Below are 50,577 nucleotides of genomic sequence, written 5' to 3' on the forward strand. Positions count from 1 at the left end.
GGTTCTTGAAGCCGGTGCCGCCGAAGGGGCTGTCGTTCGACTTCCCGATGAGCGACGTGATCAAGGCGCGCTATGCGGCGCCGAACGACGCGCCGCTCGAGTGAGCGCCGCGCGTCGACACCGGCTTACGCGCGCGTCCACGCGACGCACGCCGCGTAGCCGGGCGCCGCGTCGAGCCACGCCGCATCGAACGCCGCGACGCCGGCGGCGGGCGCGGCCGGCTCGACGATCGTCGTCGCGGGCGTCGCCGCGTCGCGCGGCGGCACGACCGCGAACGCGCGCAGCCCGCCGACGATGCCGGTGCCGAGCGCCTTGAGCAGCGCCTCCTTCGCGGACCACACGCGCATGAATTCACCCTCGCGCGCGCCGGGCGGCAGGCCGTCGAGATACGCGATCTCGGCGGGCGCGCACACTTCGCGCGTCAGCGCACGCCAGTCGGTCGCGCGGTTGCAGCCCTCGATATCGACGCCGACGCGGCCTGCCGGCGCCCACGCGAGCAGCGCGTGTTCGCCCGCGTGCGACACGTTGAAGTCGAGCGACGCGCGATGCGCAGGGTCCAGCGACGGCCGCCCCGCCGCGTCGACGACGATCGCGACCGCGCGCGGCGCGATGCCGAGCGCCGCGCCGAGCACGTCGCGCAGCGCGGCGCGCGTCGCGGCGCTGCGCACCGCATCCTCGTGCCGCAGGAAGCGCGCGGCGCGGGCGCGCTCGTCATCGCTCAGCGCCGCATACGCGGCCGACACGAGCGGCACGCGCCAATCGAAATCGACGCGCGCGATCCGCACGCCGGCGCGCGCCGCGGCGGGCGGCACGTCGAGCGCATGCATGCGCCATGCGCGGGGCGTTTCAACGGAAGAGGCGGAATCGGACGGAATGGACATCGGCGCGCGGCAGTCGGTGCGGTAAAGCGAAACGTCCGATGTTAATCGATCGCGCCGGCCTGCGGCCGCTGCGGCACGATCGGGCATTGAACGGGGCTGCGGGATGCGTGCGCGGATGCGCGGTCACCCGTTCGCGGCGATGCCGGGCAAGCCGCTCCCCGTCAGCCGCCCGCGCGACGCCGGGTGCAGCGCGTGCACGACGCCCGGCGCATCGGCCGGCAGCACGCCGTGTTGCAGCCAGTACAGCGCGACGGGCCACAGCGTGTCGGTGAAGCGGCTGTGGAAAAACGCGAAATGGCCGATCGCGTCGACGCCGATGTCGGCCGGCGCGATCCGCAGATGCGTGACGTTGCTGCCCGTGTAATAGCCGGCCAGCCGCTCGATCGCGTCGACCGTGCCGAACGCGTCGTCGTCGATGCCTATCGCGAGCATCGGCGCCGACAGCCCCGCGAAGCGCGCCGGCAACGCGGTGCGACTCGTGGCGCTGTCGTCGAGCACGCTGCCGATGTAGCCATCCTCGAAACGCGGCTGCGAGCGCGCCCACGACAGTGCGACGCCGCGCGGCGTGTCCTCCATCCAGCCGAGCCGCTTCGCGGGCACGTAGCCGAACACGGCCGCGAGCGCGGGCATCGCGACGTGCCACTTCCACCACATCCGGCGTCGCTCGGCCGGCAGGTAATCGCGCCAGTACGCATACTGCGCGCCGACGGTAACCACATGCCGCGCGTGCACGTTCGATGCCGCGAGGCCGAGCACGCAGCCGCCGATGCTGTGCGCGACCACGTCGAGCGGCTGCCCCGGAAACGCGTCGCGCGCGTAGTGCAGCGCGGCTTCGCAATCGAGCCGCCCCCAGTCGAGCCAGTTCGCGTGCAGCTTGGCGAGCCGCGCCGGGCGCGACCCGCCGATGCCGCGATAGTCGTAGACGAGCACGTCGCGCCCTTGCGCGTACAGCCAGGCCGCGAAACGAAAGTAGTAGTCGCAGCGCACCGACGTCGCGCAATTGATGACCGTCACGGGCCGCACGGCGCCGCCGCCGCGATGGCGCCAGACATGGGCGCGCAGTTCGTAGCCGTCGGCTGCGCGCAGCGTCACGGGTTCGGGTGGCAACGCGTCGGCCGTGCGATTGGCCTGTGGCGCGCCGCTGTTCTCGTTCGAAATCGTCATCGTGTCTCCTGTCGACCAGAGTTGGCGCTTTAGCGCCTACTCTGGTCCCATGGCGTGGTTGGGTGGAGTTAGCGCTTCAGCGCTTACTCCAACCCCACGGCGGTCAACCCCAGTTAGCGCTTTAGCGCCTACTCGGGTCCCATGGCGTTGCTGGTTGGAGTCAGCGCTTCAACACTTGCTCAACGCCCCGCCCTCCGCAATCACCCCGCCTCCATTGAACTTGACGCGCGCCCCGTTCTCAACCAATCTTGCCGCTCCGTTCGCATGAGTCACACGCATGTCAACGCCACTCGTCCGTCTCCCGTCGCTCGATCTCGTCCGCGGTTTCGTCGCCGTCGGCCGCCGCATGAGCATCACGCTCGCCGCGCAGGACCTGTGCGTCACGCAGTCGGCGGTCAGCCGTCAGATCCATGCGCTCGAAGCGCATCTCGGCGTTGCGTTGCTGCAGCGCGGCTACCGGAAGATCGCGTTCACGCCGGAAGGCGAGCGACTGTTCCGCGTCGCCGATGCGGCGCTGCACGGCCTGCAGGACACCGTCGCGTCGCTCGCCGCCGGGCGCGAGCGCCAGCCGGTGACGATCACGGCCAGCATCGGCGTGACCGCACTGTGGCTGCTGCCGCGGCTCGGGCGGCTGCAGGCGCGCCTGCCCGAGGTCGACCTGCGCGTCGCCGCGAACGACAAGGTACTCGATTTGCGCGCCGAGGGCATCGACCTCGGCATCCGCTACTGCCCGCGCGAGCGCGCACCGGCCGGCGCACTGCGCCTGTTCGACGAGATCGTCGTGCCAGTCGCGCATCCCGCGCTCGCCGCGCGGCCGGTCACGAGCGCCGCCGCGATCGCCGATCACGTGCTGCTCGAATTCGACGGGCCGCCGCAACCGCAGTTGCAATGGCATGCGCATCTGCACGCGGCCGGGCTCGGCGACGCGCGCCCGAAAGGCGTGCTGCGCTTCAACCAGTACGACCAGGTGATCCAGGCCGCGATCGCGGGCCAGGGCATCGCGCTCGGGCGGCTCGCGCTCGTCGCGCCAATGCTCGCCGACGGCCGGCTGGCGGCGCTCGGGCCGCACACGCGGACGCCGCCGCCAACGTACGGCTACTGGCTGTTTCAGCACGATCCGGCCCCGCGCCGCGAAGTCGTCGACGTGCGCGACTGGATGCTCGCCGAAGCAGCCGAATGCGATGCGGCGATGCACGCGCACGATACGGCCTCGACCTGAACCCGCAGCTGGGCGGCTGCGCATGACCGCAGGCTCACGCCGCCCCCTTCACATTCGCGCCACGCATGCCAACCTGACCGAATGATCGCTTGAGCGACGGCAGCCGCGCTCGTCTAATCGGATCGAGCGCGGCCGTTTCGCCGCGCGCCTTCATCCGGAGACACGCATGACCCCGATCGAGCAGGAAGTCCGGCGCCGCTGGCTGCCCGTGCTGGCAGGCGGCCTGATCATGGGCGCCGCGCTCGGCATCCGCCACGTGCAGGGCCTGTTCCTCGCGCCCGTGTCGCTCGACCACGGCTGGTCGCGCGAGGCGTTCGGGCTCGCGCTGGCGTTGCAGAACCTGATCTGGGGCGTCGCGCAGCCGTTCACCGGGATGGTGGCCGACCGCTTCGGCTCGGTGCGCGTGATCGTCGCCGGCATGCTGCTATACGCGGCCGGGCTCGTCACGATGGCGCATGCGGCCACGACCGGCCTGTTCACGGTCGGCGCCGGGCTCGTGATCGGCGTCGCGCTGTCGGGCTCGGCGTTCGCGTCGATCTACGGCGCGCTGAGCCGGCTGTTCCAGCCCGACCGGCGCGGCTGGGCGCTCGGTGTCGCCGGCGCGGTCGGGGGGCTCGGCCAGTTCTGCATGGTGCCCGTCGCGCACGAGCTGATCGGCGGCATCGGCTGGCGGCACGCGTTCATCGCGCTGGCGCTCGTCGCCGCGCTGCTCGCGCCGCTCGCCGTGCTGCTGCGCGACCGGCCCGCGCAGGCGGCCGCCGCCGCCGGCTCCGACCAGTCGATCGGCGAAGCCGTGCGCGAGGCGTTCGCGCATCGCGGCTTCTGGCTGCTGAATGCGGGCTTCTTTGCGTGCGGCTTCCAGCTCGCGTTCATCGCGACGCACCTGCCCGCGTACCTGCTCGACCACGGGCTGCCGGCGCGCCACGCGAGCGTCGCGCTCGCGCTGATCGCGCTGACGAACGTGGCCGGCACCTACGCGTGCGGCCATCTCGGCGGGCTGCTGCGGCGCAAGTACGTACTGTCGGTGCTGTACCTCGTGCGCGCGCTCGCGATGGCCGCGTTCGTCGCCGCACCGCTGTCGCCCGCCAGCGTCTACGTGTTCGCGGCCGTGATGGGTTTCACATGGCTCGGCACGGTGCCGCTGACGAACGGCGTGATCTCGCAGGTGTTCGGCGTGCGCTACATCGCGACGCTGTTCGGCTTCGTGTTCTTCGGGCACCAGCTCGGCAGTTTCTTCGGTGTATGGCTCGGCGCGCTCGTGTACGACGCGACGCACTCGTACCTGCCGCTGTGGATCGGCTCGATCGCGCTCGGCGTGCTCGCGGCGCTGCTGCACTTGCCGATCGACGACGCGCGCGTTGCACGCCCGGGATCGGGCACTGCGGCATGGGCATGATTCGCGCGGCGCTGGCCGCCGGCATGCTCGCGTTCGTCGCGTGGTGCGGCGCGGCCTACTTCGATTCGGGCGTCGCGTACGCGCTGCTCGAGCACGTCGCGTTCTGCAATTGATGCGGCAAACCTCGGCGCATGGTCAGCGACGCTTCGGCAACGCGGCCAGCGCATCGAGCGCACGGGCGCGCGCGGCCGCATGCTCGACGAGCGGCGCCGGATAGTCGACGCCGAGCCGCACGCCGGCCGCGTCGAGTTCCAGCGGCGACGCTTCCCACGGCGCATGGATCGACGTGTTGTCGAGGCCGGCAAGCTCGGGCACCCAGCGCCGCACGTACGCGCCGTCCGGGTCGAACTTCCGGCCCTGCGCGACCGGATTGAAAATGCGGAAATACGGCGCCGCGTCGGCGCCGCAGCCGGCCACCCATTGCCAGCTCGCCGCGTTGTTCGCGGGATCCGCATCGACCAGCGTGTCCCGGAACCACACTTCACCCGCGCGCCAGTCGATCAGCAGATGCTTGATCAGGAACGACGCGACGACCATTCGAACGCGGTTGTGCATCCAGCCGGTCGTCCACAGCTCGCGCAGGCCCGCGTCGACGAGCGGGTAGCCGGTCCGGCCGCGCTGCCACGCACGCAACGCGGCGGGATCGTCGCGCCACGGCATCGCATCGAATTGCGCGCGGAAGTTGTCGGTCGCGAGCGCCGGGAAGTGATACAGCAGCATGTAGCTGAATTCGCGCCAGCCGAGCTCGCTCAGGAATTTGTCGGCGTGCATCGCATACGCCGCGCCGCCCGCGTTCGCGGCGCCCTGCACCGCATGCCACACCTGTCGCGGCGATACGTTGCCGAAGCGCAGGAACGGCGACAGCCGGCTCGTCGCGGGGCGGTCGGGTCGATCGCGCGCGTCCGCATAGCCGGCGAGCGAGGTCGTCAGAAACGTGTCGAGCTGCGCGTGCGCGCCGGCTTCGTCGGGCGCCGGCCACGCCTCGCGCAGGCCGCCGGCCCAGTCCGGCGCATGCGGACGCAATGCGAGCGCATCGAGCGACAGCGCGCGCTCGCGCACGGCCTTCGGCCACGGATGGAACGCGATCCGCTCGGGCGCCGGCAGCGGCGCGGCCACCGTGCGCTCGCGGCGCGCCGCGCGCCAGTAAGCGGTGAACACCTGGTACGGGCCGCCGCTGCCCGTCAGCACCTCCCAGGGCTCGTTCAGCAGGCTGCCGTTGCTGCTCTCGACCGTCACGCCCTGCGCCTTGAGCGACGCCTTCAACGCCGCATCGGCGTCGCGCTGCGGCTGCGCATAGCGGCGGTTCCAGTACACGGCCGCGGCGCCCGTGTCGCGAACGAGACGCTCGATTTCGCGCCGCGCGTCGCCGCGCAACAGCAGCAGGCGCCCGCCATGCCGCGCGAGCGCGGCGTCGAGCCCGGCCAGCGATCCGTGCAGCCACCAGCGCGCCGCGCCGCCGAGCGCGGGCCCGGCGCCCGTGTCCGTGCCGTCGACGAAGACGCAGACGAGCGGCCGGCCCGATTCGACCGCGCGCGTCAGTGCGGGCTGATCTGTCACGCGCAGATCGTCGCGGAACCATATGATCGCTGGGGCAACGGACGACTGGGCGGACACGGGCATCTCGATGACGAAAGGGACAGGAGATGCGTATTGTCGCGGCTGCGCTGCGCGGTGTCGACGCCGGCCGTTACGGCCAGCGCATCACGGCGACGCCGTGCGCGGCCGCACACGCGGCGCCGACCCGATGAAGCTTGCGGTGCCGGCCGCACGCACGTGATGTTTGCGAGGCTGTCGTACGTCGACCGGTTCGTGCGCCCGGCGCATCGCTGGCGCATTGCCCCGCGCATCGACGAACGCAGGAAAGCCTGCCGTGGCCACCTGTGCGGCCGGCTGGTCCGCTTCGCGATGCACGTGCCGCGCGATGGCCCGCCCGGCGCACGGCGCATCGATGTTGGATCAGTCGAGCCGGAACGCGGCCTCGAAGCGCTCGGCGAATGCGTCGAACTCGGCTTCCGGCAGATGGTTGATGCCGCCTGCGCACTTGCGCCCGCCGCCGGTCGCGAAGCCGCGGCAGAACTCGTCCGCACCGATCGGCCGGCCGTCGGGCACGCGTACGCTGACGACGAGCCCGCCGCCCGCGCGCGGCGACAGCACCGCGAGCGCCGCATGCGGCGCATTGCGCATCCGTTCGTTCGCGAGCATGCCGGTCGCGCGCCGCGCCCACGGATGATCGGGCATCCGGACCAGCGTCGCGCCCGGCACCTCACGCAGCGGCGCGAGCGCGCACGCGAGCGCCATGTCGTCGCGATAGCCGTCGCGCAGCGCGGCGAACACGGCCGTCTCGCGCACGAAATCGACTGGATCGGCCCACGGCAACATCGCATCCGCAAGCGCCGCCGGATCGAAATGCAGATCGCCGACGCATTCGCCGTATGCGTTGTAGTTCAGATAGCGCCCCAGCTCGGCGAGGGTGCAGCGCTCGGCTTCGTCGACCCCATGCTCGCGCGCGAGCGCATCGCCGAGCGCCGGCAGTTCGTCGCCATAAGCGGCGACGATGGCCCAGCGCACGTGCCGGCCGCCGAGATAGCGGTTCACGATCGCGCTCGTGCAGACGTCGGCCGCCGTGTCGATATGCGCGTGAAAGCGCGGATCGTCGGGCAGTTCGCCCGCGAAGTGATGGTCGAAATAGCGGACCGTCGCGCCTGCCCGCAGCAGCCGCGCGCAGGCATCGCGGTTCTGGTCGTGCGACACGTCGAGCACGGTGACGAGGTCGCCCGCGCGCGCGTCGATCCGCTCGAGCAGCGTGATGTCGCGCTTCACGCCGGTCACGAGCGTGCCGTGCACGCGTTCGGCGAGCCGCAGCTGCTGAAGCGCGCACAGCCCGTCCGCGTCGCCGTTGAACGCGAACACGTGCCGCGCGTACTGGTTGTCCTGCATGATCCGTTGCTCCATCGTCAAGGCATGAAATCGCGGCCGTTCTCGCGTGGCGAGCACGCCGAGTTCCGGCGCCAGATATTTTGCCGCAACCGCGAGCGCGCCTTTCGATACAGCGTAGTCGCGCTCCCGGTAAACGGCTTGCGGGTCGCCTGCGTGTCGATCGTCGCGATCACGCCGCTGCCGCTTCATCGGCGGCACGACTTCCTGTATGGGCACACCGTACGGAGCGCGTGAATATCGAACGTCGCCCCGTCGAGGCCGGTTTTCTCCGCCGGCGCCGGCCACACGCCGTGCGCTCACGCACCGCCTCGACCGCGAGCGTCGCGCCGAGTCCGGTCCGACCTTGAAGCAGCGGTCGGTGCAATGTTGCCTTATGTCATACGTCATCAGATGTGAAGAGGGGCGCTTTCCATCTCGAAATTTCGGTAATTTTTGATAAATTCCCGGGTAAACCCGCGACGTCTTCGAGGGCACTCCGGCGTACCATGTCATACGACGACATACTACATAACCGCTACCCAGACGCCGCCGCGGGCTGCCGCTCCGCCCGCCGACGCCCGACCGGAGACACCCTTGAACCCGCCCTCGTCCGCCCTGCCCGGCCGCGATCCGCTCGCGTCCGCCGTCTCGAAAGTGAAGTGGCACGTGCTGCCGCTCGTGCTGATCATGTTCATCGCGAACTACATCGACCGCGTGAACGTCGGCTTCGTCGATCGCCACCTCGAAGCGTCGATCGGCATCGGCGCGGCCGCGTACGGGCTCGGCGCCGGCCTGTTCTTCGTCGGCTACGCGCTGTTCGAAGTGCCGTCGAATCTGCTGATGCAGCGCTACGGCGCCCGCGTCTGGCTCGCGCGGATCATGGCGACCTGGGGCATCGTCGCGGCCGCGATGGCGTTCGTGTGGAACGACACGTCGTTCTACGCGCTGCGCTTCCTGCTCGGCGCGGCCGAGGCCGGCTTCTTCCCCGGCGTCGTGCTGTACCTGTCGCAATGGCTGCCGCCGCAGGAGCGCGGCAAGGCGATGGCGATCTTCCTCGGCGGCTCCGCGTTCGCGTCGGTGCTGTCCGGGCCCGTCACCGGCGCCCTGCTGTCGATCCGCGGCTTCGGCCTCGCAGGCTGGCAATGGATGTTCCTGATCGAAGGGCTGTTCTCGGTTGCGCTGTGCGGCGCGAGCTGGCTGCTGCTGAAATCGCACATCCGCGACGCGACGTGGCTCACGGCCGACGAACGCACCGCCCTCCAGAACGCGCTGGACGACGAGCGCGCGACGCGCGACGTCCGCTCGAACGTGCCGGTGCGCGCCACCGCGCTGCTGCGCGATCCGCAGATCGTGCTGTTCTGCTTCCTGTACTTCTCGATCCAGTTGACGATCTACGCGGCCACGTTCTGGCTGCCCACCATCATCCGCAAGATGGGCGGCCTCACCGATTTCCAGGTCGGCCTGTACAACACGATTCCGTGGATGATCGCGATCGGCGCGATGTACGGCTTCGCGGTGCTGTCGTCGAAGTGGAAGCATCCGCAGCGCTGGCTCGCGTTCGCGCTCGCGTTCGCGCTCGTGCTCGCCGCGTGCGGGCTGTTCGCGTCGACGTCGCCGAATCCGGTGTGGTCGTTCGCGTCGGTCTGCTTCGCCGCGCTCGGCTTCAAGGCGGCGGCGTCGCTGTTCTGGCCGATCCCGCAGGGCTATCTCGACACGCGCGTGGCCGCGGCCGTGATCGCGCTGATCAACTCGGTCGGCAACCTCGGCGGCTTCGTCGCGCCGACGGCCTTCGGCTATCTGAAGCAACATACGGGTTCGATCACGGGCGGGCTGTATGCGCTCGCGATCGCTTCGCTCGTCGCCGCGGTCGCCGCGCTGTTCGCGCGCACGCACCGGCGCAGCGATCCGCCGCGCGGCCGGCCGGCCGACGAATCCTTCACGCACGCCCCGATGCTCCGCCATGCCGAACACTGACCGCCTGACCGTCGTCGTCTCGAATGCCGTCGACGGCGACCTCGCCACGTTCTCCCTCGCCGGCGACGGCACGCTCGCGCCGCTCGCCCGCTATCCGGCGGCCGACGCCGCGATGCCGATCGCGGTGCAGGCCGACCGTACGCGGCTCTACGTCGCGACGCGCGGCGCGCAGCCGACGATCGTCGCGTTCCGCGTCGCCGCCGCCACGGGCGCGCTCGCACGCATCGGCACGACCGCGATCGATGCGAGCCATGCGTACCTGTCGCTCGATCAAAGCGGCCGCTGGCTGCTCGGCGCGTCGTACGGCGGGAATTCGCTGAGCGTCTACGACGCCGCGCGCGTGCGCGACGGCGACGGCACGCCGCTGCAGGTCGCCGGCGGCATCGCGAACGCGCATGCGGTGATCGTGTCGCCGGACAACCGCTTCGCGTACGTCAGCTCGCTCGGCTCGGACCGCGTGTTCGGTTTCGCGCTGGTCGAAGGCGCCACGGGCCTGCGCGCGGTCGAACACGGCGAAACGCGCGTGCCCGCCGGCTTCGGCCCGCGTCACCTGCGGTTCGCGGATGACGGCCGCACGCTGGTCGTCGTCAGCGAATTCCAGGCGACGCTCGCGACCTTCGCGCGCGACATCGACACCGGCCGGCTCGGCAACTCGCACGTCGGCACGCGCCACCCGGCGGTCGCCGCGCTCGCGCAAGGGCATGCGCGCCCGCCCGCCCCCACCGAGCCGTCCGTGTGGGCCGCCGATCTGCACCTGACGCCCGACGAGCGTTTCGCGTACGTCAGCGAGCGCACGTCGAGCCGGTTGCTCGGCTATCGCCGCAACGAAGATGGCGCGTTCGTGCCCACCCACGCGACGGCCACGGAGACGCAACCGCGCGGGTTCGCGATCGATCCGTCGGGGCGCTGGCTCGTCGCCTGCGGCGAACAGTCGGAACACGTCGCGGTGTATGCGATCGCGCCGGACGACGGCACGCTGTCGCTGCACGCGCGCGTGCCGGGCGGCCGCGGCGCGAACTGGATCGCGATCGTCTGAACGTCTGAAGGTTTGAAGAAGCATCCGCGCGCGCGGGAACCGGCACGCCGATGCGGGTGCGCCATTCGGCGCGTTCAGCGCCGCTCGCTCGGCGCCACGCCCGTCCAGCGCTTGAACGCGCGCGTGAAATTGGCGCGGTCGGTATAGCCGACGCGCGCCGCGATCTCGTCGACCGGCAGCCGCGTACCTTCGAGCAGCCGCAGCGCGTCGCGCAGCCGGATCTCGTCGAGCAGCGCCGAATAGGTCGCGCCGTATTCGGCCAGCTTGCGCTTGAGCGTGCGCGCCGACACATGCAGCTCGCGCGCGATATCGTCGACCGACGGATAGCCGCCCTCGCCGCAGATCAGCAGGTTGCGCACGCGCTCGACGATGCTTTCCGCGTAGCCGAGCCGCGCGAGTTCGGCCTCGCACTGCTGGACGATCATCTGCGCGGTCTGCGCGTTCGCGGTGCCGATCGGCTCGTCGAGCAGCGCGGCGTCGCAGCGGATGCGATTTGCGCTCGCGTCGAAATGGCAGCGCGGCAGGCGCGCGCGATAGCGCTCGAACCACGGCGGCTCCGGCCATTCGAAATGTAGTTCGGCACGCGACTGCAGCGTGCGCCCCGGCGTCGGATACAGCAGCGAATTGAACAGGATCGCGGTCTCGACCAGAAAGTTTTCCACCGCGAACTGGCGCAGCCGGCCGAGCGGAAACGCTTCGCGCACGTCAATGTCGACGATGCCGTCGAGCCGCGCGAGCCGCACCGAGAAGAACGGCACGCGCGTCGGCAGGTAACGGATGCCGAGCGCGATCGCCTCGCCGAGCGTCGCGCAGCTCATCAGCCCGAAGCCGATCAGCCCCGCTTTCGTCAGGCTGCTGCGCAGGCCGATCTCGATCGCGATCGACGGATCGTCGGTCGCGTCGAGCAGGTTGAACACGATCGCCGCCTGCTGCAGCGGCGTGATGCGCGCATCGGGCTGCGCGAGCCGGTTACGCTCGACGCCCGAGCCGGCGAGGATGCGGCCGTCGTCGATGCCGCGCTCCTCGGCCAGCATCAGCATGAACAGCGCATACGCGGACGATACCGTCGCCTTGTTCAACTGGCGCGCGGCATCCGGAACGGACGGGACCATGCGGCTCACTCCGGGCGGTTTCGGCGGATTGTAGCGTCGCTGGCCCGCCATGACACCTTGCCGGCACTCTAGCGCGCCGACATCCGTCGGGTGCGCGCCCGCCGGCCAACGTGGCCCGAAATGACACCACGATTGGCACCGGCGGCCCTCGCACGCGCTCCGGCACGCGCCTATGCTTGTCGCATCGGCATTGCGCCCCACTCCTTCCGCATGGATCCCGGTCGATGAGCCACCCCGCACGAACCGCCTTTCGCCACGACGCAGACAAGGTCGCGTACGTCCGCCGCGAAGTCAACGCCGCGAGCGACGCGATCCGCGCGCGGTTTCCGCTGCTCGACAACCAGAACCTCGTCGGCGCGACCGTGATGGTCGTGTCGGTCGGCGCGATGCTCGCGATCGCGTGGCTGTATGCGCGCGGCGCGATCGCGTGGTACGTCGCGCTGCCGCTCGCCGCGTTCGTCACGTCGTTGATCCACGAGCTCGAGCACGACCTGATCCACCTGATGTACTTCAAGAAGACACCGTGGGCGTATCACCTGATGATGGCGCTGTGCTGGCTCACGCGGCCCGGCACGATCAACCCGTGGACGCGGCGGCGCATGCACCTGCATCACCACAAGGTATCGGGCGGCGAATCGGATCTCGAGGAATTCGGCATCACCAACGGGGAGCGCTGGGGCATGAAGCGCGCGCTGATGATCGCGGACGGCATGCTCGCCGTCGTGCTGCGGCCGGCCGCGATGCGTCGCAAGGTGAAGCAGTACGTGGCCGCGCAGCCGGTGCAGGATCCGTCCGAGCGCCTGCAACTGCGCGTCGAGCAGCTGTCGTCGTACATGCCGATCGGTCACCTGTACTACACGCTGTGGCACGCGTTCATCGTCTATCACGTCGGCCTGTTCGCACTGCATGGGTTCGGCTACGCGGTGACGGTGCCGGCCGTCGTCGAACGCGTGATGAGCGTCGTCGATTTCCTCGCGGTGGTGTGGCTCGGGCCGAACTTCCTGCGCAGCTTCTGCATCAACTTCGTCAGCTCGAACATGCATTACTTCGGCGACATCGATTCGCGCAACGTGATCCAGCAGACGCAGGTGCTGAACCCGTGGTGGATGCTGCCGTTTCAGTTGTTCTGCTTCAATTTCGGCAGCACGCACGCGATCCATCACTTCGTGGTGCGCGACCCGTTCTACATCCGGCAGCTGACCGCGCGCACCGCGCATGCGGCGCTGCGCGAAGTCGGCGTGCGCTTCAACGATGTCGGCACGTTCGCCCGCGCGAATCGCTGGGGCGCCTATCGTCCGTCTCGCGGCACGCGCGACGCGCAGGCCGACGCGTAACGCGGGCAGCGCGGGGCGTCAGCGCGGCGTCAGCGCCGGGGTCAATCGCCGATCGGCGGCATCGGCCCCTGCCCGCGAATCCACGACCAGTTCGCGAGCTCGGCCATTTCCTTGTCGCCGCGGCTGTCGCCGTACACGAACAACTGCTTCGGCGGCCGGTTGCCCCACCATCCGCGCAACCGCACGACCTTCTGCGGCCCCCAGCAATTCTCGCCGTCGAGCCGCCCGGCGAAGACACCGCGCTCGAACGCGAGCCGCGTCGAGAGCACCGCGTCGAAGCCGACCGTCTTCGCCCACTTCTCCAGATACAGCGACGGCGACGCGCTGACCAGCACGACTTCATGCCCGCGCGCGCGATGTTCGCGAATGCGTTCGAGCATTTCCGGACGCACGAGGCTCGGCAGATAACTGTCGACGAACGTGCGCGCGTGTGCATCGAGCGCGTCTTCGCGGATCGGCCCGAACGCGAACGACGCGAACTTCGCTTTCGCATCGCCGCGCGACAGCAGCCCGGCCTTCATCGCGAAGATCCACGGCAGCGCGCGCAACCCGGCCCACGCGAAACGCGGCGTGCCGACCGTCTGGCGGACGAAATGGCGAAAGCTGTCGGTAGTCGTGATGGTGCCGTCGAAATCGAAGGCGGCGACGATGCGGTCGGTCATGGGGAATCGGCGGGAAAGCGGTGAGATGCCGGGAAGATAGCAGAGTCGCGGCCACCCGCGCGAAACCGTATCGCCCGACACGAGACCACGCGCACCGAAGCGCGCGGTCGCATCGTTCCCTTAGCGCGGCGGCCGCGCGGCCAGCGCCGCCGGCAGCACGACGTTCATCAGGTGATCGGCGCGCGACAGCAGATCGGTCACGCGCTCGTCGAGCCCGCGCAGTTGCGCCGGCTGCATCCGGATCTGCTGGACGGCCTGCCCGACGATGTTGCGGCGATCGAACAGCGTGCGCTCGACGCCCGCGTCGTCCGGCGCCCGCACGACGTCCGACACCGCGCTCAGCGCCGCGAGCACGACCACGAGGTTCTCTTCCGCATGGCGAACCGTCGCGGCGAGTTCCTCGGTCCGGCGCGGGAAAAAGCCGAGCGACTGCTTCAGCGCGCCGAGCGCCGCGCGGTAGTCGACATGGCTGGCGCGACGATGCGGCGCGTCAAGCCAGGCCATCCTTTCCATTTCAATACATTTTGCAATGTATGCGATGGGGATTCCGATGTTGCCTCCGGCAACGTCAGGACAAGTGCCTTGATGGAGCACGAATCCGGATTCCTCTGGGCACGTCGGCAAAGAGAAATGGAAAGTACGTTGAAAGAATTAACCTCTCGCCATTCCGCCGATTGCTATAGATCGCTTAACGCGAGCCCTTGCGTCGCGCCCTAGTACGAATAGCCTTGCGACGCCGGGCGCGCATCGTGACGGCGGCCCCACCACGGCAAGTACGCGTTGTTCTCCCCGCGTGCGCGGAACCAGTCCTTGCCGGGATCGATCGGTGTCAGCTTCGACGGCGCAACCACCACCACGGCCGTCGGATGCTCGGCGTCGGTCGTCCCCGCCACGAGCACGTTTCCGCCGAGATGGTTTGCGCGGCCGATCGCCAGCGCCACATCGGTCAGCGCCGCGCCGGCGCCCATGTCACCGAGCAGTGCCGACGTGTTGAAGGTCGCGTCGCGGAGGTCGCTTTCCGGCACGGCGTGCGCGAGCCCTTGCGAAAGCGACGCGGCCCTTGCCGACGCGGCAGCGCTGCCCTTGCCCGCATCGTGAATAACGTAGTTCAGCGACGAAACAGCGACGCCCGCATTGCCTGCCGCCGCATCGATCGTCGACTTCCATGCCTGCCCTCCCCGGCTGCCGCCCTGCTTCGCGTCGAAATCCTCGACGCTGCCTTGCGCCGCCTTGCCGATCCATGCCAGCGGTTCGCGCTCGGTCTTCAGAGCCGGGCCGGCGAGGAACAGCACCACCATGTTCTCGTTGATCTGTTCGTCCTGCGGGGGAAAGCTTGGCGCGTCCCAGTTCATCACCCACACGCTTTTGTCGGGATGCGCGGCCAGGTAGTCCAGCGCGGCGTTCAGCGACGCGAAGCCGGCATTGCCGTGGCCCGACGTCACGCGCACATCGGGCGGCGTATCGCTGCTCCATAGATTTTTTGCGGAAGGGTTGCCGATTTCGTACACATTTACCATTTCGTCGCGCAAGTACGCGCCGGCAGCTTCAGGATCGAGACGGCCGGCAGGAAGTGCGAGTTCGACACGCACCCCGGCCAGTTCACGCCACTCCCGCTTGTACTTCGAGCCGATGGTGTAAAAATAATCGGGGTTCATCACGTAGTGCGTCCGAAACAACACAAGAAGTTCGAGAATATATTTCTTGTAGAAACCTACGAACGACTCGCGCCCCCACCGCCCGTCCGCGACGATGGAAACCGCCTGCAAGGTCGAGTATTTTTTGGGGTTTGTCCGCACCATGTCGTCGTTGGCGTTCGGTTTCACCAACCCGAGCGTCCACAGCAATTGCCACTCGGTCGGATAGTCACGACGCTGCAGCGGATTGAGCCATTCAAGTCCGACAACTTGAGCAACAAATGGCGCGGCAGATGCACCTTCGACAGATTGCGCCGATGTGGCGCTCGTCTCGGCCCGCAACGGCGAACCCGACACGAGTGTCGCCACGAGGATCGAGACGCACCCGATGCGTCTGGCAAGCGTGAAACAGTGCATGAATATTCCCGATCGAGCCGACCAATCCCGAGCGCCGGTCCGATAATTCATTCCCGTCCGGACGACGCCAGACTCGAAATCAGCGTCGCACCACACGATGTCTTGTGACCATCGAATGCGGCCGGCTTCCCGTCGACGATGACCTGCGGATCGCCTTCGGCGATAAAGCAGGCCTGATGTCCCGTAATCGGACAGACACACGCATCACCGAGCCGCGCGACCGGCCGCCCCATCACTTCGCTGACTGTGCTGCCGGTCACGACCTGACCGCCGTGGCTCGTTGCGTCGCCGACCCGGATGATTCCGCGCATGCGTGTTCCTTACTTTGAATAGCCTTGGGCCGTCGGGCTCGCATCGTGACGACGCCCCCACCAAGGCAGATACGCGTTGTTTCCGCCGCGTGCACGAAACCAGTTCTTACTTGCGTCGATTGGCGTCAGTTTCGACGGTGCAATCACCACCATCGCCGTCGGATGCTCGGTGTCGGTCGTTCCTGCTACGAGCACATTTCCACCGAGGTGATTCGCTCGGCCGATCGCCAGCACCACATCGGTCAGCGCCGCGCCGGCGCCCATGTCACCGAGCAACGCCGATGTATTGAAGGTCTGCGTACGGAAATCGTATTCCGGCAGGACTTCCGTCAGCGTCTGCGACAGCGACGCAATTCTTGTCGATGCAGCATCGCTGCCCTTACCCGCGTCGTGCACGATGTAATTCAACGACGACACCGGCACGCCTGCATTACTCGCCGCCATATCGATCGTCGACTTCCATGCCTGCACCGCGCGGCTCGCGCCCTGCTTGGCCTCAAAATCCTTGACGTTGCTTCGAGCAGCCTTGCCGATCCAGGCCAGCGGCTCACGCTCGGTCTTCAAGTCGGGGCCCGCGAGGAACAGCACCACCATGTTCTCGTTGATCTGTTCGTCGTTCGGCGGAAAGCTCGGCGCGTCCCAGTTCATCACCCATGCACTCTTGTCCGGATGCGTAGCCAGATAGTCCAGCGCTGCGTCCAGCGATGCGAAGCCGGCATTGCCGTGACCCGTCGTCACGTGCACATCAGGCGGTGTATCGCGGCTCCATAGATTTTTTGCGGATGGATTGCCGATTTCGAATATATTGACAATGCGGTTGCGCAGATATGACGCAGCCGATGCAGGCTCAATTCGACCAGAAGGAATAGCCAGTTCGACGTGCACACCTGCCAACTCTCGCCACCTCCCTTTATCATCCGCACTGACGGTATAAAAATAATCTTCATTAGTAAAATACGGAACCCGGAACAGCAACAACAATTTATCAACATATTTCTCGTAAAATCCGGAAAAAGATTCGCTACCTCGATTACCATCGGCGACAATGGAAATTGCCTGTAACGTCGAATACTTCTTCGGGTTTGTCCGAACCATATCGTCGTTGACATTTGGCTTGACTAGACCAAGTGTCCACAATATTTGCCACTCAGTAGGGTAGTCTCTGCGTTGAAGGGGATTCATCCATCCAAGCCCTACAACTTGAGCAATGAAAGGTTTGGATGAACTGGCCCCAGCTATGGCGACTGCCTTATCGGTCGACGAGGCCGCCACCGCGCGAGGGGTTGCAATCACCGTTGCGAACGCAAATACCATGATTGCCACGAGCCCAGGGACCAGCACCAATCGTCTCATCAGATTACCCATACTCAATAACTCTCCCGTCGACTTTCCCGACGAAATCAATATCAAAAATGATGCCCCTAAAGCAAAAAACAACGCAAGACTTGCAATCCCGACTCGGCGCGGCCAGGTAGAAATGACCGCCTTCACAATACACCTCCCAGCTTCAGGAAAAATCCACCATCTCGCTCATCGTATATTTTCCCTGGCATCTTGGCATTTTCGTCTTTTTTCACCCAATCAGGCAAAAACAAATCGCCATGCTTTCCAGTATTTATATAATCCATCAAATTGAAATTAGGATCACCCTTCCTGGAATCACTGGCAAACCTCCAATCAGCTTGAGTTCTGAGATATGTCAAATCATCTTCAGTCAGATAGCAAAGCCCAATTGCAACATCATAAGCCAACGCCTTTTCAGCATGGTCCTTGTTGGTCATGATGGTCGAATGGTTGGTGGGGTTATTCTTGTCCCCGCCGTTCAGAATCTGAAATATCTCCTTGTTCCGCCATTCCGTATAGTCAGCACTCGCTGACTCCGGATTGTCCTCCCCGACCACGGTTCCGATCTCGTCGACCCAGCGACGATTTCCGGATCTCCGCGCTTCCATGCGAAGAATCGAATGATCCTCATACCGCTGCGCAGCCTCGGACGCCGCATCGCCCTGCGCTTTCAGCGCATCACCCTCAGTCTTGAATTTTTCCGACTTCGCGTCGAAGTTGTCGTACGGATCGTCATCGCGCTTGCTCTCCTTCCTGGCATCGCGCGCAGCCGACGGCGGATCGTAACTCTCGTTGAAGCGCCCTTCCTCAATCGGTTTCCCCTGCGCATCGCAAGCGCCCGACGGTTTGTCGTAGCGCAACGCCTGCGGAAGGAAGCGGGTCTCCTTGTCGAGCATCGGTGCCGTAATCGGGATTTCCCAGTCTTTCGGCGGATCGGCATTGACCGCCATGTTAGTCAAATTGAACAGGTAAAGAGCCGGGCTCGTTGCAATCGTGAAAAACTTCGCGATCCACGATTTATTGGAATGCGTGCCTCGTCCAAGACCATACCGTGCAGGTGGTGACGGCGGATACCAGAAACCCTCCTTCTGGTTCTTGTCCTTGCGCCAGTCATCCTGCCAATACCGATAGAGCTTGTTCTCTCCGCCCACCTCGAAATTCGACGCGAACACGCGCTGCGAGAAAACACCCCACCCGTTGGTCGCACTGATCTCGTCGACACTCATCCCGCGCCAGCCGATTCCCTGAACGGTCAAGGCCGAAATGACCTGATCGTGCGGGCAACAGTACAGCGTCACTCTGCCGTACGTGTTTTTCTGGTACAACCCGTGCGCCTCGCGGTCCTTGGCTGCACTATACGGTTTGCCGCCGTTCTTCGACGGTCTTGCGTTTTCCATTGCGCGATCCAGATCCTCCGCAGGCATCTCGAGCTCGGCCCGGGCACGCAGGATATCGAAGTACCCCCTCAGCGTTTCCTTGCGCGCGACATAGGTCTCGCGCCCCACGTGCCCGTTCTTGTCGCGCACCCCGCGCTGGGCCCACGAGTCGGTCATGTTGGCCTCGACGAGACTGTACGGGGGATTGGCGAGAACATAGGTATCGGCGACGCAGCGCCCTTTCTTGCCCCATTGATCCGTCACCTCGGGCAAGCGGTCTCCAAGGAATGCAGCGGCAAGGCCGATCATGTTTCCCTGGCTGTGGCACACGATCGTGATCGGCGCGTCGGCCTGTCGCTTGCGGATCGACTCGACCAGGCGTGCAAGCCGCAGCGCGCCAAGCACACCGTAAGTGCGCGGTGGCGTGGAGTAGATTTTTCGATTGCCGATGCCATTCATGTGCTGGACGGTCAGCCACAGGAAAAGCCGATCGTTCAACCCGTCGTTCCACAGATCCGGCAAACTCGTACACCCGCCCGCGAACGGGCCACCGCCCCAGTAATTCTTTTCGTTGAGCATGATCTTGTCGCCATACTCCTTCAGCTCTTCCGCGTTCGCGGCATAGCCCCACCGAAAGTGGATGACGGGCGAAAAGGACGGATCGGGCTTGATGTACGTCTTCGACGACATGTCCGGATTCAGGAAACCGTCTGGCGTCAGGCTTTCGATATAGCTGACCGGCGTCATCTGCCCGGCCACCGGCCCCCAATGGAACAGTTGATCGTCATAACGCCCCATGCGCCGGTTCAATCCGGCACACAACCCTTTCTCGGCGTCCTTGAACCATTCCCCTTCCGAATTCACCCCGTGCACGAAAATGACGACGCCCGGCAACGGCATCTGCATCACGCACTCGAGGTCGTTGCGGTTGAACAGTGTCGTCCCCAGTCCACCGCCCACCGAAGTCTGCGACGGGTCGTCCGTCGACGGTTGCCCGCCCGGGTTCTGCGCAAAGTTGTAGTTGAACATGTTGTTTTTCTTGAAGACTCAGCTCAGGTTCTGGACTTGAAAAAGCGAACCGCCAATTGTTCGAACTGATCGCTGCTGACCGGCGCCAGCTTGCCTTGCGCGTCGGTCTTCCCCTTGATCAATTCGCCCGACGCCTTTCGCACCTCGGCTTCCATGCCCTCGACCGGCTGCCCGTCAGTGGCCCGGACCAGTTTCGGCACGCGCCCCAGCGAGCCTTGGTCGAACTTCGGAAAGTCGGCGCTCATGCTCGCCGGCCCGGCCCACGTATGCGACGCGGACTTGACGGTGAAACTCCCCGGACACCCGAGCTCGATATCGCCGCCATGCAGCTTCAGATACGCGCCGCCCGACGTCACGAACACGACCTGCTCGCTGGCCATGCCCGCGAGCTTGCCGCCGCCCGCCGTCATCTGGATGTTCTTCGCCGAATCGATCTGCGTGTCGTCGTTCTGGCTCTGCAGCGCAACTTTCCCCTGGTTGGCGATTGCCGACACGCCTTCGCTGTGCGCAAACATCGCGACACCGTGCCCGGCCTGCAGGTTGATCCGCTGCCCGCTCGTGTACTGCAGGTGGTTCTGCGCGACGACATCGACGTTGCCGCCCGCATGGGTCGTCACGGTCTTCGGCGTCGCCATGCTGATGCCGGCCGGTGCGGTGATGCCGATCGCGGCCATCGGCGCGCCTGACGACTCACCGCCGCCGGACGCCTCGCCATTCGGCCAGCCTTTCACCGTGGTCACGAGTGCATCGTGCGGCTGCGTGTCGGGCGCGACGCCCTGATGCTGGCCCGCATAGTCGCCGAGACTCTTGAACAGCTCGACGCATTCCTGCATCAGTTGCAGATACTCGTCCCGCGCGAGGTGGCCGTCACTGGCGCGCAGCCGCTCCCAGGCCGAAATCAGCATCGCCTTTCCGCTTCGAATCGCCACGTGCGCATCGCTGCGCAATTCCGCGCCTTCGCCGCGCGCCGCCCCCTGCCCGTTGTCGCGCGGCTGCGTCAGATAGCCGAGGTTCAGCTGACTGTACGCATGCTCGCTCGCCAACTGACTGCTGATCTGCCCGGGCGTATCGTCGAAGCGGATCTGGTTGTACCGCTGCCCCTTGATTTCCTTCGTCTTCGTGCCGGAAAGATAGCGGTTGCCCGGCAGCGCGCCGGTATGACTGAAGGTCGCCGGCATGTTCGGCCCATTGGCCAGCACACCCATCACGACGAGCCGGTCCGGATCGCCGCCGATATGGCCGATCAGCACTTCCATGCCGACGCGCGGCAACGTATTCGCGCCGAAACTCGGCCCGGCTAGCGCGCAGGCGACGCGCACCGGTGCGCTGTCGGACGGCGTGCCACTCGTGCCGGCACCCTGCGCGTGCGCATGATCGTCCGCGCTCAGCCCCTGGATCCGCACCCGGATGCGGCCCATTTCATCGCAGAACACCTCCTCGCCCTCCGGCCCGACGACGACGGCCGTCATCGGATGCACGGGCGGCAGGTCGACGTGCGGATCGTAGGCAGGCGTCAGCGGCACGCCGCGCCGCACGCACGAGAACGTGTTCTCGTAGCGCCTGTCGCTTTCGTCGCCCGGCTTGCCGCTCACGTCGGTCGGCACCGCGCTGAACAGCACGCGGCTTGCCGCGAACAGCGATTGCGCGCGCTCGTTCAGTTCCTTCGGCAGATTGTTTCGCACGCAATGATGAAGCGACGTGACGACAAACTGCCGCTGTTCAGCCGGCAACGTGTCGAGTTGAGGATGCTCCGCGAGCGCAAACCAGTGACCGACGGCCAGATCACGCACGTTGCTCACGCCGTCGACGGATTCGGCGCGCAGTTCATGCGCCAGCATCCGGTCCTTGCCGATCCGGTCGAGATCGGACGACGAATCCCCGGCGTGCGGGATATCGATCACGACGTCGGCCAGCAAATGCCCGAGGTCGTTGCCACTGTCGCCCTGATCGACGATCGTCGCCTGCTCGGTTTGGGACATCCGGCCGCTCTTGTAGTCCCACGTCGGCCGGACGATCTTGCCCGGAATCAACCGGCGGCTCGTCGCCCACAGCGTGATCGAGTCGCGCTCTTCGGTGGCGGCGTCACGGTGGTAGCGGATGGTGCCGGCGGCCGTCTGCGGCAACTTCATCGAGTCGTCGGCAAAGACGAGCGTATGCACCGGCGTGTCGTGCGCATTGCCGCTCGCCCGCTCCCCGGCCTTGCCCGCCTTGACGAATACGGTCGCTCCCTCCCGTCGCAACAGGCGCCGAATGAAGTGCGCGTCCGACTCGTTGACCTGCCGTGTGAGTTCCCGCGCGGGGTAACGCTCGGCTTGCAGACCGGACAGGTCGAATTCGAATGCGCCCGCGAGCGCCGAGCTGCGCTGGCGCCATTCCTGAAGCAGCACACCCAGGATGTCGGGCAGGCTCTTCGACCGAAACAACCGCGAATTGGTCCGTCGCTCCATCACGGACAGCACGTCGCGAATCGTCAGCTGGTAGCAGGTCAGTGAACCGTCCGATTGGCCGGTGCGAACGTCGGTGACAATGCCGTTGATGGTATGGAGACGCCCGCGATCGGTCGTCATCTCGACGGAGACCGGCAGCCCGATGAAGCTGCGGATCGGAAGATCGGCCCGCGCTGACACGCAGGTCAGATGCCCCTCGATGCCCGTCATCAACCCTTCGCGGATATCGGCATACTGGAGCGCAAGCACCTGCTCGAGCGTTTTCTGGGCGGCCCCCCAGTTCATGCGAACCGGCCGATTGTTCTGATCGACCACCCCGGACGCAAACGTGCGCAGCAATTCGGCTGTATTCACAGCGTGACTCTCAGGATTTTGTTTGACTTCGTTGTTCGGCGAACAATCACGCCCGCTGGTCCGTCCTGGGAGTGCCGCCCGTCTGATTTTCGGCGAGCATAACAAATTTGTCGGCTTGGTGACGGCTTTTTGACAGGATTTAGAATCCTTTTTGCGAAGCGTCCGAACGGACTCTACAGTTCACATTCTTTCGAACCGGGACGTTCCGTGTCCGATGTAGCGAGCAGGTCGTACGGGTCGTCACGATCTGACGCAGGGCGTCGCGCGCTCGGTATGGATCGACGATTTTCCGACGGGCGCGGAAGGGAGTGGCGGGCTGCCGCCAGAGTTTGCTATACTCTCGGTCTTCCGGAGAGATGGATGAGTGGTTTAAGTCGCACGCCTGGAAAGCGTGTATAGGTTAATCGCCTATCGGGGGTTCGAATCCCCCTCTCTCCGCCAGAATACGTGAGGCCCCTGATTTCCCTAGGAATCAGGGGCTTTTCATTTTGGGACCGCCGACACGTCATACATCGCCCCGCCCCCTCACGGATGCCGAATGTAATCCACCAACGCCCGCGTATACTCATCCGGCCGCCTGTCGCACAGACTGACCACGATCGCCACCGCAAACCCCGCCGGCACCCCGAACACGCCCGAACTGATCGGCTCGATCCCGAACCACGTGCGCCCGGCGAACCCGGTCAGTTGCGTGAAGAACGGATACGTCGACACGATGTAGTACACGCACACCGCCAACCCCGTCACCATCCCCGCAATCGCGCCACGCGTCGTCGTGCGCTTCCAGAACACCCCCAGCACCAGCACCGGAAAGAAGCTCGACGCCGCCAGAGAAAACGCGGCGCCGACGAGAAACAGGATCTTTCCGGTATTGAGCGACGCGACATACGACGCGAACAGCGCCACCCCGAGCAGCAGCACCTTCGAGATCGTCACGCGCCGCTGGCTCGACGCATCGGGCGCCACCATGCAGTAGTAGACGTCGTGCGACAGTGCATTCGCGATCGTCAGCAGCAGCCCGTCCGCGGTCGACAGCGCCGCGGCCAGCGCACCGGCCGCGATCAGCCCCGACACCACGTACGGCAGCCCCGCGATTTCCGGCGCGGCCAGCACGACCATGTCCGGCTGCATCTGGATTTCCGACCAGTGCACGATGCCGTCGCGAATCACCTCGACGACGCTGATCAGGTCGGGCTCGAAGTGATGCCACTGCGTGACCCACCCCGGCAATTCGGCGAACGGCCGCCCGACGAGATTCGCGAGGATCTCGTACTTGATCAGCACCGCGAGCACAGGCACGCTCAGGTAGAACAGCGCGATGAAGAACAGCGTCCAGCCGACCGAGCGCCGTGCCGACGCAACCGACGTGGTCGTGTTGTAGCGCGTCAGGATGTGCGGCAGGCTCGCGGTACCGAGCGACAGGCACAGCAGCAGCGCGAGGAAATTCCGCTCGCGCGGCTTGCGTTCGTCTTCGCTCGCGGCCGGAAACGGCTCGTGCATCGGCACGGGCGGCTCGGCACGCGCGAGCAGGTCGTCGCGCGCCTGCGTCCACGCCACGCGCGCCGCCGCCGGATCGCGCGGGAAATCGGCCAGCTCGCGCTCGCGCTGGCTGATCTCGCGCAGTGGCCCGTTGTGGCGCCGCAGGTCCGCAAGCTGGTCGACGAGATGCCGGCGCGCGTCCGCATAGGACGCCGGCAACCGGTCGAGCCGCGTCTGGATGTCCGCGGCTTGCCGGCGGTATGCATCGCGCACCTGCTGCTCGTCGCGCGCGTCGCGCACCTGCGCCTCGCGCGCCGCGACGCGCTCCATCAGCTTGCCGTAATTGAACTGCGGCACGGGGCCGAGCCCGTTCTTCATCGCGATCAGCGACACCGGAATCAGGATCGCGCTGATCAGGATGATGTACTGCGCGACCTGGGTCCACGTGACCGCGCGCATCCCGCCGAGAAACGAGCACACGAGAATGCCCGCGAGCCCGCAGAAGATGCCGATCGCGAAATCGACCCCGATGAAGCGCGTCGCGATCAGGCCGATCCCCTGGATCTGCGCGACCAGGTACACGAACGAACACAGGATCGCCGCGCCGGCCGCGAGCGCGCGCACGGCCGTGCTGGAAAAGCGCGTGCCGAGAAAATCGGGAATCGTGTAGCGCGCGAGCTTGCGCACATACGGCGCGAGCAGGAACGCGACGAGGCAGAACCCGCCCGTCCAGCCCATCACGTACGCGAGTGCGTCGTAACCGGTCGCGTAGAGCGAGCCGGCCAGGCCGATGAACGACGCGGCCGACAGCCAGTCGGCCGCCGTCGCCATCCCGTTGAACGCGGACGGCACGCGCCGCCCGGCCACGTAGTACTCGACGAGATCGGACGTGCGCGACAACAACCCGATCACCGCGTACACGGCGATCGGCACGAACAGGAACACGTAGCCGATCCACACGCCCGAGCCCGTCGCGCGCTCGATCCGCCACATCAGCAGCACGAAACCGAGAAACCCGAGCGTGTAGAGCGCGTAAGCGCGTATCAGTCGATGTGTCAGCATGAATCAGCGCCCGCCGTTCGCATGGCCGGCGCGCGCCGCATGCTCGTCGTACGCGCGGCGCAGCGTGCGGTCCGCGCGCTGCATCAGCCCGATGTAGACGACGATCAGCACGAGGTACACGAGAATCGCGCCCTGTGCGCCGACATAGAACGGCAGGCTGAAGCCGGCGAAGCGAACCCCGGCGAGCGCGGGCCCGAAGAACGGCACGATGAACGACACCGCGAAACCGATCCCCATCAGCACCGCGATCAGCGCGACGTTGAAGCGCCAGTAGCGTGCGTGCGCACGCGCGAGCGGCGCGGGAACGGGAGGTGGCGCAGCAGGCGCCGGACGGGTCGGAACGGTCATGCCGTTATGTAGCAAAAAGCCCCTGCGCGGGCAATCGGGATTGCCGCGCAGGGGCTCGCGCGCGTGATGCGCAACCGGCAGGCGCTCAGCGCACTTCGGTGAGCTGCTCGAGGATGGCCGGATTCTCGAGCGTGGACGTATCCTGCGTGATCGCCTCGCCCTTCGCGAGCGAGCGCAAGAGGCGCCGCATGATCTTGCCCGAGCGCGTCTTCGGCAGGTTGTCGCCGAAGCGGATGTCCTTCGGCTTCGCGATCGGCCCGATCTGCTTGCCGACCCAGTCGCGCAGCGCCTTCGCGAGCGCCGCGGCTTCGTCGCCTTCCGGGCGCGAACGCTTCAGCACCACGAACGCCACGACCGCCTCGCCCGTCGTGTCGTCCGGGCGGCCGACCACCGCCGCCTCCGCCACGAGTTCGTGCGACACCAGCGCCGATTCGATCTCCATCGTGCCGAGCCGGTGGCCCGACACGTTCAGCACGTCGTCGATCCGGCCCATGATCGTGAAGTAGCCGGTCTCCTTGTCGCGCACGGTGCCGTCGCCAGCCAGATAGAGCGTGCCGCCGAGTTCTTCCGGGTAATAACTCTTCTTGAAGCGCTCCGGGTCGCCCCAGATCGTGCGGATCATCGCGGGCCACGGGCGCTTGACGACGAGAATCCCGCCTTGCCCGTTCGGCACGTCCTGGCCGGTCTCGTCGACCACCGCGGCCATGATGCCCGGCAACGGCAGCGTGCACGAACCCGGCACGGTCGGCGTCGCGCCCGGCAGCGGCGTGATCATGTGGCCGCCGGTTTCGGTCTGCCACCACGTATCGACGATCGGGCAGCGCTCGTGGCCGACGTGCTTGTGATACCACATCCACGCTTCCGGATTGATCGGCTCGCCGACCGTGCCGATGATGCGCAGGCTCGACAGGTCATAGCTCTTCGGATGAACCTTGTCGTCGGCTTCGGCCGCCTTGATCAGCGAACGGATCGCGGTCGGCGCGGTGTAGAACACGGTCACCTTGTGGTCGCCGATCATCTTCCAGAAGCGCCCGGCGTCCGGATACGTCGGCACGCCCTCGAACACGACCTGCGTGCCGCCGCACGCGAGCGGCCCGTACGTGATGTACGTATGGCCCGTGACCCAGCCGATGTCGGCCGTGCACCAGAACACGTCGTCGGGTTTCCAGTCGAAGGTCCACTTCATCGTCTGCGCGGCCCACAGCAGGTAGCCGCCCGTGCTGTGCTGCACGCCCTTCGGCTTGCCGGTCGAGCCCGACGTATACAGGATGAACAGCGGATGCTCGGCGCCGACCCAGGTCGGCTCGCAGCGGTCGGATTCGCCGTCGGTCAGCTCGTGCATCCACAGGTCGCGGTCCGCATGCCAGTCGATCTTGCCGCCGGTGCGACGATAGACGATCACGCTCTTGACCGCTTCGCAGCCGCCCAGCGCGATCGCCTCGTCGGCGATGCTCTTGAGCGGCAGCGTCTTGCCGCCGCGCGCCTGTTCGTCGGCGGTGATCAGCGCGACCGCGCCGACGTCGACGAGCCGCTCATTGAGCGATTTCGCGGAGAAGCCGCCGAACACGACCGAGTGCGTCGCGCCGATACGCGCACACGCCTGCATCGCGACGATGCCTTCGATCGACATCGGAATATAGATGACGACGCGATCGCCCTTGCCGATCCCGCGTTTCTTCAGCGCATTGGCGAAGCGCGACACGCGTGCGAGGAGATCGGCATAGGTGACGCGGGTGACGGTGCCGTCGTCGGCCTCGAAGATCACCGCGACGCGCTCGCCGTGGCCCGCTTCGACGTGACGGTCGAGACAGTTGTACGACGCGTTGAGCTCGCCGTCGTCGAACCATGTGTAGAACGGCGCGTTACGCTCGTCGAGCACCTTGGTGAACGGCTTGTGCCACGTGAGGCCCTCGCGCGCGAGGCGCGCCCAGAAGCCTTCGTAATCCTGCTCGGCCTCGGCGACGAGCGCGCGATAGGCCGGCATGCCGGAAATGGTCGCCGTCTTCTCGAGCGCCGCGGGCGGCGCGAACTGACGGGTTTCGTGAAGAACCGATTCAATCGCAGACATCGACTACCCCTTGGTGAACATGAATCCTCTGCATGGCGGCGCGATCGTGCGCGCCGCGCGTCGTCCTGGCCGGCGCTGCGCGCCGCTGTCTCCCACCACCCGCGCGCGGCCGCGAAGGCCTGCGCACGATGCTGCACCGCACCACATCAAGTCACGTCACGCAAATGTGACCTGCGGCGCGGCAGTTCCACGATAAGCGCGCCAACTTACCCGTCACTTACGCGGCATGGCCGTTTCGTGCGCGAGGCGCCGCATCGAGGCCAGCTTTACGCTGTTACAACCGCGACCCTACAATCCTAACTGAACTCGCCTTCCGGATTCCAGCTTGAATCGCTACGCCCTCTTCCTCATCCTGTCGATGCTGTTCGTCGGCAGCAACGTCGGTATCGGTAAATCCATCGTTGCATTCGTCCCCGTCGCCATCCTCGCCACGCTGCGCTTCGTGATCGCGATCGCGGTGCTGTGGCCGCTGTTCAGCCCCGTGAAGATGCGCGCGGTCAAGCGCGGCGAATGGCTGAACCTGTTCCTGCAGGCGTTCTTCGGCACCTTCATGTTCACGCTGCTGATGCTCAACGGCGTGCAGCGCACGAGCGCGGTGGCCGCGGGCGTCATCACGAGCACGATCCCGGCGATCGTCGCGCTGTTCGCATGGCTGATCCTGCGTGAAAAACCGAACGGCCGTGCGCTCGTGTCGATCGCGCTCGCGATCATCGGCGTCGTGACGATCAATCTCGCCAACGGCAGCGCGGCCGGCCACGGCGCGCAGGGCGACGCGTCCGGCTCGCTCGCCGGCAACCTGCTGATTCTCGGCGCGGTGTGCTGCGAATCGATCTACGTGATCCTGTCGCGCCGGCTCACGCAGACGCTCGCGCCGATCGACATCTGCGCGTATACCCACCTGTTCGGCCTGTTCCTGATGCTGCCGCTCGGCGCGACGGCGCTGTGGCGCTTCGATTACGCGAGCGTGCCCGCCGGCACGTGGGCGCTCGTCGTCTGGTACGGGTTGTCGGCCAGCATCTTCTCGTTCTGGCTGTGGATGAAGGGCATCCGGCACGTGCCGGGGAGCCTCGCCGGCGTGTTCAGCGCGGTGCTGCCGATCGCGGCAGCCGCGTACGGCATCGCGTTCCTCGGCGAGCGCCCGACGCTCGCGCACGGCATCGCGCTCGCGTGCGTCGTCGCCGGCATCGTGCTCGCGAGCCTGCGCGTCAAACGCGTGCCGGCGGCCGCCTCCTGATCCGTCCCCCGCGGCGCCGGCGCGTCGCTGCAGTCGCGCCGGCCGACGCGTTACAATAGCGCGCCTTTTCAAGATTACCCCGATACCTGCGCACCGCGCCCGTACCCCGACATGTCCGCCCCGCATTCGCCCGGCCATCCTGGCCGTCGCCCGCTTCGCCCGCTTCCCGCGCTGATTTTCATGAGCCGCTGGCTCCAGGTTCCGCTCTATCTGGGCCTGATCGTCGCGCAGGCCGTCTACGTGTTCCTGTTCCTGAAGGAAGTCTGGCACCTGCTGTCGCATGCGACGGGCCTCGACGAAATCAGCGTGATGCTCGCCGTGCTCGGCCTGATCGACGTGGTGATGATCTCGAACCTGCTGATCATGGTGATCGTCGGCGGGTATGAAACGTTCGTGTCGCGGCTCGGCATCGAGGGCCACCCCGACGAGCCCGAATGGCTCGACCACGTGAACGCGGGCGTGCTGAAGGTCAAGCTGTCGATGGCGCTGATCAGCATTTCGTCGATCCACCTGCTGAAGACGTTCATCAACCCCGACCAGCACACGACGCACGCGATCATGTGGCAGGTGATCATCCACGTGTCGTTCCTCGTGTCGGCGCTCGTGATGGCGTGGGTCGACCGCCTGACGACGCACACGCACCCGGCCCATTTCCACGAGGCGCATGCGTCCGCAGCGTCCCGACCGGCGGCCTGAACCGTCGGCAACGCATTCCCCACTGTCCCCACAGAGTCTCAGCCATGACCGTCATCAAACAGGAAGACCTGATCCAGAGCATCGCGGATTCGCTGCAGTACATCAGCTACTACCACCCGCTCGACTACATCCAGGCCCTCGGCCGCGCGTACGAGCTGGAAGAGAGCCCGGCGGCGAAGGACGCGATCGCGCAGATCCTCACGAACAGCCGCATGTGCGCGGAAGGCCGCCGTCCGATCTGCCAGGACACCGGCATCGTCACGATCTTCGTGAAGGTCGGCATGGACGTGCGCTGGGACGGCGCGACGATGGGCCTCACCGACATGATCAACGAAGGCGTGCGCCGCGGTTACACGCACCCGGACAACGTGCTGCGCGCGTCGATCGTCAATCCGCCGGAAGGCGCCCGCAAGAACACGAAGGACAACACGCCGGCCGTGATCCACTACGAGATCGTGCCGGGCGACAAGGTCGACGTGCAGGTCGCGGCGAAGGGCGGTGGCTCGGAAAACAAGTCGAAATTCGTGATGCTGAACCCGTCCGATTCGATCGTCGACTGGGTGCTGAAGACCGTCCCGACGATGGGCGCCGGCTGGTGTCCGCCGGGCATGCTCGGGATCGGCATCGGCGGCACCGCCGAGAAGGCGATGCTGATGGCGAAGGAATCGCTGATGGAGCCGATCGACATCCAGGAAATCATCGCGCGCGGCCCGAAGGACTGGGTCGAGGAACTGCGTGTCGAACTGCACGAGAAGGTCAACGCGCTCGGCATCGGCGCGCAGGGCCTCGGCGGCCTCGCGACCGTGCTCGACGTGAAGATCATGGCGGCGCCGACGCACGCGGCGTCGAAGCCGGTCGCGCTGATCCCCAACTGCGCGGCCACGCGCCACGCGCACTTCGTGCTCGACGGCTCGGGCCCGGCCAAGCTTGAAGCGCCGTCGCTCGACGCCTGGCCGAAGGTGCAGTGGGAACCGAACACGGAAACCAGCAAGCGCGTCGACCTGAACACGCTGACGCCGGAAGAAGTCGCGAGCTGGACGCCGGGCCAGACGCTGCTGCTGTCGGGCAAGATGCTCACCGGCCGCGACGCCGCGCACAAGCGCATCGCGGACATGCTCGCGAAGGGCGAGAAGCTGCCGGTCGACTTCACGAACCGCGTGATCTACTACGTCGGCCCGGTCGATCCGGTGCGCGACGAAGTCGTCGGCCCGGCCGGCCCGACGACGGCCACGCGCATGGACAAGTTCACCGAGACGATGCTCGCTCAGACGGGTCTGATCTCGATGGTCGGCAAGGCCGAGCGCGGCCCGGTCGCGATCGACGCGATCAAGAAGCACAAGGCCGCCTACCTGATGGCGGTCGGCGGCGCGGCCTACCTCGTGTCGAAGGCGATTCGCGGCGCGAAGGTGCTCGCGTTCGAAGACCTCGGCATGGAAGCGATCTACGAATTCGACGTGCAGGACATGCCTGTAACAGTTGCTGTCGATTCGTCGGGCACGTCGGTGCACCAGACGGGTCCGAAGGAATGGCAGGCGAAGATCGGCAAGATCCCGGTCGCAGCCGCGTAAGCGCGATCGAACGAAAGGCCGGACGCACGTCCGGCCTTTTTACTTCTCATTCTCATTATTGTGCGCGGCCGGTTATTCAAGGCTGATTCTCATTACACGCAAAAGGCAGGCCCGACAAGGCTTCGAGGCTTGGCTTTTCTCGTTCGAGCGATTATCGTTCGGTTTCTGAAGCTCCACTGAACAAGGAACAGCCATGCAAGGCGACAAGAAAGTCATCGAATATCTGAACGCCCAACTGAAGAATGAACTCACGGCGATCAACCAGTACTTCCTGCATGCGCGCATGTACAAGCACTGGGGCCTCGACAAGCTCGGCAAGCACGAATACGACGAGTCGATCGGCGAAATGAAGCACGCCGACTGGCTGATCGAACGCGTGTTCATGCTCGACGGCCTGCCGAACCTGCAGGACCTGCACAAGCTGCTCGTCGGCGAGGAAACCGAAGAGATCCTGAAGTGCGACCTGAAGCTCGAGCAGATCTCGCAGTCCACCTGCAAGGAAGCGATCGCCTACTGCGAATCGGTTCGCGACTACGTGTCGCGCGAGATCTTCGAAAAAATCCTCGACGACACCGAAGAGCACATCGACTGGCTCGAAACGCAGATCGACCTGATCGGCAAGGTCGGCCTGCAGAACTATCAGCAAACGATGATGGGTTCGGCCGAGTAATCGCCCTGCCCTGCCCGCCAGCCCGCCGCCCGCCCGACGATGACGCACCCGTCCGCCGCTAGCGCGCCGCACGCCGCCGCCCCTGTCGGCATCTTCGACTCGGGGCTCGGCGGCCTGTCGGTGCTGCGCGCCGCGCGCGCGCACCTGCCCGGCGAATCGTTCGTCTACGTCGCCGACTCGCACCACGCGCCATACGGCCCGCGCGACGAGGCATTCATTACGGAACGCACGCTGGCCATCGGCGAGTGGCTCGCGCGCGAAGGCGCGAAAGCGCTCGTCATCGCATGCAACACGGCAACGGCTCGGGCGATCGCGGCCATCCGCGAACGCCTGTCGATACCGCTCGTCGGCGTCGAGCCGGGCATCAAGCCGGCCGCCGCGCTGTCCGCGACCGGCGTCGCGGGCGTCCTCGCCACGCAGTCGACGCTGAACAGCCCGCGCTTCCAGGCGCTGCTCGACCGCTACGGCGCCGGCCGCCGCTTCATCTGTCAGCCCGGCCACGGGCTCGTCGAAGCGATCGAGCGCGGCGACACGAACTCGCCCGCACTACGGGCACTGCTCGAGCGTTACATACAGCCGATGCTCGACGACGGCGCCGATACGCTGGTACTCGGCTGCACGCACTACCCGTTCTTCACAGAAACGATTCGTGACATTGTTGGCGAGCGCCTGACGATCGTCGACACGAGCGATGCCATTGCCCGCCAGCTCGCGCGGGTGCTCGACGAACGCGGGCTGCGCGCGCCGGCCGGCACGCACGCCGCGCCGACGCGCTTGTGCTCGACGAGCGACGGCCTGCAACTGCGCGCGCTCGCGTCGACGCTGCTCGGCCTCGAGGCGCCGGTCGAATCCGTCACCATTTCCTCGCCGAACGCGCACGCCTGCGCGACCGCCTGACGCGGGCCGGCACGCCGGGCTCCCGCACCGGCCAAGCCGCCGCTTCCTTTCAAGGGTCCGATGACCTTAAAAAAAGCCCGACCCAGGCTTGTCAACACCTGCAAAATTAATGATAATAATTCGCATTAACGTTAGCTATCGCAACTCATCATGATCGTCTGCGTGTGCAAGTCTGTTTCCGATCGCAAGATTCGCGCGTCCCTCGCGGAGGGCGTGAACTCTTTCGATGAACTCCAGTTCGAGCTCGGCGTGGCCACGTGCTGCGGTAAGTGCGAGGAGTCCGTACGCGACCTCATGGCCGAGCAAGGCGTCTGCGCGAGCCGGTGCGGTGTCGAGCATCATGCTCATCCGATCCCGGTTACGTTCTACGACCGCAAGGCGGCCTGAGCGGCGCCGAGCGTGTGCATGCGGCCCGGGCCGCATTTTTTGTCTTGACCGTCAGCAAGCCACCGTCTGCGCGAGCCAACGGCTTACCTGCCAAGGAGCCTGTGATGGAATTGCTGATCGGATTCGTAACCACCGTTTGCATCTCGCTGCTGATCTTCCGCAAGTGATGCCGATTCACCCGCCGCGCCCCGGGTGCGGCGTCGTTCTTTCAAGCTAACATGCAGGCTTCGCATCTCGCTCCTGCCGGCGCCATGCCGGCTCCACCACGTATGAATCCCCGAGTGATCGTCGTCGCGGTCGGCGTGCTAGCCGCACACGCGATCATGCTGACGGCCGCATGGCTCCATCGCAACGCGCCGCCGCCGAAATCGGTCGAGGTCCAGACGATCACCGCGCAGCTCATCACGCCTGCGCCGATCACGCAGCAGGTCGCGGCCGAATCGATTCCGCAGCCCGCCCCGCCGAAGCCCGTGCCGCGCGTGAAGCCGAAGGTCGAGCCGAAACCGGTGCAGAAAGCCGCGAAGCCGACCCCGCAGCCGGTCGCGCCGTCGCCGGCGCCGTCGCCCACACCGGCTCCCGCCGCCGATCCGACACCCGCTCCCGCCGCGCCCGCGCCCGCACCGGCCGCCACGCCGGGCCCGGCGCGCGAAACGATGCAGGTCAGCGCGCCGAAGAACGTGCCGACGCTCCAATGCAACTTCGTGAAGCCCGACTATCCGTCGATGTCGCGCCGCCGCGGCGAATCGGGCACCGCCTATGTCCACTTCGTCGTCGGCGTGACCGGCAAGATCGAAAGCATCGATCTGCAGAAGAGCAGCGGCTATCCGCGCCTCGACGATGCCGCACTCGACGCGATGCGCGCGACCACCTGCCGTCCGTACATCGAGAACGGCGAGGCGATCCGCGCCGCCCGCACACAGCCCTACAGCTTCGGGCTCACCGACTAACCTGCCTCATCCGGAAGATTCAAAGGAAACAAAAAATGCAAAGCTACGGTATCGCGCACGTCTGGGCGCAAGGTGATTTCGTCACGCGCGCCATTGCGATCACGCTGCTCGTGATGTCGGTCCTGTCGTGGATCGTGATCGTCATCAAGGGCTGGAACGTGATCCGCCTGAACCGCCTCACGAAGAACGCCGAACAGGCTTTCTGGCATTCCGACGATTTTGACGACGGCATCAAGAAGCTCGGCCTCGCCGCGTCGACGCCGAACGACAACCCGTTCCTCGCGCTCGCGCTGTCGGGCAAGGAAGCCGTCGACCACCACCATCACACGCAACCACATCTGCACGATCGCATGGACGTATCGGACTGGGTCACGCGCTGCCTGAAGGACACGATGGACGAAGGCATTTCGCGCATGCAGAGCGGCCTCGCGATCCTCGCATCGGTCGGCAGCACCGCGCCGTTCGTCGGCCTGTTCGGCACGGTCTGGGGGATCTACCACGCGCTGCTCGCGATCGGCGCCACCGGCCAGACGTCGATCGACCAGGTCGCGGGTCCGGTCGGCGAATCGCTGATCATGACGGCCTTCGGCCTGTTCGTCGCGATTCCCGCGGTGCTCGGCTACAACGCGCTGATCCGCGCGAACAAGGGTGTCGTCAGCAAGCTGCGCCGCTTCGCGCACGGTCTGCACGCGTACTTCGTGACGGGCGCGAGCCTCGCGTCGTCGTCGACGCGCGATGGCCTGCGTCTCGCATCGCGCACCGCCAGCTGAGACGAGGTGAACCATGGCCATGAACACCGGTTTCAGCGACGATGACGACGATGCCGTGATGAGCGAGATCAACATGACGCCGCTCGTCGACGTCATGCTCGTACTCCTGATCATTTTCCTCGTGACGATCCCGGCGATGCAGCATGCGGTGAAGATCGACCTGCCGCACGCCAGCAGCCAGCCCGTCGACGAAAAGCCGCAGACCGTCGACGTCGCGATCCAGGGTGACGGCACGATCCTGTGGGACGACCACACGGTCACGCGCGAACAATTGCAGGCGCGCATCGCGGAAGCCGCGAAGCGCACGCCGCAGCCGGAATTGCATCTGCGCGCGGACCGCAAGGTGGCCTACGAGCACGTCGCGGAAGTGATGTCGGATGCACAGGCTGGCGGCTTGACCAAGCTCGGCTTCGTGACGGAGCCCGGCGCGAAAACGAAGTAACACGCGCACGTTCTGTCGTCGCCAGTAGTCACTGCGCGCCTAGCGGCCGCGCCTCGCCGGCCGCACCTAGCCGGCCGCACCCAAAGTAAAAGGCCTTCATCGCCAGATGAAGGCCTTTTTTCATGCGCACGCGGGCGCCTTCGGGCGGCGGGCTCTTCGGCGGTATCGGTTACGCCTCGAGCAACGCAAATGCGACTTTGCCGTGGTCTGCACGGACTGCGCGTTCTGCCCTATCTGGCTCACAATATATGCGGCCACCTGATTTCGCTCAGAACTTCCTTCACGAAATGGGATTTCAATATAGGCTCGCCAGCGCACGCATTCAAGGTTCCGGCGATTGAAACTTGCGATTGCAGGCGGCGCTTCAATGACAAAACAAATTTGCGTCGTCGTGCCCGCCGTGTTCAGGTGGCCGAAACATCGGCCGCCGCTTCCTTCTTCGCACGTTCTGGGCAACCCGGATCCTTGTACGCGCCATGGTCGAGCTTCTCGACGAGGTAATCGACGAATGCACGTACCGCGGGCGGCATCCCCTGCCGCGACACGAACACCGCATACAACTGCGGCACCGGCAGCGTCCAGCCCGGCATCACCGGCGACAGTTGCCCCGCGCGCAGCGCGTTGCCGTACATCATCTCCGGCAGCGCCGCGATGCCGAGGCCGTCGAGCACGGCCTCGCGGATCGTCATCAGGTCGGCCGTCACGAGGCGAGGATCGTGCTCGTGCACGTGGCGCGTCCCGTCCGGCGCGATCAGGTTGAAGACGTGCCGGCCGTCGACGCTCGGCGTATCGAGCGTCTCGAAGCCGGTCAGGTCGTCCGGCACCAGCGGCGGTGCATTCTGGCTCAGCAGGCTCGGCGCGCCGACCAGCATCTGCTCGGTGCGCCACAGCGGCCGCACGACGATGTTCGCGTTCTGCGGCGGCTCCGAGCGCACGCGCAACGCGACGTCGATCGAATCCTCGAACAGGTCGATCACGCGGTTCGTCACGCGGACGTGCACCTTCACCTCGGGATAGCGGCGCAGGAATTCGGGCAGGATGCGCGACAGCATCGTCTGCGACAGCGTCACCGGCACGCTGACACGTACCGAGCCGCGCGGCGACGCGCGCAACTGCTGCACGGCGTTCATCGCGGCTTGCGCTTCCGCGAGCATCGCCTGGCAATGCTGGTAAAACAGCTCCCCTGCCTCGGTCAGCGCGAGCTTGCGCGTCGAGCGCTGCAGCAGGCGCACGCCAAGCGCCGCCTCGAGCTCGGTCAGGCGCCGCGACAGACGCGATTTCGAGATGCCCAGCACGCGCTCGGCGGCCGAGAAACCGCCATGTTCGACGACCTGCGAGAAGTACATCAGGTCGTTCAGGTTATGTGCATCGATATTCATCTCATCGTTCCAATTTCAGAACAATCCATTGCGATCCGCCGCAAATCGACCGGTAAAACGCCCAATATAATAGCGCTATGTTTCGAAAATAACGCTATTCCGATGATTTCGAGGGCTTCCCATGACCACCGCTCGCTCGCTTGATCGCACCTACCCCGCGCTTCGCACCACCGAAGGCGGCGGTTTCGTGGTTCACCGCCCGTTCCCGACGCGGCTGCTGATGGATTTCGATCCGTTCCTGCTGCTCGATGAAATGGGCCCTGTCGATTACGCGCCCGGCGAAGCCGTGGGCGCGCCCGACCATCCGCATCGCGGCTTCGAGACCGTGACCTACGCGCTCGACGGACGCTTCCGCCATCGCGACTCGTCCGGCCATGCCGGCACGCTCGGCCCGGGCGACGTCCAATGGATGACGGCCGGGGCCGGCGTCGTCCACAGCGAAATGCCGGACCCGGCGTTCGCGCAGGCCGGCGGCCGCTCCCACGGCTTCCAGCTGTGGGTCAACCTGCCGCGCCGCGACAAGATGATCGCGCCGCGCTACCAGGAGATTCCGGCCGCTCGCATTCCGGCGGCGACGTCGCCGGACGGTCGCGCGCGCGTGCGCGTCATCGCCGGCGAAGCGTTTGGCGTACAGGCCGCGATCGAGACGCGCACGCCGATCCTCTATCAGCATTTCACGCTGGAGCCCGGCGCAACGGTCACGCAGCCGGTGCCGGCCGGTTATCGCGTGTTTGCCTATCCGATCGACGGAACGGGCCTCTACGGGCCCGACAGGCAGGCTGTCGACCCGCGACACATGATCGTCTACGGCGACGATGGCGACACCGTCACGTTCGCTGCCGGCGACACGTCGCTCGACCTGCTGCTGATCGGCGGCGTGCCGCTCAACGAGCCGATCGTCCGTTACGGCCCGTTCGTGATGAATACCGAGGAAGAGATCCGGCAGGCCGTTGTCGACTATCAGACCGGGCGCATGGGTCGCATCGAGGCGTAGTTTCGATCGGGGGTCGCAGGTGCCGCGAAGCCGGCGGTTTTGCGTCACAATAACTTCTTGAACCATGTGGCCACCCGCCACCCAGAAGGAACCCGTCCCCTTGAACTTCGAACATCTGATCCAGATCAACTCCGACGATCCGGCCGTGCCGACTCTCACTCGCGACCAGCTCTGGGAAGGCCTCGTGCTCCGTGCGGAACAGCCGCAATTGTTCGTGATCGGCCTCGACAGTTGCGTCATCCACGAACGGACGGACACGACGCTCGAACGCGAACTGCACTACGGCCACGCGACGGTGCGCGACCACGTGACGTTCACGCCGAACCAGCAGGTCCGCTACGACATCCGAGCAGCCGATGGCGAGATCGGCGGCTCGCTGACGATGACGATCGAGGAGCGCGACGACCACGAACTGTTCCTGCGTTTCGAGTACCGGACGACGCTGACGGTCACCGACGACAGCGAAGAAGCGCGACAGACGCATGGGATCGTCAAGGAGGCATACCGCACGTCGGATATCGACACGGTGCGCCTGATCCGCGAATACGCGCAGGGTCGCAAGGACCCCGATCCGCTGCACTGAGCCCGGCGGCGGCCTGCGGGCCGCCCCTTTTGATTCAAACTATCAGACTAGAACCATCGATCGATAAAGAGTTTTTGTAAATGGGAATAGTTATCATTTAGAATTCATTCCATCGTATCGACAGTCACCGATCAAACCGAATGACCGACACCATGCGCCCGACCACGCTGACCCTGCGCCGGACCACCGGCACCGCAGCCAGCAGCCGTCAGAAGACGGCAGCGGTCACCACGCCGGCGAAACCCGCCGGCAACCGCGATGCAGGCACGCGGGTCGTCAACAGTGATGCGCTGCTGCAAGGCCAAAGCCACGTCAGCATCGCGCATAACGGAGAGACGTATCAGTTGCGCGCCACGCGGCTCGGCAAACTGATCCTGACGAAGTAACGACCGAGTATTGTGGGGACCACCTCCCTGAGAGGTGTTGGGCAGTAGCCAGCGTAACGGCTTGCACGCGAGATCTAGACCCCTTCGTGCAAACACACTCAAGCAGCCGTTGCAGCAAGCCAAGCCACTTTTTTGGTTCTCGCACAAGGAAGAAAAAAGCGACACGTCGATGGACGTGTCGCTTTTTTGTTTGGGCAGCCGATGCGCGAAGCACGCTGCCCAACTATCGTGGCTGCCGTCAATGCGCGACGGCGAGAGCGGCATGCGCGCCGCCTCAGAATCCCCAGAACATCAACCACCATGCGCTGTCGACGACAGCCAGCCCGACGGCGAACCACGCGAATGCCGCGAGCCGGCGCGGCCACGCCGCATAGCGCCCCGTCACCTTCCACGCGAGCCACGCACTCCATACGTTTGCGCCGACCAGAATCGCGATGCGCACATCGGTTGCCCAGCCGAGCGGCACATGCTCGGCGCGCAGCAACGACAGCGTCGTGGCCGACAACCCGAGGAACACGCCCGCACCCGCGATGGGGATCAGCGCCTGCGCGAGGTGATGCAGGCGCACGCGATCGAAGCGGCCGAGCATCAGCGTGGCGCCGGCCAGCAACACTAGGAGTGCCGTGCCGTATACGAGCCCCGTGCCGACGATGTAGCTGACGACCAGCCCGCCATCGAGCCAGGAGAACACGTCGTTGCGATCCGGGTAGTGCGTGAGCAGGAACCACGGCGCATTGGTCTCGAGCGGCCACGTGATGTCGTGGTCGAGCAGCCAGCCCGCGAGCCATTGCTTGATCTGCACGAACCACGGGCTGACGGTCCAGTGGAACGCACCGATCGCCACGCCGAGCAGGCCGTACAGGATCAGTGCGGTGTCCCACGGGTTGGCTCGCTCCGCACCGAGGTTCACGACTTCGTCGGACGGCGAGCGCAGCGACAGCGAAATCGCGTCGCGGTGCCCGCTGCAGCGACCGCACATATGGCAGTCCGCCGCGCCCTTCATGTTGCGCAACGGCACGAGCGGCGCGCAATTGATCGGAATCACGCGATGGCCGTGCTCGCCGTTCCTGTACGAACGGCGCCACGCGTCCTCGTCGACCTTGTAGCGCATCGGCGCAAGCCGCGCGAGCAACCCGAACACGCCGTTGACCGGGCACAGATACTTGCACCACACGCGCTTCTCGCGGCCGTACAGCACGCCGATCACGATCGCGCCGACGGTCGAGCCGCCGAGCACGAACAGCACCGCGAGCGGGTACTGGTACACGCTCACCATCTGCCCATAGATCGTCGTGATGCCGAACGCGACGAACGGCCAGCCGCCCCACCGGATCCAGCGTGGAATCGGGCCGCCGCGGCCGAACTTGCTCGCGTATTCGGTGAGCGCGCCTTCCGGGCACAGCACACCGCACCAGACGCGGCCGAGCATCACCATCGACAGCAGCACGAACGGCCACCAGATGCCCCAGAACGCGAACTGCGCGATGAGCGTGAGGTTGTTCCACAGATGCGCGGAATCATCCGGCAGCGGCAACACGGCCGGCACGATGATCAGGAACGCGTAGACGGCGACGACGATCCACTGGATACCGCGGATCAGCGCACCGTGGCGCTGCATCCACTGGCCGGCCTGCGCGAGCCAGCCCGGCTTGACGGCGGCGACAACGCTCATGCCGCGCGACCCGCTACGACGGCCGGACGGCGGCTCGCACGCTTCATCAGCAACCAGACGACCGCCCAGTACACCGCATACGCCACCAGGTTGGTCAGCGCCGGGTGCGCGCGATAGCCGGTCAGCGTCGCGACGAGCGAACCGAACGTGCCCGAATCATCGAGGATCGCGGACGTATCCCACACCTGCGAGATGCCGAGCGGCAGGATTTCCTTGTCGATCAGCTTGTCGACGCCGGTCTGGAACAGGCCCGCGCCGAGGAACAGCAGCATCACTTCGGTGACGCGGAAGAAATGCCGCCACGAGAAGTACTTGCCGCCGAGCTGCAGCAGATAGAACGTGAGGAACGCGAGGCCCAGGCCGATCACGACCGCGAGCATCTGGCTGCCGTCGACGTGGCCGGACTGGCCGAAACCGAGGCCGTACAGGAAGATCACCGTCTCGCTGCCTTCGCGCGCGATCGCGAGCGCGACCAGCACCGCGACGCCCCACCAGTTCGAATCACGCGTGCTTTGCTGCAGCGATTGCTCCATGTCGCGCTTCAGCGTGCGGCCGTGCCGGCGCATCCACAGCACCATCTGCACGATCAGCACGCACGCGATCAGCACCATCGCCGTCTGGAAATAGTCCTGCGCGTCGCCGGACAACACTTCGGTGAACCCGACCAGCGCGGCGCCGAGGCCGACTGCCATCAACAGGCCGACAGCGACGCCCGTCCAGAGGAAAGGCAAACCGCGGCGCGCGTCGTCGTCGCCGTTTTTCAGCCATGCATAGAGAATGCCGACGACGAGCAGCGCTTCGACGCTCTCCCGCCAGACGATGAACAAGATCTGACCCATCGATACCTCCTGACGCGCGGGGCACGGCCTGGCCCGCCCGCGCGCAGATAAAACACGTTACTTCGCGACGATCACGCCCTGTGCCTGCTGGTGGAAATCGTCGAAAAACTTGTATTCGCCCGGCGACAGCGGGGCGACGACCACGAACGAATCGGCGCCCGGCGCGAGCACCTTCTCCTTGCGCAACTGCACGCTCTCGAATTCGGCGGCGCCCTTGCCGGTGTTCCTGATCTCGATCTTGAAACGCTGGCCGGCCGGCACTTCGATGCGGGCGGGATTCAGCTTGCCATCCGTCATCTCGAGCTTGAACGTCGGCAGATCGGCCGCATGCGCCGCGCCGGCAAGCCACAGCGCAGCGGCTGCGGCGACGATTTTCTGGGGAATTTTCATTCTGGGTTCTCTACGCCGACGGCGCGCCGAAGCGCGCCGTTCGTGATGCCACCGATCAGTAACCGCCCTTCTTGCCGATACCGGCGAACGGGAAGTCGTACTCGAGCGTGATGGGCTTGAACCACGGGCCCACGCCCGTTTCCTTGTCGACGTGACGACCGAACGCCATGTGACCCGACTGCATCGGCGGCTTGACGACCAGCGTCAGGTGGTACTTGCCCGGGCCGGCGAGCTTCACGTTGTCGCCGTAGTGCGGGCCGTCGCTCGCGACCATGCCCATCAGGTCGCCCTCGGCCTTCCACTTGGTGTCGCCCTGCTTCGTCAGCTTGTACGTGACCTGCAGGTACGGCATCCAGTCGCCTTCCGCGAAACCCGTCGGGTTGTTCTTGACCGCATGGATGTCGGCCTCGAGGTGGATGTCGGAATCCGACGCCTTGCGCATCATGCCTTCCGGGTCCATCGTGATCGGCTGCAGATACACCGCGCCGATTTCCATGCCGCCCTGGATCTGCTGCTTGCCGATCGGATACTCGGCAGCCGAGGCCGACATCGCGGCAAACGCCGCCGCTACCGCAACCGTCGTGCGGATGAACGAAGAACCCAACATGGACACTCCTTGTTATTTGTCTGACTATCTTGACGACATGCGAGCCGCCGCTGCCGCCCGCCGGAAACACTAACGCGACGAAGAACGTTAATGCGAACTATTCTCAATACATGCGGAGTTTAGCACCGAACCCGTTCCGGAACAAACGGGGAGCGCCGTAAACCCCTGATCCGACAAGGCTTACAGGCGCTTTACCGAAGGATTCCGTGACGCTTGGAAAGATTTACCGGCCACCGCTGATGTGGTCGCCGACGTTCGCGCCGAACACGCGTTCACGCAGCACGGCAAGCTGGTCGCGGGTCGCGGCGGCCTTCTCGAATTCGAGATTCTTCGCGTAGTCGGCCATCTGCTTCTCGAGGCGCTTGATTTCCTTCGCGAGCTGCTTTTCCGACATGTCCTCGAATTTCGCGCGCTGCTGCGCCTCCTTCAGCTCCGCGCGCGCGTCGTCGGCGTTGTAGACGCCGTCGATGATGTCCTTGATGCGCTTCACGACGCCGCGCGGCGTAATGCCCATCTTTTCGTTGTAGGCGATCTGCTTCGCGCGGCGCCGCTCGGTTTCGCCGATCGCGCGCTTCATCGACTCGGTCATGTTGTCCGCGTAGAGGATCGCCTTGCCATTCACGTTCCGCGCGGCACGACCGATCGTCTGGATCAGCGAGCGCTCGGCGCGCAGGAAGCCCTCCTTGTCCGCATCGAGAATCGCGACGAGCGACACTTCGGGAATGTCGAGGCCCTCGCGCAGCAGGTTGATCCCGACCAGCACGTCGAACGTGCCGAGCCGCAGGTCGCGGATGATCTCGACGCGCTCGACCGTGTCGATGTCACTGTGCAGGTAACGCACCTTGACGCCGTGGTCGGCGAGGAACTCGGTCAGCTGTTCGGCCATGCGCTTCGTCAGCACGGTGATCAGCACGCGCTCGCCGGCCTTCACGCGCGCGTTGATTTCGGTCAGCACGTCGTCGACCTGCGAGCTCGCCGGCCGGACTTCGATTTCCGGATCGACGAGGCCCGTCGGCCGCACGACCTGCTCGGCGATCTGACCCGTCACGCGCTTCTCGTAGTCGGCCGGCGTGGCCGACACGAACACGACCTGGCGCATCTTGCGCTCGAACTCGTGGAACTTCAGCGGCCGGTTGTCGAGCGCCGACGGCAGGCGGAACCCGTAATTGACGAGGTTTTCCTTGCGCGCGCGGTCGCCGTTGTACATGCCGTTCAACTGGCCGATCAGCACGTGCGATTCGTCGAGCAGCATCAGCGCATCGGGCGGCAGGTAGTCGACGAGCGTCGGCGGCGGATCGCCGGGCGCCGCCCCCGAGAAATGCCGCGAATAGTTCTCGATGCCCTTGCAGAAGCCGAGCTCCTGCAGCATCTCGAGGTCGAAGCGCGTGCGCTGCTCGAGGCGCTGCGCCTCGACGAGCTTGCCTTCGCGATGGAAGAACTCGAGCCGTTCGCGCAGTTCGTCCTTGATCGTCTCGACCGCGCGCATCACGGTGTCGCGCGGCGTCACGTAGTGCGACGACGGATACACGGTGAAACGCGGGATCTTCTGCCGCACGCGCCCGGTCAGCGGGTCGAACAGGTGCAGCGTCTCGACCTCGTCGTCGAACAGCTCGACGCGTACGGCCATTTCCGCATGCTCGGCCGGGAAGATGTCGATCGTGTCGCCGCGCACGCGGAACGTGCCGCGCTGGAAATCCTGCTCGTTGCGCGTGTATTGCATCGCGATCAGCCGCGCGATCACGTCGCGCTGGCCGAGCTTGTCGCCGGTGCGCAGCGTCAGGATCATCTGGTGGTATTCGGACGGGTTGCCGATACCGTAGATCGCCGACACCGTCGCGACGATCACCACGTCGCGGCGCTCCATCAGGCTCTTCGTCGCCGACAGCCGCATCTGCTCGATGTGCTCGTTGATCGACGAATCCTTCTCGATGAACAGGTCGCGCTGCGGCACGTAGGCCTCGGGCTGGTAGTAGTCGTAGTACGAGACGAAGTACTCGACCGCGTTGCGCGGGAAGAACTCACGGAACTCCGCGTAAAGCTGGGCGGCGAGCGTCTTGTTCGGCGCGAACACGATCGCCGGGCGGCCGAGCCGCGCGATCGTGTTGGCCATAGTGAAGGTCTTGCCCGAGCCGGTTACGCCGAGCAGCGTCTGGAAGGCAAGGCCGTCGCCGACCCCTTCGACGAGCGTGTCGATCGCGCTCGGCTGGTCGCCCGCGGGCGGATACGGCTGGTAAAGCTGGAACGGCGACCCTTCGAAAGTGACGAATTTGGATTCGTCGAGCGCGTCGCCGACTTCGGCATGATGTTCGGACATGGAATGCGGCCGGAGCAAGGGCAAAGAAAGCATTCTAGCGCTTCGCGGCCGAGCGAACTGCTGTCGGCTCCTGACGCGCGACGGCCGCCCGAAATCGCGTTTCGCCGCGCCAATCGCGACGGAATCACCGCCCCCGCCACCGCGAATTCGCTACAATGTCAGGCTGCTGCGCTTTCCGGCGTCGCGCCGTTGGCGCGGTCCGCTGCACCCGTCCCGCCGGCTGAAAGCCTGACCCTCTTTTCACTACTGCCGAATCATCATGTCGCTCTTCTCCGCTGTCCAGCTTGCCCCCCGCGACCCGATCCTGGGCCTGAACGAAGCCTTCAACGCCGATACGCGTCCGACCAAGGTCAACCTCGGCGTTGGCGTGTACACGAACGAGGAAGGCAAGATTCCGCTGCTGCGCGCGGTTCGCGACGCGGAGAAGGCGCGCGTCGAAGCCGGCCTGCCGCGCGGTTACCTGCCGATCGACGGGATCGCCGCCTACGATGCGGCCGTGCAGAAGCTGCTGCTCGGCAACGATTCGCCGCTGATCGCGGCGGGCCGCGTCGTCACGGCGCAGGCCCTGGGCGGCACGGGCGCGCTGAAGATCGGCGCCGATTTCCTGCGCACCGTGAATCCGAACGTGAAGGTCGCGATCAGCGATCCGAGCTGGGAAAACCACCGCGCGCTGTTCGAGGCGGCCGGCTTCGAAGTCGTCGCGTACCCGTATTACGACGCGGCCACCAACGGCGTGAACTTCGAAGGCATGCTGTCGGCGCTGAACAGCTACGCGGCCGGCACGGTCGTCGTGCTGCACGCGTGCTGCCACAACCCGACCGGCGTGGACCTCACCGAAGCGCAATGGCAACAGGTCGTCGACGTCGTGAAGGCGCGCGACCTCGTGCCGTTCCTCGACATGGCCTACCAAGGCTTCGGCGAAAACATCGAAGCCGATGCCGCTGCCGTGCGCCTGTTTGCCGCGGCCGACCTGAACGCGTTCGTGTCGTCGTCGTTCTCGAAGTCGTTCTCTCTGTACGGCGAGCGCGTCGGCGCGCTGTCGATCATCACGTCGAGCAAGGAAGAAGCCACGCGCGTGCTGTCGCAACTGAAGCGCGTGATCCGCACGAACTACTCGAACCCGCCGACCCATGGCGGCGCGGTGGTCGCAGCGGTGCTCGCGTCGCCGGAACTGCACGCTTCGTGGGTCCAGGAACTCGGCGAAATGCGCGACCGCATCCGCGCGATGCGCAACGGTCTCGTCGAACGCCTGAAGGCAAGCGGCGTCGATCGCGATTTCGGCTTCATCAACGCGCAGCGCGGGATGTTCTCGTATTCGGGCCTGACCTCGGCACAAGTCGATCGCCTGCGCGACGAGTTCGGCATCTATGCGGTCGGCACGGGCCGGATCTGCGTCGCCGCGCTGAACACGCGCAACCTCGACGTGGTCGCCCAAGCGGTCGCAGCGGTCCTGAAGTAAAGCGGCGCCGGGCGGCGGCCGTCGCCGGCCCCGCACTGCCGACATGAAAAACGCGCTCCACGGAGCGCGTTTTTTTGCGCCATCCAACGCGGCGGGCGGCGACACCGCCCACATCCGCGTTACTGCATGAACCAGCCGTGACTGACGACCACCGACTGGCCCGTGAGCGCGGCGCTCGGGAACGCCGACAGGAACAGCACCGTCTGCGCGACGTCCTGCACCGTCGTGAACACGCCGTCGACCGTGTTGCCGAGCATCACCTTCTTGATCACGTCCTCTTCGCTGATGCCGAGCTCCTTCGCCTGCTCCGGAATCTGCTTGTCGACCAGCGGCGTGCGCACGAAGCCCGGACACACGACGTGCGAGCGCACGTTGTGCTTCGCGCCTTCCTTCGCCAGCACGCGCGCGAGACCCAGCAGCCCGTGCTTGGCCGTCACGTACGCCGACTTCAGCGGCGACGCTTCGTGCGAATGCACCGAGCCCATGTAGATCACGACGCCGCCGCGATCGTCCTTGTACATGTGCTTGAGCGCGGCCTTCGTCGTCAGGAACGCGCCGTCCACGTGGATCGCCTGCATCTTCTTCCAGTCGGCGAACGAGTAGTTCTCGATCGGGTTGACGATCTGGATGCCCGCGTTCGACACGAGGATGTCCACCGAGCCGAACGTCGCGGCGACCTTGTCGATACCGGCGTTCACGGCTTCCTCGTTGGTGACGTCCATCGCGACGCCGATCGCCTTGCCGCCTGCCTTGACGATCTCGTCGGCGACCGCGTTCGCGCCGTCCTGGTTCAGGTCGGCGATCGCGACGGCCGCGCCCGCCTTGGCGAGCTCGAGCGCGATTTCCTTGCCGATGCCGCTCGCGGCGCCCGTGACGACTGCGGTCTTGCCATTCAGATCTGCTGCCATGTCCGTCTCCTCCCGTTGTCGGATCGATGAAACACGCGCCCGCCGCATCCGCGCGCATCGCGAAATCGCATCGGCGTGCCAGTCGCCATTGTGCCCGATCGGACCCGCCGTTCGCGCCCAAAACGTCTAAGCTTAAGGTCGGTTCCGTTCAGCAGGAGAATCTCATGCACTATCGACGGCTAGGCCGCTCCGGCCTGCAGATCAGCGAGCTTTCCCTCGGCTCGTGGGTGACGTACGGCAACCAGGTTGACCAGCGGGTCGCGCGCGAATGCCTCGCCGCGGCACGCGACGCGGGCGTCAATTTCTTCGACAACGCCGAGGTTTACGCCGGCGGCAAATCCGAGGAAATCATGGGCCACGCGCTCAAGTCGCTCGACTGGCCGCGCGTCAGCTATATCGTGTCCACGAAGTTCTTCTGGGGGCTCGCGGAAGCCCCGAACCAGTATCACACGCTGAACCGGAAATACCTGCTGAACGCGATCGACGGCTCGCTGCGCCGGCTACAGCTCGACTATGTCGACCTCGTCTATTGCCATCGCCCCGATCCGCATACGCCGATCGAGGAAACCGTCTGGGCAATGAGCGACATGATCGTGCGCGGCAAGGCGCTGTACTGGGGCACGTCGGAATGGAGCGCCGACGAGATCCGCGCGGCATGTGAGATCGCCGAGCGGCATCATCTGCACAGGCCGGTCGTCGAACAACCGCAGTACAACCTGTTCCACCGCACCCGGGTCGAACAGGAATATGCGCGGCTCTACGACGATTACGGCCTCGGCCTCACGACCTGGAGCCCGCTCGCATCGGGCCTGCTCACCGGCAAATACCGCAACGGCGTGCCGGCCGGCAGCCGCGCGCAGTTGCAAGGCTACGACTGGATGCGCGAACGCCTGACCGATCGGGCCGCCAACGACATCGTCGAACGGCTCGGCGAGATCGCCGCCGAGCTCGGCTGCAGCACCGGCCAGTTGGCCATTGCGTGGGTGCTCGCGAATCCGCGCGTGAGTTCGGTCATCACGGGCGCCTCGCGGGTGGACCAGATCGGCGACAACATGCGCGCGCTCGACGTTGCCGCGAAGCTGACGCCGGATGTGAAGCAGCGCATCGAGGCGGTAGTCGGCGACGCATACGAGTAAGGCGACTCGCGACCACTCGCGTACAATACGCGGCCGCATCGGTGCCCGGCCTGACGGCCGCGCACGTTCGACCGTTTTAATCGATTCACCTTTCGTTTCAGGCAGCCAGCCATGCTCAGTTATCGTCACGGTTTTCACGCAGGCAACCACGCGGACGTGCTCAAGCACACCGTCGTCGTCCAGCTGCTGCGCTACCTGAACAAGAAAGACAAATCGTACTGGTACATCGATACGCACGCGGGCGCCGGCGTGTACTCGCTGCGCGACGGCTATGCAGCGAAGACGTCGGAATTCGATACCGGCATCGGCCGGCTGTGGAACGAAAAGAGCCTTCCGGAAGCGCTGGGCGACTATATCGATGAAGTCCGCGCGCTGAACGACGACGGCGAACTGCACTTCTACCCGGGCTCCCCGTACATCGCCTGGCGGTCGATGCGCGAGCAGGACCGGATGCGTCTGTTCGAAATGCATACGACGGAAATCGATGTGCTGCGCCACAATTTTCGCGATGCGGGGCGACGCGCGATGATCTTCGCCGGCGACGGCTTCGAAGGTATCAAGGCGCTGCTGCCGCCGCCGCCGCGACGCGCACTCGTGCTGATCGACCCGTCCTACGAGGACAAGAAGGATTACGCGCGCACGGTGAGCTGCGTGACGGAATGCCTGAAGCGTTTCGCGACCGGCTGTTATGCCATCTGGTATCCGCAGGTCACGCGGACGGAATCGCAACGCTTTCCCGAGCAGTTGAAGCGCCTGCAGCCGAACAACTGGCTCCACCTGACGCTGACGGTGTCGAATCCGCCGACCGATGGACTGGGCCTCTACGGAAGCGGGATGTTCATCCTGAATCCGCCATATACGCTCGCCCAGAGCATGAACGAGGTCCTGCCCTACCTGGTCGAGAAGCTGGGACAGGATAGCGGCGCCCGCTGCCAGATCGAGCACCGCGGCAACTGATCGGGCGACCGGCGGTTACGGTTGCGGTCTGGGCGCCAGTCTCGGCTGGTTGGCCGGCTGCCCGTTCCATGCGGGAACATTGATGTACGGCGCGACGAACAGCGGAACCGACGTATTCGGTCCCTGCCCGGCTGGAGCCCGCATGCCTGCCGGCTCGACGATCGGCTCCGAAGACAACGGTGCCGTCTGCAACACCAACCCGCCCCTGCCGTCCTGGATACCGCGCTGGGTATCGAGCACGAGCGGCCTGGACGACGTCGCGGCACCTACCGCGAAGCCATGGACGAGCATTGCCGCGCCCAGAACGAGACGCGCGCAGGTACTGCGTCGCACATCGACACGCACACGCATGATCGTGTCCTTCCCGATGAAAAGTAGGCCCATACCATAGCGCTGCACCGACGATTTCGCCAGATCCGGCGCACAAAAAACAAAGCCCCGTCAATACGGGGCTTGCTTATCGTTCGGTGCCGCTCGGCACCCGACGGTCACTCCGATTACAGCGAGTAGCCGTTGGTTTCGAGCGAGCGGATGCGGCGCTCGAGCTGAACGATGTCCGACGACGTGGCGAGGTAAGCCTCACGGCGCTCACGTTCTGCGGACTCGAACCAGTTGCTCAGCTTTTCGACGATGTAGGCGATCATGACGTTCTCCAAGGAAGAGGGACCCCTGGTGAATCGATATTCAGGGATTTCCCGTATAGGGTTATCCCGAATTATAGCGACGCCGCACCAAGATGCTAGTGAAATACTTGCATGGGCACCATTCCGATTTGGAATGGAGCCGCACCGACCACCTATAACTCATTGATTTTTATAGGAATGCAGTCGGGCCCGTTTTGCGGCTCGAGGAAGCGCACTAATTTGGTTCATCGACGGGGTCGGCGAGGCGCGCCAAAATCGGGCATTCAGGCCGCCCGTCACCATGGCAGTGCGCGGCCAGATCGGCCAGCGTGTCGCGCATGTCGCTGAGTTCGGCGATGCGTTTGTCGAGTTCGGCCACGTGCTCGAGAGCAATCGATTTCACTTCGGCGCTGGCGCGCGAGCGATCCTGCCAAAGCATCAGCAGCTTGCGAATGTCCTCGACCAGAAAGCCGAGTCGCCGCGCCTGACGGATGAATCGCAGGATATGGATTTCGTCCGCGCCGTAGATCCGGTAGCCGGCATCGGTCCGCTTGCTCGGCGCAAGAAGGCCGACCTGTTCGTAGTACCGGATCATTTTCGCGCTGACCCCGGATTCGCGCGACGCGTCGCCGATATTCATTCCCTGCCCTCTTCATCAAGCCCTGGTTTCGAACACGAACGGCGACGAATGCCGTCGCCGACGACACGTCGATCGTATCAAATCGAGAGGTTTCGTTCCGAGGGACAGCTTGGTCGCAGGAGCGCGGATGGAACGGGCGCGGCTCGGCGCATGCTTTTCGGGGTGCCGAAATGCAAAAACCCCCGCCTTGTCGGGCGGGGGTTCTTGGCTTAGGGAGCCTGACGATTACCTACTTTCACACGGGAATCCGCACTATCATCGGCGTAGAGTCGTTTCACGGTCCTGTTCGGGATGGGAAGGGGTGGGACCGACTCGCTATGGTCATCAGGCAAAGGGGGTTGTCCTGCTGGCGTGGCCAACAGAACCAATCTTGGAAGAAGCAGTAATTTAGGTTGTGTGTATCACACACGAGAATCCAACTTGTCTCGTCTTGCTACGCAGGTCACCGGTACTTCAACCGGCGCGCCGCATCGATCAGCTTCGCTGCTCGACGCTCTGCGTGGGATGCTCGTAAGT

General features: G+C 65.7%; 47 protein-coding genes, 1 tRNA gene and 1 rRNA gene (1 of these 49 only partly in view). 23 read left to right on the forward strand and 26 right to left on the reverse strand.

The features are described from left to right. Positions 1-104: the end of a glutamate/aspartate ABC transporter substrate-binding protein gene (locus tag CFB52_RS11185; protein ID WP_099316583.1), read on the forward strand. Its footprint begins 817 nt before the window's first position; the window shows 104 of its 921 coding nt (coding positions 818-921); the start codon falls outside the window, past its left edge; it ends in the stop codon at positions 102-104. 21 nt (positions 105-125) lie between these two features. On the opposite strand, the gene CFB52_RS11190 is transcribed toward CFB52_RS11185, so the two are convergent. Both CFB52_RS11190 and CFB52_RS11195 read right to left on the reverse strand, forming a co-directional pair. Next, positions 126-881, reverse strand: a complete 756-nt coding sequence (locus CFB52_RS11190; protein ID WP_099316584.1) for a 4'-phosphopantetheinyl transferase superfamily protein — start codon at positions 879-881, stop codon at positions 126-128. Between the two features lie 123 nt (positions 882-1,004). Continuing rightward, positions 1,005-2,045 carry an alpha/beta fold hydrolase gene (locus CFB52_RS11195; protein ID WP_060314151.1) on the reverse strand — a complete coding sequence of 347 codons (1,041 nt, stop codon included), beginning with the start codon at positions 2,043-2,045 and terminating at the stop codon, positions 1,005-1,007. A gap of 277 nt (positions 2,046-2,322) precedes the next feature. Between CFB52_RS11195 and CFB52_RS11200 the strand changes: the two genes are divergently transcribed. From CFB52_RS11200 to CFB52_RS35030, 3 genes are all read left to right on the forward strand, one after another. Further along, the gene (locus tag CFB52_RS11200) at positions 2,323-3,264 is read left to right on the forward strand and encodes a LysR substrate-binding domain-containing protein (RefSeq protein ID WP_099316585.1); all 942 of its coding nucleotides are present in this window, start codon (positions 2,323-2,325) and stop codon (positions 3,262-3,264) included. Positions 3,265-3,430: 166 nt separating this feature from the next. Next, positions 3,431-4,660, forward strand: a complete 1,230-nt coding sequence (locus CFB52_RS11205; protein ID WP_099316586.1) for an MFS transporter — start codon at positions 3,431-3,433, stop codon at positions 4,658-4,660. Then, complete coding sequence (locus CFB52_RS35030; RefSeq protein ID WP_257220150.1) at positions 4,651-4,773, forward strand: hypothetical protein; 123 nt, start codon at positions 4,651-4,653, stop codon at positions 4,771-4,773. Before CFB52_RS11205 ends, CFB52_RS35030 begins: the two co-directional genes overlap by 10 nt. Before the next feature lie 22 nt (positions 4,774-4,795). Here CFB52_RS35030 and CFB52_RS11210 read toward each other — a convergent pair whose 3' ends face one another. Continuing rightward, complete coding sequence (locus CFB52_RS11210) at positions 4,796-6,274, reverse strand: deoxyribodipyrimidine photo-lyase (protein ID WP_099316648.1); 1,479 nt, start codon at positions 6,272-6,274, stop codon at positions 4,796-4,798. A 342-nt stretch (positions 6,275-6,616) separates the two neighbouring features. Further along, complete coding sequence (locus CFB52_RS11220; RefSeq protein ID WP_099316649.1) at positions 6,617-7,597, reverse strand: acetyltransferase; 981 nt, start codon at positions 7,595-7,597, stop codon at positions 6,617-6,619. Positions 7,598-8,170: 573 nt separating this feature from the next. On the opposite strand from CFB52_RS11220, the gene CFB52_RS11230 reads away from it, so the two are divergent. Together CFB52_RS11230 and CFB52_RS11235 are read left to right on the forward strand one after the other, a co-directional pair. Continuing rightward, a complete protein-coding gene (locus CFB52_RS11230) occupies positions 8,171-9,550 on the forward strand; it encodes an MFS transporter (protein ID WP_099316588.1) in 1,380 nt (459 codons plus the stop codon). Beyond that, the gene (locus CFB52_RS11235) at positions 9,537-10,586 is read left to right on the forward strand and encodes a beta-propeller fold lactonase family protein (RefSeq protein WP_099316589.1); all 1,050 of its coding nucleotides are present in this window, start codon (positions 9,537-9,539) and stop codon (positions 10,584-10,586) included. Before CFB52_RS11230 ends, CFB52_RS11235 begins: the two co-directional genes overlap by 14 nt. Before the next feature lie 74 nt (positions 10,587-10,660). On the opposite strand, the gene CFB52_RS11240 is transcribed toward CFB52_RS11235, so the two are convergent. Further along, positions 10,661-11,698 (reverse strand): AraC family transcriptional regulator, encoded by a 1,038-nt coding sequence (locus CFB52_RS11240; protein WP_099316590.1) that lies wholly within the window; start codon positions 11,696-11,698, stop codon positions 10,661-10,663. Positions 11,699-11,922: 224 nt separating this feature from the next. Between CFB52_RS11240 and CFB52_RS11245 the strand changes: the two genes are divergently transcribed. Further along, positions 11,923-13,032: a fatty acid desaturase gene (locus tag CFB52_RS11245; RefSeq protein WP_059578282.1), complete on the forward strand. Its 1,110-nt coding sequence runs from the start codon at positions 11,923-11,925 to the stop codon at positions 13,030-13,032. Between the two features lie 41 nt (positions 13,033-13,073). Here the strand turns inward: CFB52_RS11245 and CFB52_RS11250 are convergent, their stop codons facing one another. From CFB52_RS11250 to CFB52_RS11280, 7 genes are all read right to left on the reverse strand, one after another. Next, complete coding sequence (locus CFB52_RS11250; RefSeq protein WP_099316591.1) at positions 13,074-13,694, reverse strand: HAD family hydrolase; 621 nt, start codon at positions 13,692-13,694, stop codon at positions 13,074-13,076. Between the two features lie 120 nt (positions 13,695-13,814). Then, positions 13,815-14,198 carry a hypothetical protein gene (locus tag CFB52_RS11255; RefSeq protein WP_230951156.1) on the reverse strand — a complete coding sequence of 128 codons (384 nt, stop codon included), beginning with the start codon at positions 14,196-14,198 and terminating at the stop codon, positions 13,815-13,817. A gap of 209 nt (positions 14,199-14,407) precedes the next feature. Continuing rightward, positions 14,408-15,745 carry a virulence factor gene (locus CFB52_RS11260; protein WP_099316592.1) on the reverse strand — a complete coding sequence of 446 codons (1,338 nt, stop codon included), beginning with the start codon at positions 15,743-15,745 and terminating at the stop codon, positions 14,408-14,410. Between the two features lie 47 nt (positions 15,746-15,792). Continuing rightward, positions 15,793-16,056, reverse strand: coding sequence for a PAAR domain-containing protein (locus CFB52_RS11265; RefSeq protein WP_059640028.1), 264 nt, complete (start codon positions 16,054-16,056; stop codon positions 15,793-15,795). Positions 16,057-16,065: 9 nt separating this feature from the next. Next, entirely contained in the window at positions 16,066-17,547 is a 1,482-nt protein-coding gene (locus CFB52_RS11270) for a virulence factor (RefSeq protein WP_180278202.1), read from the reverse strand. Beyond that, positions 17,544-19,805 carry a hypothetical protein gene (locus tag CFB52_RS11275; protein ID WP_099316594.1) on the reverse strand — a complete coding sequence of 754 codons (2,262 nt, stop codon included), beginning with the start codon at positions 19,803-19,805 and terminating at the stop codon, positions 17,544-17,546. Before CFB52_RS11275 ends, CFB52_RS11270 begins: the two co-directional genes overlap by 4 nt. 23 nt (positions 19,806-19,828) lie before the next feature. Beyond that, positions 19,829-22,606, reverse strand: coding sequence for a type VI secretion system Vgr family protein (locus tag CFB52_RS11280; RefSeq protein WP_059578269.1), 2,778 nt, complete (start codon positions 22,604-22,606; stop codon positions 19,829-19,831). Positions 22,607-22,956: 350 nt separating this feature from the next. On the opposite strand from CFB52_RS11280, the gene CFB52_RS11285 reads away from it, so the two are divergent. Then, positions 22,957-23,047: transfer RNA gene (locus tag CFB52_RS11285), tRNA-Ser, on the forward strand. Between the two features lie 84 nt (positions 23,048-23,131). On the opposite strand, the gene CFB52_RS11290 is transcribed toward CFB52_RS11285, so the two are convergent. The 3 genes from CFB52_RS11290 to acs form a co-directional block, all read right to left on the reverse strand. Continuing rightward, a complete protein-coding gene (locus CFB52_RS11290; RefSeq protein WP_060314223.1) occupies positions 23,132-25,147 on the reverse strand; it encodes a sodium:solute symporter family protein in 2,016 nt (671 codons plus the stop codon). A gap of 3 nt (positions 25,148-25,150) precedes the next feature. Then, complete coding sequence (locus CFB52_RS11295) at positions 25,151-25,495, reverse strand: DUF4212 domain-containing protein (protein WP_099316595.1); 345 nt, start codon at positions 25,493-25,495, stop codon at positions 25,151-25,153. A gap of 85 nt (positions 25,496-25,580) precedes the next feature. Then, positions 25,581-27,563, reverse strand: a complete 1,983-nt coding sequence (gene acs / locus CFB52_RS11300; protein ID WP_099316596.1) for an acetate--CoA ligase — start codon at positions 27,561-27,563, stop codon at positions 25,581-25,583. A gap of 325 nt (positions 27,564-27,888) precedes the next feature. On the opposite strand from acs, the gene CFB52_RS11310 reads away from it, so the two are divergent. The 9 genes from CFB52_RS11310 to CFB52_RS11350 all read left to right on the forward strand — a co-directional run bounded on the left by CFB52_RS11310 (position 27,889) and on the right by CFB52_RS11350 (position 35,174). Continuing rightward, positions 27,889-28,797: a DMT family transporter gene (locus CFB52_RS11310; protein ID WP_099316597.1), complete on the forward strand. Its 909-nt coding sequence runs from the start codon at positions 27,889-27,891 to the stop codon at positions 28,795-28,797. Positions 28,798-28,908: 111 nt separating this feature from the next. Next, on the forward strand, positions 28,909-29,493 hold the full coding sequence (locus CFB52_RS11315) for a TIGR00645 family protein (RefSeq protein WP_059583558.1): 585 nt from the start codon (positions 28,909-28,911) through the stop codon (positions 29,491-29,493). Positions 29,494-29,537: 44 nt separating this feature from the next. Further along, complete coding sequence (locus CFB52_RS11320; RefSeq protein ID WP_059642274.1) at positions 29,538-31,061, forward strand: fumarate hydratase; 1,524 nt, start codon at positions 29,538-29,540, stop codon at positions 31,059-31,061. A 193-nt stretch (positions 31,062-31,254) separates the two neighbouring features. Next, positions 31,255-31,731, forward strand: coding sequence for a bacterioferritin (bfr, locus tag CFB52_RS11325; protein WP_006478315.1), 477 nt, complete (start codon positions 31,255-31,257; stop codon positions 31,729-31,731). Between the two features lie 39 nt (positions 31,732-31,770). Then, positions 31,771-32,628, forward strand: a complete 858-nt coding sequence (gene murI / locus CFB52_RS11330) for a glutamate racemase (protein ID WP_059583556.1) — start codon at positions 31,771-31,773, stop codon at positions 32,626-32,628. Between the two features lie 150 nt (positions 32,629-32,778). After that, positions 32,779-33,015: a bacterioferritin-associated ferredoxin gene (locus CFB52_RS11335; protein WP_006482749.1), complete on the forward strand. Its 237-nt coding sequence runs from the start codon at positions 32,779-32,781 to the stop codon at positions 33,013-33,015. 218 nt (positions 33,016-33,233) lie between these two features. Further along, the gene (locus CFB52_RS11340; RefSeq protein ID WP_099316598.1) at positions 33,234-33,962 is read left to right on the forward strand and encodes an energy transducer TonB; all 729 of its coding nucleotides are present in this window, start codon (positions 33,234-33,236) and stop codon (positions 33,960-33,962) included. Positions 33,963-33,997: 35 nt separating this feature from the next. Further along, entirely contained in the window at positions 33,998-34,732 is a 735-nt protein-coding gene (locus CFB52_RS11345; RefSeq protein ID WP_059642283.1) for a MotA/TolQ/ExbB proton channel family protein, read from the forward strand. Positions 34,733-34,745: 13 nt separating this feature from the next. Further along, positions 34,746-35,174, forward strand: a complete 429-nt coding sequence (locus tag CFB52_RS11350; RefSeq protein ID WP_059583550.1) for a biopolymer transporter ExbD — start codon at positions 34,746-34,748, stop codon at positions 35,172-35,174. 404 nt (positions 35,175-35,578) lie between these two features. Here the strand turns inward: CFB52_RS11350 and CFB52_RS11355 are convergent, their stop codons facing one another. Continuing rightward, a complete protein-coding gene (locus CFB52_RS11355; protein WP_059583548.1) occupies positions 35,579-36,553 on the reverse strand; it encodes a LysR family transcriptional regulator in 975 nt (324 codons plus the stop codon). Positions 36,554-36,674: 121 nt separating this feature from the next. Here CFB52_RS11355 and CFB52_RS11360 point away from each other — a divergent pair, with 121 nt between their 5' ends. The 3 genes from CFB52_RS11360 to hemP all read left to right on the forward strand — a co-directional run bounded on the left by CFB52_RS11360 (position 36,675) and on the right by hemP (position 38,516). Continuing rightward, positions 36,675-37,547: a pirin family protein gene (locus CFB52_RS11360; RefSeq protein WP_059583547.1), complete on the forward strand. Its 873-nt coding sequence runs from the start codon at positions 36,675-36,677 to the stop codon at positions 37,545-37,547. Between the two features lie 100 nt (positions 37,548-37,647). Beyond that, complete coding sequence (locus tag CFB52_RS11365; protein WP_059583545.1) at positions 37,648-38,130, forward strand: SRPBCC family protein; 483 nt, start codon at positions 37,648-37,650, stop codon at positions 38,128-38,130. A gap of 140 nt (positions 38,131-38,270) precedes the next feature. Further along, on the forward strand, positions 38,271-38,516 hold the full coding sequence (gene hemP, locus CFB52_RS11370) for a hemin uptake protein HemP (RefSeq protein WP_034207822.1): 246 nt from the start codon (positions 38,271-38,273) through the stop codon (positions 38,514-38,516). A 274-nt stretch (positions 38,517-38,790) separates the two neighbouring features. Here hemP and CFB52_RS11380 read toward each other — a convergent pair whose 3' ends face one another. From CFB52_RS11380 to uvrB, 5 genes are all read right to left on the reverse strand, one after another. After that, complete coding sequence (locus tag CFB52_RS11380) at positions 38,791-40,188, reverse strand: 4Fe-4S binding protein (RefSeq protein ID WP_099316600.1); 1,398 nt, start codon at positions 40,186-40,188, stop codon at positions 38,791-38,793. Beyond that, entirely contained in the window at positions 40,185-41,027 is an 843-nt protein-coding gene (locus CFB52_RS11385; protein ID WP_059583542.1) for an FTR1 family protein, read from the reverse strand. The genes CFB52_RS11380 and CFB52_RS11385 overlap by 4 nt, the downstream gene beginning before the upstream one ends. Positions 41,028-41,084: 57 nt before the next feature. Then, positions 41,085-41,417 carry a cupredoxin domain-containing protein gene (locus tag CFB52_RS11390; RefSeq protein WP_006478303.1) on the reverse strand — a complete coding sequence of 111 codons (333 nt, stop codon included), beginning with the start codon at positions 41,415-41,417 and terminating at the stop codon, positions 41,085-41,087. A gap of 55 nt (positions 41,418-41,472) precedes the next feature. Next, positions 41,473-42,024, reverse strand: a complete 552-nt coding sequence (locus CFB52_RS11395) for an iron transporter (RefSeq protein WP_059583539.1) — start codon at positions 42,022-42,024, stop codon at positions 41,473-41,475. 223 nt (positions 42,025-42,247) lie between these two features. Beyond that, complete coding sequence (gene uvrB, locus CFB52_RS11400; RefSeq protein WP_059583537.1) at positions 42,248-44,338, reverse strand: excinuclease ABC subunit UvrB; 2,091 nt, start codon at positions 44,336-44,338, stop codon at positions 42,248-42,250. A 259-nt stretch (positions 44,339-44,597) separates the two neighbouring features. On the opposite strand from uvrB, the gene CFB52_RS11410 reads away from it, so the two are divergent. After that, the gene (locus CFB52_RS11410; protein WP_099316601.1) at positions 44,598-45,797 is read left to right on the forward strand and encodes an amino acid aminotransferase; all 1,200 of its coding nucleotides are present in this window, start codon (positions 44,598-44,600) and stop codon (positions 45,795-45,797) included. Positions 45,798-45,916: 119 nt separating this feature from the next. Here the strand turns inward: CFB52_RS11410 and CFB52_RS11415 are convergent, their stop codons facing one another. Next, the gene (locus tag CFB52_RS11415) at positions 45,917-46,705 is read right to left on the reverse strand and encodes a 3-hydroxybutyrate dehydrogenase (protein WP_099316602.1); all 789 of its coding nucleotides are present in this window, start codon (positions 46,703-46,705) and stop codon (positions 45,917-45,919) included. Between the two features lie 164 nt (positions 46,706-46,869). Between CFB52_RS11415 and CFB52_RS11420 the strand changes: the two genes are divergently transcribed. Both CFB52_RS11420 and CFB52_RS11425 read left to right on the forward strand, forming a co-directional pair. Further along, positions 46,870-47,841 carry an aldo/keto reductase gene (locus tag CFB52_RS11420; protein WP_059583531.1) on the forward strand — a complete coding sequence of 324 codons (972 nt, stop codon included), beginning with the start codon at positions 46,870-46,872 and terminating at the stop codon, positions 47,839-47,841. 111 nt (positions 47,842-47,952) lie between these two features. Beyond that, on the forward strand, positions 47,953-48,798 hold the full coding sequence (locus CFB52_RS11425) for a 23S rRNA (adenine(2030)-N(6))-methyltransferase RlmJ (protein ID WP_059583529.1): 846 nt from the start codon (positions 47,953-47,955) through the stop codon (positions 48,796-48,798). 15 nt (positions 48,799-48,813) lie between these two features. Here CFB52_RS11425 and CFB52_RS11430 read toward each other — a convergent pair whose 3' ends face one another. The 4 genes from CFB52_RS11430 to rrf all read right to left on the reverse strand — a co-directional run bounded on the left by CFB52_RS11430 (position 48,814) and on the right by rrf (position 50,390). Beyond that, positions 48,814-49,182, reverse strand: a complete 369-nt coding sequence (locus CFB52_RS11430; RefSeq protein WP_179231729.1) for a hypothetical protein — start codon at positions 49,180-49,182, stop codon at positions 48,814-48,816. A gap of 113 nt (positions 49,183-49,295) precedes the next feature. Beyond that, a complete protein-coding gene (locus CFB52_RS11435) occupies positions 49,296-49,442 on the reverse strand; it encodes a DUF3563 family protein (RefSeq protein WP_080970925.1) in 147 nt (48 codons plus the stop codon). A gap of 214 nt (positions 49,443-49,656) precedes the next feature. Next, positions 49,657-50,061 carry a Cu(I)-responsive transcriptional regulator gene (gene cueR, locus CFB52_RS11440; RefSeq protein ID WP_059583527.1) on the reverse strand — a complete coding sequence of 135 codons (405 nt, stop codon included), beginning with the start codon at positions 50,059-50,061 and terminating at the stop codon, positions 49,657-49,659. Positions 50,062-50,277: 216 nt separating this feature from the next. Continuing rightward, positions 50,278-50,390: ribosomal RNA gene (gene rrf, locus CFB52_RS11445) — 5S ribosomal RNA — on the reverse strand. Between the last annotated feature and the right edge of the window lie 187 nt (positions 50,391-50,577).

The organism is Burkholderia sp. AU18528 (assembly GCF_002223215.2).
GTDB lineage: Bacteria > Pseudomonadota > Gammaproteobacteria > Burkholderiales > Burkholderiaceae > Burkholderia > Burkholderia semiarida.

Bases quoted from the DNA above. Each gene is read 5' to 3' on its own strand.
- CFB52_RS11260 (WP_099316592.1), bottom strand. From the start codon at position 15,745: ATGCACTGTTTCACGCTTGCCAGACGCATCGGGTGCGTCTCGATCCTC.
- CFB52_RS11425 (WP_059583529.1), top strand. From the start codon at position 47,953: ATGCTCAGTTATCGTCACGGTTTTCACGCAGGCAACCACGCGGACGTG.
- CFB52_RS11290 (WP_060314223.1), bottom strand. From the start codon at position 25,147: ATGCTGACACATCGACTGATACGCGCTTACGCGCTCTACACGCTCGGG.
- hemP (WP_034207822.1), top strand. From the start codon at position 38,271: ATGACCGACACCATGCGCCCGACCACGCTGACCCTGCGCCGGACCACC.
- CFB52_RS11255 (WP_230951156.1), bottom strand. From the start codon at position 14,198: ATGGCCTGGCTTGACGCGCCGCATCGTCGCGCCAGCCATGTCGACTAC.
- bfr (WP_006478315.1), top strand. From the start codon at position 31,255: ATGCAAGGCGACAAGAAAGTCATCGAATATCTGAACGCCCAACTGAAG.
- CFB52_RS11220 (WP_099316649.1), bottom strand. From the start codon at position 7,597: ATGCAGGACAACCAGTACGCGCGGCACGTGTTCGCGTTCAACGGCGAC.
- CFB52_RS11380 (WP_099316600.1), bottom strand. From the start codon at position 40,188: ATGAGCGTTGTCGCCGCCGTCAAGCCGGGCTGGCTCGCGCAGGCCGGC.
- CFB52_RS11395 (WP_059583539.1), bottom strand. From the start codon at position 42,024: ATGTTGGGTTCTTCGTTCATCCGCACGACGGTTGCGGTAGCGGCGGCG.
- CFB52_RS11435 (WP_080970925.1), bottom strand. From the start codon at position 49,442: ATGATCGCCTACATCGTCGAAAAGCTGAGCAACTGGTTCGAGTCCGCA.
- CFB52_RS11190 (WP_099316584.1), bottom strand. From the start codon at position 881: ATGTCCATTCCGTCCGATTCCGCCTCTTCCGTTGAAACGCCCCGCGCA.
- CFB52_RS11200 (WP_099316585.1), top strand. From the start codon at position 2,323: ATGTCAACGCCACTCGTCCGTCTCCCGTCGCTCGATCTCGTCCGCGGT.
- CFB52_RS35030 (WP_257220150.1), top strand. From the start codon at position 4,651: ATGGGCATGATTCGCGCGGCGCTGGCCGCCGGCATGCTCGCGTTCGTC.
- uvrB (WP_059583537.1), bottom strand. From the start codon at position 44,338: ATGTCCGAACATCATGCCGAAGTCGGCGACGCGCTCGACGAATCCAAA.
- CFB52_RS11195 (WP_060314151.1), bottom strand. From the start codon at position 2,045: ATGACGATTTCGAACGAGAACAGCGGCGCGCCACAGGCCAATCGCACG.
- CFB52_RS11410 (WP_099316601.1), top strand. From the start codon at position 44,598: ATGTCGCTCTTCTCCGCTGTCCAGCTTGCCCCCCGCGACCCGATCCTG.
- CFB52_RS11430 (WP_179231729.1), bottom strand. From the start codon at position 49,182: ATGGGCCTACTTTTCATCGGGAAGGACACGATCATGCGTGTGCGTGTC.
- CFB52_RS11320 (WP_059642274.1), top strand. From the start codon at position 29,538: ATGACCGTCATCAAACAGGAAGACCTGATCCAGAGCATCGCGGATTCG.
- CFB52_RS11415 (WP_099316602.1), bottom strand. From the start codon at position 46,705: ATGGCAGCAGATCTGAATGGCAAGACCGCAGTCGTCACGGGCGCCGCG.
- CFB52_RS11385 (WP_059583542.1), bottom strand. From the start codon at position 41,027: ATGGGTCAGATCTTGTTCATCGTCTGGCGGGAGAGCGTCGAAGCGCTG.
- CFB52_RS11360 (WP_059583547.1), top strand. From the start codon at position 36,675: ATGACCACCGCTCGCTCGCTTGATCGCACCTACCCCGCGCTTCGCACC.
- CFB52_RS11245 (WP_059578282.1), top strand. From the start codon at position 11,923: ATGAGCCACCCCGCACGAACCGCCTTTCGCCACGACGCAGACAAGGTC.
- CFB52_RS11295 (WP_099316595.1), bottom strand. From the start codon at position 25,495: ATGACCGTTCCGACCCGTCCGGCGCCTGCTGCGCCACCTCCCGTTCCC.
- CFB52_RS11315 (WP_059583558.1), top strand. From the start codon at position 28,909: ATGTCCGCCCCGCATTCGCCCGGCCATCCTGGCCGTCGCCCGCTTCGC.
- CFB52_RS11235 (WP_099316589.1), top strand. From the start codon at position 9,537: ATGCCGAACACTGACCGCCTGACCGTCGTCGTCTCGAATGCCGTCGAC.
- CFB52_RS11335 (WP_006482749.1), top strand. From the start codon at position 32,779: ATGATCGTCTGCGTGTGCAAGTCTGTTTCCGATCGCAAGATTCGCGCG.
- cueR (WP_059583527.1), bottom strand. From the start codon at position 50,061: ATGAATATCGGCGACGCGTCGCGCGAATCCGGGGTCAGCGCGAAAATG.
- CFB52_RS11355 (WP_059583548.1), bottom strand. From the start codon at position 36,553: ATGAATATCGATGCACATAACCTGAACGACCTGATGTACTTCTCGCAG.
- CFB52_RS11350 (WP_059583550.1), top strand. From the start codon at position 34,746: ATGGCCATGAACACCGGTTTCAGCGACGATGACGACGATGCCGTGATG.
- CFB52_RS11265 (WP_059640028.1), bottom strand. From the start codon at position 16,056: ATGCGCGGAATCATCCGGGTCGGCGACGCAACGAGCCACGGCGGTCAG.
- CFB52_RS11420 (WP_059583531.1), top strand. From the start codon at position 46,870: ATGCACTATCGACGGCTAGGCCGCTCCGGCCTGCAGATCAGCGAGCTT.
- acs (WP_099316596.1), bottom strand. From the start codon at position 27,563: ATGTCTGCGATTGAATCGGTTCTTCACGAAACCCGTCAGTTCGCGCCG.
- CFB52_RS11240 (WP_099316590.1), bottom strand. From the start codon at position 11,698: ATGGTCCCGTCCGTTCCGGATGCCGCGCGCCAGTTGAACAAGGCGACG.
- CFB52_RS11345 (WP_059642283.1), top strand. From the start codon at position 33,998: ATGCAAAGCTACGGTATCGCGCACGTCTGGGCGCAAGGTGATTTCGTC.
- CFB52_RS11340 (WP_099316598.1), top strand. From the start codon at position 33,234: ATGCAGGCTTCGCATCTCGCTCCTGCCGGCGCCATGCCGGCTCCACCA.
- CFB52_RS11390 (WP_006478303.1), bottom strand. From the start codon at position 41,417: ATGAAAATTCCCCAGAAAATCGTCGCCGCAGCCGCTGCGCTGTGGCTT.
- CFB52_RS11275 (WP_099316594.1), bottom strand. From the start codon at position 19,805: ATGTTCAACTACAACTTTGCGCAGAACCCGGGCGGGCAACCGTCGACG.
- CFB52_RS11250 (WP_099316591.1), bottom strand. From the start codon at position 13,694: ATGACCGACCGCATCGTCGCCGCCTTCGATTTCGACGGCACCATCACG.
- murI (WP_059583556.1), top strand. From the start codon at position 31,771: ATGACGCACCCGTCCGCCGCTAGCGCGCCGCACGCCGCCGCCCCTGTC.
- CFB52_RS11205 (WP_099316586.1), top strand. From the start codon at position 3,431: ATGACCCCGATCGAGCAGGAAGTCCGGCGCCGCTGGCTGCCCGTGCTG.